Consider the following 57,671-nt stretch of genomic DNA (forward strand, 5'->3'; position numbering starts at 1 on the left):
AAAAATGACTCTTAAAATACAGATTTACAATAATTTCAAAGAACTTGTTTTATTTTTTAGTGGACACTAGTGAAATCAGAACTAAAAAAAAGTGGAGCCCAATTCTAGTAAACTAGTGCACTTAAAACCAAAAGAATACCAATACACAAATGCAGATGACTTTTTAATTGATTATTCTTAATAAATTGATAAATTCAGAATTAATGACAACCACTATAGTTTTTATCTATTAAAAATTAATTTAGGAAAAGTAATTTGTATGTAACTTTGCTTTAAAGAAAATAAAAAACAAATCATACTATGGAAAATAACACAAACCCGAGCTCCACATCTTACGATGTCAACGGAGAAAACAAATGTCCATTTAATCATGGTGCGAGTGCTGGTACTCCTGCAAAGCATGGTGCTGGTTCAGCTTCCTCAAATCGAGACTGGTGGCCAAATCAGTTAAAATTAAACATTTTACGCCAACACTCTGAACTGTCAAACCCAATGGGGGATTCGTTCAATTATGCGGAAGAGTTCAAGTCTTTAGATTATGCTGCCTTAAAGCAAGATATTATGGATTTATTGAATACTTCACAAGATTGGTGGCCGGCAGATTATGGTTTTTACGGAGGATTCTTTATTAGAATGGCATGGCATAGTGCAGGAACTTATCGTATTGCTGATGGACGCGGTGGTTCTGGAGCTGGTACACAACGATTTGCACCACTAAACAGTTGGCCTGATAATGCGAATCTAGACAAGGCTCGTTTGTTACTATGGCCCATCAAACAAAAATATGGCAGAAAAATTTCTTGGGCTGATTTATTAATTTTAAGTGGTAACTGTGCATTTGAATCCGCAGGATTTAAAACTTTCGGTTTTGCTGGAGGTCGTGAGGATGTTTGGGAACCAAATGAAGATATTTATTGGGGTTCAGAACGGGAATGGTTAGGTGACAATCGTTACAATGAAGAACGCGAATTAGAACAACCGCTAGCCGCAGTTCAAATGGGATTAATCTATGTAAATCCAGAAGGGCCTAATGGAAATCCAGATCCAGTATTGGCCGCTCATGATATTCGTGAAACGTTTGCTCGTATGGCAATGAATGATGAAGAAACCGTAGCGTTAAGTGCCGGTGGACATACATTAGGTAAAACCCACGGTGCTGCAGATCCAAATAAATATGTAGGACGAGAACCGGCTTCAGCCCCTATTGAGGAGCAAAGTAAAGGCTGGAAAAACAGCTTCGGTACCGGAAATGCAGGGGATACAATAACCAGCGGTCTTGAAGGAGCATGGACAACAACACCTGCAAAATGGAGTAATAACTATTTTGAAAATCTCTTTGGATACGAATGGGAATTGACCAAAAGTCCAGCTGGTGCCCATCAGTGGAAACCAAAAGGGGATGCAGGCGCTGGCACGGTGCCAGATGCTCATGATCCTTCCAAAAGTCATCAACCGTTTATGCTGACTACAGATCTTTCATTACGTTTTGATCCTGCTTATGAAAAAATATCAAGACGCTTTCTAGAAAATCCGGCAGAATTTAATGATGTATTTGCCAGAGCATGGTTCAAGCTTACTCACCGAGATATGGGACCAAAAGTACGTTATCTGGGACCAGAAGTTCCTGCTGAAGAACTAATTTGGCAAGATCCAATTCCTGCGGTTACACATCCATTGGTTAATGATCAAGATATAGTTAACCTTAAAACTATTATTCTTGCTTCAGGATTGTCTGTTTCAGAATTAGTTTCAACTGCGTGGGCATCTGCCTCTACTTTCCGTGGTTCTGACAAACGTGGGGGAGCTAATGGGGGTCGCATTCGTCTTGCTCCACAAAAAGACTGGAAAGTGAACAACCCAGCACAACTGGAAAAAGTGCTTAACAAACTTGAGAATATCAAAAAAGAGTTCAATAGTGCTCAATCTGATAGTAAACAAGTTTCAATTGCTGATTTAATTGTTTTAGGTGGTAGTGCAGCGATAGAGAAAGCGACATCAATAGCAGGTCAAACTATCTCAGTACCATTTACACCTGGACGTACAGATGCATCACAAGAACAAACAGATATAGAATCATTTGACGTTCTTGAGCCTCAAGCAGATGGTTTCCGTAACTATGTTAAAACAAAATATACGATATCAGCAGAAGAAATGCTGATTGACAAAGCGCAATTATTGACCTTAACAGCTCCAGAAATGACTGTTCTTGTAGGCGGTATGCGTGCATTAAATTCAAACTTCGATCAGTCTCAAAATGGTGTTTTCACGAAACATCCAGAAACCCTTACAAACGATTTCTTTGTAAACCTACTTGATTTAGGTACCACCTGGAAAGCAGTTTCTGAGTCAGATGACGCATTCGTAGGAAGTGATCGTACAACAGGCGGATTGAAGTGGATAGGAACTCGTGTAGATCTTATTTTTGGTTCTAATACGGAACTAAGAGCCATAGCTGAAGTTTACGGCTATAAAAACGGTCAAGAAAAATTTGTAAAGGACTTTGTAGCAGCATGGACTAAGGTGATGAACCTAGACCGTTTTGACTTACTTTAATTTAGATTTTATAATTTGTTTAAAAAGGTGGTCTGGCAACAGACCATCTTTTTTTATTTGTAATTGGATTTACAAGTTCATTCATTCTTCATCAAAGCTTTATCCACAGACCAAAATCCACTCCCTTTTATTAGTAAATAAAAACTACCTAAAAGCATTGCCCAATCAGTTCTGCTACCATGAAGCAGTTCCCAAAATCCGTTTTCTAAATAAACATCTGATTTTGTTGTTGCAAATGCTACTAGCATAACTATAAGTAAAGGAATACTTGCTAAGCGCGAACACAACCCAATTAAAAGTAAGACGCCACAAATAATTTCAAATGCACCAACAAAACTTCCTAATAAATCAGGTGAAGGCAAACCTATTTTTTCAAATCTCCCAGCTCCGCGAATTGCTGGAAACAAAAACTTTTGAATACCTTCCGATAAAAACACTGCTCCTACTATGAAACGAATGATTATTGTGGTTTTTGAATTGTCTGTATTAATGATTTTTTCTAACATATTATTTTCTTATTGGTGATTCTGTTTGTGGGTGTCTTGATCGTAAAAAAAGGTGCGTTTTCCATTGCATGACATCGGTTACAGTTGATTGTTATATTCTCAAATTCTTTATTAAAGATCAAGGTGTCCTTACTTTGAATACTTTTTTTCATTTCGGGTAAAATAACCGTCAAAAAATGGTCGGCTGATGCTGCTCTTTTGGGACTCCGCTCAAGTCCATTTTTTATGGTGGTGTACTGTCATCTACTTTTATAACTCCGGAAGTATACGCACTCTTCCTAACTTCTCCTGCTGTTGTTCAATAAGCAATTTTTGGTGATTATAGCTTTTTTTCCATTCTGTAGTCTTCCATTTTATACCCGTGCTTTAGTTCAATATCCTCTTCGGAAACAATTTCAAACCCTATTTTTTTATAAAAAGACAATGCGTTGTTGAATTTATTTACGTTCAAAGAGACCGCAACCGAATTATTTTCTCTAGCCAAATTTTCAATTGTATCAATCAATAGCTTCCCTGCTCCTTTTCCTTGTGCTTCTGGAAGCAAATAAATCTTGTGCAGCCGCGTTAGGTTTTGCGCTAAATAATTATGTGAATAAGAGGCAAAACCAAGGCAAAATTCATCCTGATGTACCAAAAGAAAACGATGTCCTTTTTGGATCAAATTTTCAAGTAATGCGTGTTCTGAATAAAAGAGTTCAAGCATATAGTCAATTTGTTCTTTTGACAATATGGCTCCATAAGTTTGAGGCCAAGTTTTATAGGCAATCTCCTGAATGGTTTTTAAATCTTTCGTAGTAGCTTCTGATATTGATATCATTCTGTTTTTTTGTAATTTAATTAAATCACATCCCCTTTTGGAATAAAAATATAAAATTTAGCCCCTACATTTGGCTTCCCTTTTACTTGTATAAAACCATTGTGGTTGTCTACAATTCTACTGCAAATAGCCAATCCCAACCCGGTTCCTGAATATTTAGAATCAGTTTCCAAACGCTTGAACAAAAGAAATATTTTTTCGGCATATTCCTGTTTAAAACCTATTCCGTTATCAGTAACAACAATCTTATAATACTCGTCTTTATTGCTTATTTTATACTCCCGGACTTCTTTATCCGTAATGTTTTTAGAAGTGATACTTATTTCAGGAGCTGTATCTTCCTTGCTGTATTTAAGTGAATTGGAAATCAAATTAATAAAGAGCTGTTTAATTTGAAAAGGTATTGCAGTAATGGTTGGTAATTTACCTATTTGAATTTCGGCTTTTTTCTCTTCAATATTTGATGATAAATCCTGGAGTATTTCGCCCAAAACTACATTCAAATCCGTTGTTACAAAAACTTTATCGCCTTTTATAGTTCTGGAATAATTGACTAAATCAATTAATAACGTTTGCATTCTGTTAGCTGCCACTCGTACTTTAGAAAAATATTCCTTCCCTTGTCGTGAAATCAAGTCCAATTCTTTTTCTTCCAGTCTGGAAATGAACATTTGAATCTTACGAAGCGGTTCTTGCAAATCATGGCTTACAATGTCATTAAAAGCTTCCAGTTCTGTATTAATATATTTTAGTTCTTTGTTACTTTCTTCTAATTCAAGTGTTTTTTTATATTGATTAGTGATATCATAATTTACCCCAATTTTTATTAAATCTCCTTTTCCATTAGTAGTAAAACTTCCAACACCCATAATATATTTGATATCGCCGCTTGGTGTTAAAAACCGAAATATCATGGAAGTCGACTGGTGATTTATCAAAGAATCCAGGTGTACTTTAGTTACATATTCTAAATCATCGGGATGTATGTACGGAATCGAATTTTCAATATTAGGTTCGAAAGCTTTAGGCTCAACTCCCATTAAACGGAATAAATTATCTGAAAAAGTATACTTTTTTGTTTCTATATTAACCATCCAATGTCCAAAACCTGCTGTTTTTTCTGCAGCGTTGTAGGATTCGTTTAGTAAATTTAATGCGTCATTTGCTTTTTTGAGTTCGTCAATATCAACATTCATTTTTTGAAAGGAAAGCAATAAAATCAAAAGCGAGAGGATGACTAATAAAAAAGCCGTAATTAAGGAGTCCTGCAATTCAAATTGATGGTTGTCATTTTGAAATTTTGTTTTTCTACTTTCCGAAAATATAATTTCGGTCACAAAGGATTTCATTTCTTCAGTGACTTTACTACTTTCGAGTAACTTTGCATTTAAATCAATCGGGCCGGAATTTTTACTTTTAGCAATAATGTAGGTTTGTCTGAATAACTTAAAGCGGTAATCGATGATTTTTTCGAGCTGTTCAATATCTTTATTTCTCAAAGCGTTATTAGCGGTCAACTCTTTTAACTTTTTGATGCTTTCTTCTATTTTTCCTCTGCTCAAAAACCGATTTTCAATATAGCTGTCCTCTTTTGTTATGATGAAACTCCGCAAACTCGTTTCGTAAATACTGATAATAGACAAAAGTTTCTCTAATTCGATTTGGGTTTCATTTGAATTTGCAATTAATTCAACTGTTGAATCCAGTTTTTCCATTTGAGAATAAAACATCGATGCAATATAACAAACCACAACGATTGCGATGGTCAAAGCTATTTTAAATACTTGAGAATTTTTATAGATTGTTAAAATTTTCATTTATTCTTTTTTATATGCTAAAGAAAAAAGTTTCTATGTTTAGTCCTGAAGAATGAAATTGCCAATTCATGTGTACTACTTCCTTGATTACTTTTTTCAACATTATAAAGTCATTTGGCTTTTTAATATAAATATTGGCTCCTTTAATAAAAGTATCTTCAATATCTTTCTCTGAGGAAGAAGTAGAATATATCGCAATTGAAACCTCTTTAAATCGGCTGTTGGCTCTAATCTCATTCAAACAATCCAGTCCTGTTTTTCCGGGCATATTCAAATCCAAGAATAAAACATGAGGCAACTTACTTAATGGATTTTCTAAATAATCCATCAGATCTTTACCATCTTTAAACAGCGTTAAATCATTGTTCATTTTGAGTTCTTGCAAAGCTTCACTAAAAAAAGTGCGATCATCTTCGTCATCATCAGCCAGAAGAATATGCATTGAATCTTGGTGTGCAATCATAAAATAGGGAATTATTTTTTAAATTTTATTTATTCTTTGTTTGATAATTTCCTTCTTTTACCTACAATTCTTTTAAACAAGGAAGGAGTTAATCCGGTTACTTTTTTAAATTGCGTAGACAAATAGGCTACACTGCTATAGTTTAACTCATACGAAATCTCCGTTAAAGTCAGTTTCTCTTCAATTATTAATTTTTTTGCTCTTTCAATCTTTTGAATAATAATGAAATTCTCAATAGAGGTATGGGTATATTCTGAAAAAACATTAGTGATATACCCATATCTGAAGTTCAGTTTGTCTGCTAAATATTGAGATATCGTTACGTCCGGAAATTTATCTTTATCGTACACTATTTCTATAATAGCATCTTTAATTTTTTGGATTAATTGTGCTTTTGGATTATTGATAATTTGAATCCCATATTTTTTTAAAACATCCTGAAGTGCGTTCAAACTCTCTTCTGAAATAGCATCCACAATTTCAATTTGCCCTAAGTCTAAAAGTTGATAATTAATCTCTAATTTTTCTAATTGCTCTTGCAATATAGCCCTGCAAGCTATGTTTCCATCATAATTAAAATTGAGCTTCATAGCAATAGATAATTGTTAGAATTAAATTTAAAAACATAAATATAAATCAAAAAATATAAATTTACAGCAAAAAAAAATAGTTTAGAATTAAAACAGCATTCTTTAAAAAGAAATAAAACACAAATTACTGATTACTAGTATAATTACGCGAATATAAATTTATTTAAAATAAAAACACAAACACAGAAAATAGATTTTATCCATGAATTGTTTCTTTATTTCCATAATTTGTTATAACATTCTCCTCAAATTCCAGCCATTCTCTCCATCGTTTTTCAACATCGATTCCTACCCCATATTTACGTGCATAGGTTATAAAAGTGGTATAATGTCCTGCTTCGCTTTCCATTAAATTCCTATAAAAAATAGCTAATTCTTCATCGTTGATATTCTCTGAAAGCACCTTGAAACGCTCACAGCTTCTGGCCTCTATCATAGCTGAAAACAATAACCGTTCCACTAAAGCAGAAATCCTGTTTCCGGTAGCGTTTTTTTTCATGTACAGATACAGTTCATTGACATAATCATCCTTACGCTCGCGTCCCAGCTTTAGGCCGCGTTTAATGATAATATCATGTACTTGCTCAAAATGATCAAGTTCTTCTTTGGCCAAAGCCAATAAATCCTTCACTAGATCCTGATGCTCGGAGTTATTGGTGATTATTGTGATCGCATTTGTGGCTGCTTTCTGTTCGCACCAAGCGTGATCTGTGAGGATTTCCTCGATATTTTTTTCTACAATATTGACCCATCTGGGATCTGTTGGTAATTTTAATCGTAGTACGGACATTTTTTTAGTCTTAAAGTTAGAAAGTCATAAAGTCATAAAGTCATAAAGTCGAAAGCCAAAAACTAAGACAGAATATTAAATTCTAATCAAAGACTTTCGACTTTCGACTTTAAAACCTTTAAGACGTATTTTTTAGTATACGAAGATAGCTCTTTCGCTCATCATTTCGTTTACTTTATTGGCTACTTCTTCGATAATATCTTCATCCGTATGGTTCATTAATACCCGGTCTATTAATGCCACAATGGTTTCCATATCTTCCTCAACCAGACCACGAGTGGTAATAGCTGGAGTTCCTACACGAATACCTGAGGTTACAAATGGTGATTTATCATCAAAAGGTACCATGTTTTTATTCACAGTAATTTCTGCTTTTACCAATGCATTTTCAGCATCTTTTCCAGAAATATTTTTATTTCTTAAATCAATTAGCATCATGTGATTGTCCGTGCCGCCAGAAATGATTTCGTACCCTCTTTTTACAAAAGCATCTGCCATTGCATTTGCGTTTTTTTGCAATTGTAACGCATAGGTAAAAAATTCATCTTTCAAAGCTTCGCCAAACGCGACTGCTTTTGCAGCAATAATATGCATTAACGGACCACCTTGATTTCCTGGGAAAACGGCCAAGTCTAATAAGGAAGACATCATTCTGATTTCTCCTTTTGGAGTGGTTAAACCAAATGGATTTTCGAAATCTTTACCCATCAAAATTAATCCTCCACGAGGGCCACGCAATGTTTTGTGAGTTGTAGTAGTTACAATATGGCAATGGGGCAATGGATCATTCATCAAGCCTTTGGCGATAAGCCCGGCAGGGTGAGAAATATCTGCTAATAAAATAGCGCCAACACTATCAGCAATTACTCTGAATCGCTCAAAATCCATATCACGAGAATAAGCCGAAGCGCCTGCGATGATTAGTTTTGGTTGCTCTTTAGTGGCTATTTCTTGAATTTTATCGTAATTTAACCGTCCAGTTTCTTTGTCTACACCATAAAAAGACGGAGTATACAAACGTCCAGAGAAGTTTACAGGAGAACCATGCGTTAAGTGCCCACCATGAGACAAGTCAAAACCTAAAATTTTATCTCCTGGTTTGATACAAGCGTGGTAAACCGCTGTATTGGCTTGAGAACCAGAATGTGGCTGTACATTTGCATATGCAGCACCAAATAATTCTTTAGCTCGATCAATAGCAATTTGTTCCACAACATCAACTACTTCACAACCGCCGTAGTATCTTTTGCCAGGATACCCTTCAGCATATTTGTTAGTTAAAACAGACCCAGCTGCTTCCATTACTTCATCACTTACGAAGTTTTCCGAAGCGATAAGTTCTAATCCGTGAATTTGTCTTTCTTGTTCTTCCAGAATAAGGTCGAAAATTTGTTCGTCGCGTTGCATTTCTTTGATTTTCGTTAATTTTGATGCAAAAATACAAAAAAACGTTTGGTTAATAGTTAGATTATAATATATTTGATGAGTAATTTTTTAACAAAATAATTAACAAAATATGCCGATAACAGCTAACGATACCAATAGAAAGTCCTGGCTAGAAGTACCATTCAATAGTGATTTTCCCATTCAAAATATTCCTTTTGGTGTTTTTTTAACCAAAGAAAACATCGTAACAGTTGGAACTAGAATTGGAGATTTCGCAATCGATTTGGGTGCTTTACAACAATTAAATTATTTTGAAGGTATAGAACTGACCGATGATATGTTCATGCAGGACACTTTAAATGATTTTATTTCAGACGGCCAAAAAACCTGGCGTTTGGTTCGAAACCGAATTGCTGAAATTTTTGACGAAAAAAATCTGAAATTACAAGATAATACCAAAGACAGAGATATAATCATCTTTGAAATGGAAGATATAGAAATGCAGTTACCCGTATTAATTGGCGATTATACGGATTTTTATTCAAGCAAGGAACACGCTACAAATGTAGGAAAAATGTTTCGCGATCCTGAAAACGCATTATTGCCCAACTGGCTTCACATTCCTGTAGGATATCATGGGCGAAGTTCTACCATTATTCCTTCCGGAATTCCTGTACACAGACCTATGGGACAAACCTTACCTAATGGTGAAACCACACCTGTTTTTGGGCCTTCCCGTTCTGTTGATTTTGAACTGGAAACCGCTTTTATCACTACGGATGTCAATATCATGGGAGAAAATATTGCAGTATCCGAAGCCGAAGATTATATTTTCGGAATGGTTTTATTGAATGACTGGAGTGCTCGCGATATTCAAAAATGGGAATACGTGCCGCTAGGCCCCTTCTTAGCAAAAAACTTTGCCACTTCTATTTCACCCTGGATTGTTACTATGGATGCTTTGGATCCCTTTAGAACAAGAGGACCCAAACAAGAACCGACGCCACTTCCCTATTTGCAACAAAAAGGAAAACATTCTTTTGACATTAATTTAGAAGTAGCCATACAACCTGAAAAATCAGAAGCAACTGTGATTTCACGTTCGAATTTCAAATATATGTATTGGACCATGAGCCAGCAATTAGCACACCATACCTCTAATGGTTGCCGTGTAAATTCTGGCGATATGATGGGCTCTGGCACCATTTCAGGCCCTACACCGGACAGTTACGGTTCCATGTTAGAATTATCATGGGGCGGGAAAAATCCTATAAAACTAAAGGATGGAACTGAACGTAAATTCATCAATGATAATGATACTGTTATTATGAAAGGATATTGTCTAAACGGACAAGTACGCATTGGCTTTGGTGAAGTTTCCAGCAAACTGCTCCCTCCTTTTGTTCGCAAATAAAAAATAAAATACTCCTTCAAAAACCTAACAATTGTACTCTTTTTGTTGGGTTTTTTTATGGCTTTTTTTAAGCATTAAACTAAAAACAAAAAAAAATCCACTTAAAATAAACTGCCGGAACAACACCATTATTTAATACTAAACCACAGGGAAAAAATCACCTTTTTATTCTCCTTTTTTGTACTACTCTCCTCATGTGGCGTAAAGCAAACCCAAAACTTGTTAAGCTCCGGAAATTACGATCAGACAATTGATAATTCGAATTTGAATATCAATAAAGACAAAAAAAGCAAGCAGGAATATGTTTATTTGCTGGATGAGGCTGAATTTAAAGGTTTTGATTATGTTTCGGTTTTCACTAAAAACGAAACGAACATGATTATTCCGGTTCGTCTTCAAAATGATTTGTTGGACTTCTGCACATTGGGATTAAACGATAAATTGACTGTTTACCTCAGCAACAAACAAAAAGGAATTGGGTATGATTATGGAATGGCAATCCATTTTAGATAAATTTATATTTCGCCAGAGCAAATTAAAGAAAGATAATTTGTAAAAGAACGCATTATCAAAGACAGTGTCAAAAAACTGATTGATACTAATGGGAAAGAAGTTTTAGACGAAAAAGGAAAGTTGTTATGGTGGATAACCTCAAAACTATAAATGCCACTTACAAAGGAGACCGACTCGCCACTGATGATAATTATTCTTATTTTGACAGAAGTCCAATTCCTTTTCCTAGTAGCGAACAAATGGTTTATGACACTGGAGAAGATTTAAAATCTAAAATTAAAGAAATTATCAACCAAAACAAGTTTAGAAACTGATGTTTTAAAGACTTTACTATTCGATAAACGCCTTGATACTTATGCCTGTAAATGCGTTTTTCTTGGATTAAAAAAAACAACAATCTATTAAAACTTTGTTACAAAAGATAAAAGTAGCGTTGTGTTATAAAAATATGTGTACTTTTGTATCAATGAATACAATAAGTGTACATATAACTTCTTTGTCACGGAAAAACAGACCTTCTACTTCTCCCGAAGTACGGATGCTATCGATATAGTACCCAAAAGCTGTTTCGTATCTTTATTCATTTTATTTTTTTGTTTTGAAATTACCGCTATTTTTCACTGGATCAATCTATCCACAAATTAAAACTAAGGCATCATTAGTGCACTTTAATTCATTTTATTGTACTGCCCTGACCCGTTTTGAAAAAACAATAGATTTTAGAAAAAATGCACTTCAAAAAAGACCCCTAAATCATTTTATAACTCAAAAATCCAGCTTTTGACATGAACATTTCTATCATAACAACTCAGGAAGAACATTATAAATATTCGCAGGAAATATGCGAAACCATAGAATTATCCGCACTATTGAGAGGTACGGGAATTGCTAAAAGAACTCCTGAATACATCCAGAAAAAAATGGAAAACAAAGACGCCATTATCGCATTAGACAACGGGAAATTTGCCGGTTTTTGCTATATCGAAAGTTGGCAACACGGAAAATTTGTAGCACATTCCGGGTTGATTGTACATCCGGATTACAGAAATCTAGGCTTAGCAAAAAAAATTAAATCATTTGTTTTTGACTATTCGTTAAAAAAATATCCAGAGGCTAAAGTTTTTGGAATCACCACTGGTTTAGCGGTAATGAAAATCAATTCCGATTTGGGGTATAAACCTGTTCCTTTTTCAGAATTGACGAGCGATCAAAGTTTTTGGAAAGGATGTCAAACCTGTACCAATTATGAAATTCTAAAAAGTAAAGACAACAAAATGTGTTTATGCACCGGAATGCTTTATGACCCAAAAGAAAAGCCTAAAGATCCGCCTAAGCACCCCTTTAATGTCAAAATATCAAACCGATTAAAATCAATTAAAGAAGCGCTTTTCTTAAAAAAATAACCCCCTCCCCAGCCCTCCCCGAAGGGGAGGGAGCCAAAGAGAAAAATAAAATAATCATAACAAAAAATTCCCCTTTGCCAGTTTCGGCTCCCCCTCCTTCGGAGGGGCTGGGGGGAAGAAAAAACAATAATTATGAAAAAAGTTGTATTAGCTTATAGCGGAGGATTAGATACCTCATATTGCCTAAAATATTTAAAAAACGAAAAAGGATATGAAGTTCATACCGTTCTTATAAATACAGGCGGATTTGATGATGCCGAACTAGCCGCTATTGAAGCAAGAGCTTACGAATTAGGAAGTGCGCAGCATACAAATCTTACCATCGTTGATAAATATTATGACAAAGCCATTAAATATTTGATTTATGGAAATGTATTAAAAAATAATACCTATCCATTATCAGTAAGTGCCGAACGTGTTTTTCAAGCTATCGAAGCGATTAAATATGCAAAATCTGTTGGTGCCGAAGCAATTGCCCACGGAAGTACTGGTGCAGGAAATGATCAAATTCGTTTTGATTTAATTTTCCAAACCATCGCTCCCGAAATTGAAATCATAACTCCTATTAGAGATTTAAAATTATCAAGACAGGAAGAAGTGGATTATTTATCTAAAAATGGAGTTCATTATTCTTGGGAAAAAGCACAATATTCCATCAATAAAGGATTGTGGGGAACAAGCGTAGGCGGTAAAGAAACATTGACCTCAAATCAAACTTTACCAAGTGAAGCGTACCCTTCTCAATTGCAAAAAACGGGTGAAGAAAAAGTGACTCTACAATTTGAAAAAGGACAATTAGTAGGCATCAACGGAACATTGGATACCCCAACAAAAAACATCGTTACCTTAGAAAAACTAGCAAACGCTTACGCTATAGGTAGAGACACGCACGTAGGCGACACCATTATTGGAATTAAAGGAAGAGTTGGTTTTGAAGCCGCTGCACCTTTAATCATCATCAAAGCACACCATTTGTTAGAGAAACATACGCTAGGTAAATGGCAACAATACTGGAAAGAACAACTGGGAAACTGGTACGGAATGTTGTTTCATGAAGGACAATTCTTGGACCCTGTAATGAGAAACATCGAGGCTTTCCTAGAAGACACTCAAACGACTGTAAATGGAACGGTTATCGTTTCTCTAAAACCATATCACTTTACATTGGACGGAATTGAATCTGAAAATGATTTAATGAATACTACGTTTGGTCAATACGGTGAAATGAACAACGCTTGGACATCTGACGATGCCAAAGGATTTATCAAAATTCTGGGGAATGCCCAAAACATATTTTCATCTGTAAATAAACTGACCCATGATTAATTGAAATTCTGAATTAATCAATAAATATAAAATTTAACCACATAGAAACATAGAAAAAAGAACTTATATAGACCAATTTTTGGTTACACAAAGCTATATTTTACTCCAATAAGTGAAAAGCTTTATAAAATTAATAAAATCTATGTATCTATGTGGTTAAAAAATAATACAAATCGAATTACTCCAACAAGGATTAATTCTAGTACGTTTAAAAAATAAGATTATGATTAATATTGGAATAATTGGCGGTTCAGGTTACACTGCGGGGGAACTTATCAGAATATTAATGTTTCATCCCAATGCAACACTTGATTTTGTGTACAGCACGACAAACGCCGGAAAACCACTTCATGTCGCGCATCACGATTTGATGGGTGATATCGAAATGAATTTTACCGATACTGTAAATCCAAATGTGAATGTAGTTTTCTTGTGTTTAGGTCATGGTAAATCAAAATCGTTTTTAGAGAACAATCAATTTGCGAGTCATACCAAAATCATCGATTTGGGAAACGATTTCAGATTAACAAAAGACAAAGATTTCAACGGAAAATCTTTCATCTACGGTTTGCCAGAATTAAACAAAGCGAATATAAAAAATGCCCAATTTATCGCTAATCCAGGTTGTTTTGCAACAGCAATTCAATTAGCGTTATTGCCTTTGGCTAAAAACGAAATGCTTACGACTGATGTTCATATCAATGCCACAACCGGAAGTACAGGAGCTGGAGTTTCACCTTCGGAAACGACGCATTTTAGTTGGAGATCGAACAATATGTCACATTATAAAGCTTTTGAACACCAACATTTGGGCGAAATAAATCAAAGTGTCAACCAATTGCAGGCGGACTATAAAAACGAATTGATTTTTGTACCCAACAGAGGGGATTTTGCCAGAGGAATTTTCGCTACATTATACACAACAATTGAAGAAAATCTGGAAGATGTAGTTGCAAAATATGAGGCTTTTTACAAATACCAACCTTTTGTAACGGTTACCACCACTGGAATCAATATGAAACAAGTAGTTCAAACGAATAAATGTATTATTAGTTTGATGAAAAAAGGAAACCGGCTATTGATTACTTCAGTAATTGATAATTTAACAAAAGGAGCTTCAGGACAAGCCATTCAAAACATGAATTTAATGTTTGGACTGGATGAAACCACAGGATTGCATTTGAAACCAAGCGGATTTTAATCCCCTCCCCAACCCTCCCCGAAGGGGAGGGAGCCAATATGCAAAAAAATAAAATAATCAAATTCTATCTCGTCACCCTCCCCTTCGGGGAGGGCCGGGGTGGGGAAAAATATTTATTATGAACTTATTTGACGTTTACCCATTATACAATATCACACCTGTTAAAGCACTAGATTGTACTATTACAGATGAAAAAGGTGTGGAATATTTAGATTTATATGGCGGTCATGGTGTAATTTCCATTGGACACACCCAACCGGATTATGTTTCCAAATTAAAAAATCAATTGAATAATATTGGTTTTTATTCCAATGCGATTCAGAATCCATTGCAAATAGAATTAGCAGAGAAATTAGGGAAACTTTCAGGATTGGAAGACTACACTTTATTCTTGTGCAGTTCTGGAGCTGAAGCCAATGAAAACGCCTTGAAATTAGCCTCTTTTCACAACAATAAATCTCGTGTGATTGCTTTTGATAATTCCTTTCACGGAAGAACTTCGGCGGCAGTTGCGGTAACAGATAACAAAAAAATTATTGCTCCAATCAATGCACAACAAATCGTTACTTTTTTGCCACTGAATAACATTGAGTTGGTAGAAAACGAACTAAAAAAAGGAGATGTTTCTTCTGTTATAATTGAAGGAATTCAAGGAGTTGGCGGTTTAGACCAAGGCACAACCGAATTTTTCCAAGCTTTAGAAAAAACATGTGCAGCTTATGATGCTGTTTTAATTTTGGACGAAGTGCAATCAGGATACGGAAGAAGCGGAAAGTTTTTTGCACACCAACATCATGATATCAAAGCAGATATTATTTGTCTGGCCAAAGGAATGGGTAACGGATTTCCTATTGGCGGAATCTTGATTTCTCCAAAATTCACAGCGAGTTATGGATTATTGGGAACTACTTTCGGTGGAAACCATTTGGCTTGTGCCGCTGGAATTGCTGTTTTGGATGTGATTGAAAACCAAAAATTAATGGATAACGTAAATGACGTTTACGCCTATTTTTTAGAAGCTATCAAACAAGTTCCTGAAGTTATCCAAGTAAAAGGAAGGGGATTAATGCTAGGAGTAGAATTTGATTTTGACGTAAGTGCACTTCGTAAAAAAATGATTATGGACAAGCATATTTTTACCGGAAATGCGAACAATAAAAACTTATTAAGAATCCTTCCTCCATTGACAATCAAGAAAGAAGCAATTGATACTTTTATTGTAGCTTTACAAGAAACATTGGCAGAATTGAAATGATTTTTTAAACATATAAGTCATCTAACCTCTTAAACTTTTGTGCCTTATATGTTTATATTTTTTTAAAATAGTAAACCAAAAACTAATGAACCACGTATTAGCAATAGAAAAACGAAATGCCGTTTTAAGCCATATGGCTAAACTTCTTGAACTAGAAAGAGCCAACCTTAAAACGGTGAATCAACAGGATATCAATAATTATTCTGGGGATGATTTGGCTATGGAAAAACGTTTACTCGTTGATGACGCCAAAATTGACGGTATGATTTTGTCCCTGCAACAATTAGCAAGTCAGGAAGATCCTATTGGCGTAGAACGTTTTAATTTCGACCATGAAAACGGAATGAAAATCATTAATAAAACAGCGGCTTTTGGAACCATAATGATTATTTATGAATCCAGACCCGATGTTACTGTTGAAGCTGGCGGAATCGCTTTTAAATCCGGAAATAAAATTCTATTGAAAGGCGGAAAAGAATCTTTGAAATCCAACTTGAAAATTGTGGAATTGTGGCATCAGGCTTTAATAACAAACAATGTATCAAAGGAATGGGTGGAATACTTGAATTACAATCGGGAAGACACGCAGGCATTTTTAGAAAAACCCACACAAAAAGTGGACTTAATCGTTCCTCGTGGTGGCGAAAACTTAATCGCTTTTGTAAAAAAACACGCTACTTGTCCCGTAATAATTAGTGGTCGAGGTAATAATTTTGTGTATGTAAATAAAGAAGCCGATTTAAAAAAAGCGCTAGACATTATTATTAACGGAAAAACCTCTAACATATCTGTTTGCAATGCTTTAGATAAAGTTTTAATTGATACTAATCTTGAAAACTGGGAAGCTTTTGCAAAAAAAATAACTACCGAATTACAACAAAGAAACGTTACGATTTTGGGAGATGAAAGCATTTCCAGAGCAACAGCTGTTCCTCAGATTGAATCGGATTTAATTTGGTACGAAGAGTTTTTGGATTATAAAATTGTTATTGGAACAACCAATTCGGATCAGGAAGCGATTGACAAAATAAATAAATATTGTGGTGGACATTCCGCTTCGATAATCACAAAAAATGATGCAATTGCCCAGAAATTCATGGAAAATGTAGATACGGCAGCCGTATATCAAAACGCCTCTACCCGATTCACGGATGGAGGACAGTTTGGTTTAGGTGGCGAATTGGCGATAAGCACGGACAAATTACACCAACGTGGGCCAATCGGCTTGCAACATCTAGTTACTAATAAGTGGTATATTTACGGAAATGGACAAATCAGGTAAAAATTAGTAGAGACAAGTTGCGACTTGTCTAAACAAAAAATAAAAATGGCCAAAAAAAGAATTTTATTAAAGTTAGGAAGCAATACATTAACCAAAGAAACCAATCACATTTCGAGAGGAAAGATTGAAGATATTGGAATGCAAATAGCGGTTTTACAAGACGAGTACGAATTTATCATTGTGAGTTCGGGCGCGATTGCTGCGGCCAAACAATTTGTAAAACTGGACAACCACGACAAAGATGTTTTTGTAAAACAAGCACTAGCTTCGATTGGTCAGCCACATTTAATGCGGATTTATCATGAAAATTTCCGTGATTTAGGATTGCTGATTTCGCAATGTTTACTTTCTTATTCTGATTTTGAAAAAGAACAATCTAAAGTAAATATCGTAAACACCATCAATGTGTTAGTCAAAAATAATTATATCCCAATTATCAATGAAAATGATACCGTAGCAACGGATGAGATCCAGTTTGGTGATAATGATAAATTAGCTGCGCTGACAGCCGTTTTATTAAATGTTGACCTTCTGATTATCGCCACCAATACGAATGGGATTTATACCAAAGCATCCATCCATGATGCCGTTCCTGAAACCATTTCTTTGGTAACTGATTTAAAAGTATTGGAAAAAGAAATCGGCGATTCAAAATCCTCACACGGAACTGGCGGAATGCAGTCTAAAATTGAAGCATCGGCAATCGCCAAAGCCGCTACTATCGAAACCTGGATTGTAAATGGCTTGGAAGACAATTTTATTTTAAAAGCTTTAAAAAACGAAATACCATTTACGAAGATTATATAAAGAAGGTACACAGATAAAACAGATTCGCGTTGCGAAGACGCTGATAAAAACAGATTTTTTAAAATGGATTTAAAACATAAAGAATTAACGGATGGAATTTTAAAAACTTTTTATGAAGTGTATAATGAATTTGGATATGGCTTTTTAGAAAAAGTATATCAAAATTCAATGTACATAGAATTAAAAAACAAAGGATACAAAGTTGAAGCTCAAAATAAAATTAAAGTTTACTATAAAGGAACTGAAGTTGGCGAATAATATGCGGATTTAATAGTGGAAAATTTAATAATATTGGAACTAAAAGCAGTAGATTATATTGTAAAAGATTTTGAAAACCAAATTTTAAATTATTTAAGAAGCACCGATTGTGAAGTAGGTCTGCTTTTAAACTTTGGAAAAAAACCTGAATTCAGAAGGAAAATTTTTGAAAACAATAGAAAATAAGAAATAATAAAAATCCGTTTTTATCCGTGTCTTCGCGATAGCGAATCCGTTTAATCCGCGTCCAAAAACTTAAAATACAAAAGAATGAATTACATCTCCATACAAAACATAGATTCGCTCGACGAATGGGTGAAACAAGCATTAAAAATCAAGAAAAAACCACTTAAAAATAAAAAACTGGGTAAGAACAAAACCTTAGGAATGTTGTTTTTTAATTCCAGTTTAAGAACACGTTTGAGTACACAAAAAGCAGCTTTAAATTTGGGAATGAACGTCATGGTAATGAATTTCACCAGCGAAGGTTGGACATTAGAATTTGAAGATGGAACCATCATGAACTCCGGTGCTTCGGAACATATTAAAGAAGCGGCTGCAGTAGTTTCTCAATATTGCGATATAATTGCCATCAGGGCTTTTGCCGGATTGGTAGACAAAGAAAAAGATAATACCGAAACCGTTCTTATGGGTTTCTTAAAATACGCCACGGTACCGGTTGTCAATATGGAAAGTGCTACAGGACATCCATTACAATCACTAGCCGATGCAATTACAATGGCTGAACACAAAACGGAACACCGTCCAAAAGTAGTTTTGACTTGGGCACCACATCCTAAAGCTTTACCTCAAGCGGTACCCAATTCCTTTGTGGAAATGATGCAATTACAAGAGGCTGATTTTGTAATTACGCATCCTGAAGGCTACGAATTGAATCCTGAAATCACGAAAGACTCCAAGATTGAATACGACCAAGACAAAGCTTTCGAAAACGCCGATTTTATCTATGCCAAAAACTGGAGCAATTATAACGAGTATGGTCAGATTACAAATTCCGACCCAAACTGGACCGTAACTGCCGATAAAATGAAGCTGACCAATAATGCTAAATTCATGCACTGTTTGCCAGTAAGACGTAACGTAATTGTAACAGATGAAGTGATTGACAGTGAAAATTCAATTGTTATCGAACAAGCCAATAATAGAACCTATGCCGCGCAATTAGTGTTGCAGAAGATTTTAGAAAGTGGAAAATAGAGAAAAGATTTTTAAAATATTAAAAATGAGTCCAAAACCCAAAACCCAGAACCTAAAATCCCTTTCAATCATAAAAATTGGTGGAAACATCATTGATAACCCAACGGAATTGTCACAATTTTTATCCGATTTTTCTAAGATTGAAGGCTACAAAATACTCGTTCATGGTGGTGGAAAATCAGCTACCAAAATGGCTGAAAGTATTGGTTTAATTCCACAAATGATTGATGGAAGACGCATCACCGATGCCGCTATGCTTGATGTAGTTGTGATGATTTATGCAGGTCAAATCAACAAAAATATTGTTACCCAATTACAATCAAAATCAACTAATGCGATGGGGTTCTCTGGTGCTGATGGAGATTTAATTCTATCGGATAAAAGAAACCATCCTACAATCAATTATGGTTTTGTGGGCGATGTAAAAAAAGTGAATACGGAATTGTTAGAAACATTACTTTCAACTGGAATAGTTCCTGTATTTTGCGCAATAACACACGATGGAAAAGGACAATTATTAAACACGAATGCCGATACCATTGCTAGCGAATTGGCAATTGCTTTATCAGAATTTTTTGATGTAACTTTAAATTATTGTTTCGAAAAACCCGGCGTTTTACATGATGCCGAAGATGATTCTTCCGTAATCGAGAACATCAATCAAGAGTTGTATTCTAAATTAAAAGTCGAAGGCACCATACATTCTGGCATGATCCCTAAATTAGACAACTGTTTCAACAGTTTATCCAAGGGAGTTCAAAAAATAAAAATTGGTCATCACCGAATGTTGAAAGATTCAAAGGCAATTTGCACACGCATCAAATTATAAAAAAAGTTGAACACAAATTTCACAGATTTGCACAAAATTTTTTATTTCAATTAAAAAAAAATCTGTAAATCCGTGGCTAAAATAAGTATGAAAAATATAGAAATCCTTACACAAGAAGCCATTTCGCTATTAAAAGCACTGATTGAAACGCCTTCATTTTCAAGTGAAGAAGACCAAACTGCACTTTTAATCGAAAATTGGTTTACACAAAATAGTATTCCTTTCGAAAGAGAGAATAACAATATTTGGGCTTTCAATAAACATTTTGATACCACCAAACCTACGCTATTACTCAATTCGCACCACGATACTGTAAAACCAAACCAAGGTTATACTAATGATCCATTTGAAGCTATCGTAAAAGACGGCAAATTATTTGGACTGGGAAGCAATGATGCGGGAGGTTGTCTGGTTTCACTTTTAGCCACTTTTGTACATTTTTATTCGAATGAGAATCTGCCTTACAATATTGTGATGGTAGCTTCAGCCGAAGAAGAAAGCAGCGGGAAAAATGGATTAAACAGCGTATTGAAACATTTACCGGAATTGGAATGTGCCATTGTTGGAGAACCTACTTTAATGCAATTGGCCGTAGCCGAAAAAGGATTATTGGTACTCGATGTCATCGTAAAAGGCACTGCAAGTCACGCCGCACACAACAATCCTGATAATCCTATTTACAATGCGATACCCGTTATCGAATGGTTTAACAGCTATCAATTCGAAAAAATATCGGAGGTTTTAGGTCCTGTAAAAATGACCGTAACACAAGTCACTGCAGGTAAACAACACAACGTAGTTCCCGCCGAATGTCATTTGGTTGTCGATATCAGAGTGAATGATCGTTATAATAATCAAGAAATATTAGATATTGTAAAAAAACATTTGACTGCCGAAGTCAATCCACGTTCGATGCATTTAAATGCGTCATCAATTCCTGTTGCACACGAATTAGTACAAGCAGGAATAACATTGGGAAGAACCACGTATGGATCGCCTACCCTTTCGGATCAATCGGTTTTGAGTTGTCAATCCTTGAAATTAGGACCTGGTGAAACCCTGCGGTCACACTCGGCAGACGAATTTATATTTATAAACGAAATAGAAGAAGGAATTCAATTGTATATCAAAATACTAACTGATTTTTTTAAATAATAATAATAATAATAATAATCTGTAGGGACAAGTCGCGACTTGTCCCTACGAAAAAAAAATAAAAATCATGAAACTTTGGGAAAAAGGAATACCAACAGATAAACAAATAGAACATTTCACCGTTGGTAACGACAGAGAACTGGATTTAGTGCTGGCAAAATACGATGCTTTAGGTTCTATAGCACATGCAAAAATGCTGGGACAAATTGGTCTTCTAACAGATTCCGAAACCGTTTCTCTGGTTTTGGCTTTGGAAGAAATTATAAGAGACGTTGAAAACGGTAAATTCGAAATCGAAGACAGTTTCGAGGACGTACATTCTAAAATCGAGTATCTATTAACGGTAAAATTAGGCGATGCCGGAAAAAAAATTCATACTGCTCGTTCTCGTAACGACCAAGTTTTGGTAGACGTTAATTTGTATCTAAAAGACGTGGTTAAAGAACTAAAGCAACAAGTAAAAAGTCTTTTTGATTTGCTAATGGAGTCGGCCGAAAAACATCAAAATATTTTATTGCCAGGATATACTCACCTTCAAATTGCGATGCCTTCTTCTTTTGGAATGTGGTTTTCTGCTTACGCCGAAACCTTAATTGATGATGTAACGATGCTGAATGCCGCTTTGAAAATTGTAGACCAAAATCCATTAGGTTCGGCCGCAGGTTACGGAAGTTCGTTTCCTATCGATAGAACATTTACGACTAAAGAATTAGGGTTTGAAACCTTAAAATTCAATTCTGTAGCGGCACAAATGAGCCGTGGAAAATCAGAAAAAACGGTTGCTTTTGCCATGAGTAGTGTAGCAGCTACTCTAGCTAAATTTTCTATGGATGTTTGTTTGTATATGAGTCAGAATTTTGATTTCATCACTTTGCCTGCCCATCTTACAACAGGCTCGAGTATCATGCCGCATAAGAAAAATCCGGATGTTTTTGAATTGATTCGTGGAAAATGCAACAAGATTCAAGCATTGCCATACGAAATTACTTTAATTACCAACAACCTTCCTAGTGGTTATCACAGAGATTTACAATTATTGAAAGAAGGTTTATTTCCAGCAATTCAAAACCTGAAAGCATGTTTAGATATCGCTATTTTTGCGATTAAAGACATTAAAGTGAAAGAACACATTTTAGACGATAAAAAATACGATTATTTGTTTACGGTAGATTCCTTAAACGAAATGGTTGTTGCAGGAATGCCTTTTAGAGATGCGTATAAAGCCGTTGCTGAGCAATTAGAAAATGGTACTTTCCAATCTCCAAAAGAAACCAAACATACACACGAAGGAAGTATTAACAACCTTTGTTTAGCAGAAATAAAAGAAAAAATGATGAATGCTTACTAATCATCTCATCGATTTGTCCACAAAATAAAACCGCAGATTCGCTAACTAATGGCTACATTAAATTAGTGAATTTGCGGTAAATTATTTAAAAACAATACTTTTTACTAGACTTTCGTCCCTAACTCCTCCGCGTCAATATCGCTATGGGAAACATTATAAATAGCTTTTCCTTCTTTTATTAAAATCAATTGTGGAGATTGATGGGTCACGCCAAAACGATTCGCAATTTCATTAGAAATATCACGATGCGTTATTAAATCTAAAAAATAAGGCGTAACTTTATCTGAACTATTGAACTCATTTTCAAACTGTTTTAGCGCCATTCTACTTATACTGCATCGAGTACTGTGTTTAAAAATGGCTACCGGTTTTTCATTTGAAATAGCGATAATTTCATCCAGTTGTACCAAATCAGTTAATTCATTCCAGTTGATTTTGTTTTCTTTAAAATCCTTGTCGTCTGAACTACTAAAAATATTTTTGAAAAAACTCATAATTGTCTTTTTTTAAGACATTTTGACTTTAAAGTATGATACCAATCATAAATTTTCCGTCAATTTGTCTGTATTATTGTATTGGAATATATATATTGAATATAATTCGTAAAGTTAAGTAAAAGCTACAAAACAATGTACCATCATGAACATAAATAAATTTACAATCAAATCCCAGGAAGCTATTCAGCTTTCGCAACAATTGGCACAAAGCTATGGGCAACAACAAATAGAAAATGAACATATTTTTAAAGCTATTTTTGAAGTCGACGAAAATGTGGCACCTTTTATTTTAAAAAAACTGAATGTAAATGTGCCCTTGTTTCTTCAAATATTAAACAGTACAATCCAGAGTTTTCCAAAAGTTTCTGGTGGCGAAATTATGCTTTCCAGAACTGCAAACACCACGCTGAACGAAGCCGAAATTATTGCAAAAAAAATGAATGATGAATTCGTTTCTGTGGAGCATTTAATTTTAGCAATTTTTGATTCTAAAAGTAAAGTATCCCAAATATTAAAAGATCAAGGCGTTACCGGAAAAGGGCTAAAAGCTGCTATCGATGAATTGCGAAAAGGAGAACGGGTAACTTCGGCATCTGCTGAAGAAACCTATAATTCCTTAAATAAATATGCCAAAAATCTTAACGAATTAGCTCGAGCAGGGAAACTCGATCCAGTAATTGGTCGTGACGAGGAAATACGCAGGGTATTACAAATTCTAACCCGAAGAACTAAAAACAACCCAATGCTCGTGGGAGAACCAGGAGTGGGAAAAACCGCCATTGCTGAAGGATTGGCACACCGAATTGTAGATGGAGATGTTCCAGATAATTTGAAAGATAAAATCGTTTATTCGCTTGATATGGGAGCTTTGATTGCTGGCGCCAAATACAAAGGAGAATTTGAAGAACGATTAAAATCCGTGGTGAAAGAAGTGACTTCTGCCGAAGGCGATATAGTTTTATTCATTGACGAAATCCATACCCTTGTGGGAGCCGGTGGTGGCGAAGGCGCTATGGATGCGGCTAATATTCTGAAACCGGCTTTGGCTCGTGGAGAACTTCGTGCCATTGGAGCCACAACATTGGACGAATATCAAAAATATTTTGAAAAAGACAAAGCACTCGAAAGACGTTTCCAAAAAATTGTGGTCGAAGAACCGGATACCGAAAGTGCTATTTCTATTTTGCGCGGAATTAAAGAAAAATACGAAACGCATCATAAAGTCCAAATCAAAGACGATGCTATTATTGCCGCTGTCGAACTATCGCAACGGTATATTACCAACCGTTTTCTTCCAGATAAAGCTATTGATTTAATGGATGAAGCCGCTTCAAAACTGCGTATGGAAATCAATTCGAAACCCGAAGAACTGGATGTTTTGGATCGAAAAATCATGCAATTGGAAATTGAAATTGAAGCCATTAAACGAGAAAAAGACGAAAGCAAACTTAAAATTTTGGGAATGGATTTGGCCAATCTCAAAGAAGATCGCAACGAAATCTACGCCAAATGGAAATCAGAGAAAGACGTTGTCGATAATATTCAAGCCGTAAAAACGGAGATTGAAGACTTTAAATACGAAGCTGAACGTGCAGAACGTGAAGGCGATTATGGAAAAGTAGCTGAAATTCGGTATGGTAAAATCAAGGAAGCACAAGAACGTTTAGCCATTTTACTCAAGGAATTACAAGAAAACCAATCCGGAACTTCGTTGATAAAAGAAGAAGTCACTCGTGAGGACATTGCCGAAGTAGTGGCTAAATGGACCGGAATTCCAGTAATGAAAATGCTTCAAGGCGAACGAGAAAAACTACTGAAACTGGAAGATGAATTGCATCACAGAGTCGTAGGACAGGAAGAAGCCATTGAAGCCGTAAGTGATGCCGTGCGCAGAAGCCGTGCCGGATTGCAGGACATGAAAAAACCGGTGGGAACCTTTCTTTTCCTTGGAACTACGGGAGTTGGTAAAACCGAATTGGCGAAAGCCTTGGCCGAATACCTGTTCGACGATGAAAATGCGATGACCCGTATTGACATGAGTGAATATCAAGAACGCCACAGCGTAAGTCGTTTGGTGGGTGCGCCTCCGGGATATGTAGGTTATGATGAAGGCGGACAATTGACCGAAGCCGTACGTAGAAAACCGTATTCTGTAATCTTATTGGATGAGATTGAAAAAGCCCATCCGGACACGTTTAATATCTTGCTACAAGTCTTGGATGAAGGACGTTTGACAGATAACAAAGGGCGTTTAGCCGATTTTAAAAACACGATTATCATCATGACTTCAAACATGGGAAGCCAGATTATTCAGGAGAAATTCGAAAATCTAAAAGGAAGTGTGGAAGCGGCAACCGAATTGGCCAAGATAGAAGTTCTAGGGTTGCTAAAACAAACGGTGCGTCCTGAATTTATCAATCGTATTGATGAAATCGTAATGTTCACGCCATTGACTACTAAAAATATAGCTCAAATTGTAGGTTTACAACTAAAAAGCGTAAGCAAAATGTTGGCACAACAAGGCATCACGATGGACGCGACTCCGGAAGCTATTGCCTACTTATCAGAGAAAGGATACGATCCACAATTTGGAGCCAGACCCGTGAAAAGAGTGATTCAAAGAGATGTGCTCAATGAATTATCCAAAGAAATTCTATCCGGAAAAATAACAACCGACAGCATTGTGTTGATAGATGCTTTTGATGGAAAACTGGTTTTTAGAAATCAAAGTGAGTGAGTTTCTTAAGTTTCTAGAAACATTTAAACTTATGAAAACACTGGTCGAAAGGCTAGTGTTTTTTTATACTTTACAGTTTTTTTGAAGTAAACCCGCTGATTTGCTTGCCATTTTATAATTAAAATCCACAAAAAAGTAAAAACGACATTCCAACTTTAATTTATACCTGCAACTTCACAAGTTGGAAAGTGTACAATTGGAAAATTACACGAATTGGCTATAAAACAGAGTTTGTTTGCTTTTTTATGCAAGCTAAGTGCCTCTTCTACTTTTTCTTTGTTAGTAATACGAACTTTTGGATTCAGTTTAATCACAATAAAGCGCCCGCTACCGTCGTCCGAAATTTCCAGAGTTGCCTCTGCCTCGTCCGTATAAGTTATCACGTCGATACCATTTTGTTTACAAACATACAAGTAAGACATCATGTGACAGGATACCACGCTACTCAATAACAGGTCTTCAGGATTGTACAAAGCAGGATCTCCTTTGAAAGCTTTAGCAGCCGAAACATTTAAAACAGCCTTACCATCAATAGTTATGGTATGACTTTTAGTGTACGTCGCCGCTTCCTTCTTGGAAAAAAGCCAATCTAATTTAGCTTTAAATACATGTTTAAATTCCATACTTATTTTTATTTCAAATGTAATTAAAAACAGTATCGCTACTACAGAAAGATTCTGGGTGAATATTAACTAAAAATTTACCCGTTTTATAAATAGAGTAAATCAAAAAGTAGTAGCTTCGCATCACTAAACAATCAATATGCGCAGATTAGATTTGGGTACAACAATACCAGAATCCGCGCTGTAAAAAACAATCAAAATGGCATCAGGTTTTTTCGCACTATTAGATGATATCGCAGCAATCATGGATGATGTTGCAGTAATGAGTAAAATTGCAGCCAAAAAAACAGCTGGAATTCTAGGCGATGATTTAGCCGTAAATGCCGAGAAAGCTTCCGGATTCATCTCCTCTAGAGAACTACCCGTTCTTTGGGCAATAGCAAAAGGCTCATTCCTTAATAAAGTAATCATTTTGCCCATTGCCTTTCTTCTAAGTGCATTTTTACCGGTAGCTGTTATCATAATCTTAATACTTGGCGGGCTTTATTTAGCTTACGAAGGCGCCGAAAAAATATACGAATACTTCTTCCCGCACGAACATGCAAAACACGAAATTTTAATGGAACTGTTGACCGAGGAACAAATTTTAGCTTTCGAAAAAGAAAAAATCAAATCAGCTATAGTAACCGATTTTATTTTATCAGTAGAAATCGTAATTATTGCATTGGGAACTGTAATTGGCAAACCCCTTTCATCACAAATAATGGTAGTTTCCATCATTGCAATCATAGCAACCGTTGGTGTTTACGGCATTGTGGCCCTAATTGTCCGAATGGATGAAGCAGGTTTAAAACTGATGCAACTAAGTTCCAAAGAGAAAAGTTTTTCAAAAACGTTAGGAAATATTCTGGTACAAGCCTTGCCAAAAGTTATCAAAAGTTTGTCCGTAATAGGAACTATCGCTTTATTATTAGTGGCTGGCGGCATATTTGTACATGAAATTCCGTTCCTGCACGACATACTACCACAAATACCGTCCATATTAACTGAATTTATAATAGGCCTTGTATTTGGTGCTATCGTCTTGGGAATTGTAACCCTGTTTAAAAAGATAATTGGCAAAAAGTAAAGACACTTTAGTCTCACTCGTGAATATCAACAAAAACTGACTACTATAAATTTGTAACAGCTAGAAGGACACTTGCTAGCGCAGAAAGTGATCTAAAGAACTGCACCAAATAATTAAAGAATACCAATATACTAAAACAACTTATATATTCTGTGAATTGGAATCATCACACCTTGCTTTAAGATCACATTTTTGTCTGTAACACCCCAAACCGTTGTGTCAACTATTTTTTTTGATTCGTTATCCTCAAAGTAAATTTTAATTTTTGAATGTTCTAAATTACCCAATGCTAAAGCCCTGTTGATCTCACTTATTCTAGTTTTTATTTCGTCAACATCGTTAAGAACGTCTGTTTGTGGAAATTTAAGAAGAGTTATGTCTTCTTTATCGATGATTTTGAATTCTTCTTTCATAATTGTAAAAATTTAATAAATACTAAATTACAGTATTTTGGTAAAGTAAAAACTTGACACCTTTTATTCGCTATAATACTACCTACAAAAATAAAACCTCCTTGTTTTGTTAGTGCCAATTTTATATTAATTTTTTCTATGGCTCAAAATCTGGATGTTTAAAGTAAATGTTCTCTATATCCATGTACAAATTCTTTAAAAGTAAGTGTAAATCTAAAAAAACCAATAAATATGAACAACGGCTAATTAAAATCCTAAAAAAAACACATTATCTCTATTTTCTACTCTTTATAAAATTCACTATTTTTGCAGTCTAAAATTTTAGTCATGCCAAACAAGAAATACAAAATAGCAGTCATCCAATTAAACCTTAATGATATTGCCGAAAACAATCTAAAAAAATGTTTAAGTTGGGTTCGTGATGCAGCAAATCAAGGTGCCGAAGTTATTTCGTTGCCGGAATTATACAGCAGTCATTATTTTTGTCAAAGTGAAGATGTAGATAACTTTGCTTTAGCAGAACCTTTGTATAGTACTTCTTTTATCGCTTTTAGTGCTTTGGCAAAAGAATTAGGAGTAGTAATTATTGTTCCTTTCTTCGAAAAAAGAATGGCAGGAATATACCACAATAGCGCCTACATTATTGATACTGATGGTTCCGAAGCAGGATTATACCGCAAAATGCACATTCCGGACGATCCTCATTTTTATGAAAAATTCTATTTCACCCCCGGTGATTTGGGCTTTAAAACGATTCCAACTAAAAAAGGAAAGGTTGGAACGCTGATTTGTTGGGATCAATGGTATCCGGAAGCAGCTCGTTTGACGGCTCTACAAGGTGCTGAAGTATTGTTTTACCCAACCGCAATTGGATGGCATCCACAAGAAAAAGAACAATACGGCGAAAACCAACATGGCGCTTGGATGAGTGTTATGAAGGGACATGCGGTTGCGAATGGCGTTTATGTTGCTGCTGCAAATAGAATTGGCTTAGAACAGTACTTGCCTGATACGGCGGGAATTCAGTTTTGGGGATCTTCATTTATTGCTGGACCACAAGGCGAAATTTTGGCGCAAGCCTCACACGACAAAGAAGAAATCCTGATTGCTGAAGTAGATTTAGACTTACAGGAAAATGTGCGTCAGAACTGGCCATTTTTCAGAGACAGAAGAATTGATGCTTTTGGTGATATTACAAAAAGAGCCATCGACTAAATCGTCATTATATAATTAAAAAATCCCTGCTAAGAAATTATTCTAAGCAGGGATTTTATTTAAAACTTCTACTTTTAATTTAAATCTGGTTGAAATATTTTAACGGTACCGTCACCTTCACTGCTCACCACTACTAAACTTCTTTTGGTTGGACTTTTCGAAGCTGGAATAAAAAGTAACCCTTCTGGTGCATCACCTGTTTTTAAAATCTGTAAAAATTTTGGAGTTGCTGGAATAGTGACATCATACACCATAAGAGCATCTGCTCTTTCCAATCCAACGAAAAGAATAGTTTTTTGTCCCATTTTAGCAACAACAACTGATTCTGGTTCTACTGATTTATCATCACTTCGATTGTCATCATAGACACCAAACTCTTGCGCTTTCTTGTCTAATTCATTTTTACTATCATAAACCATTTCTCCTGTGTTTCCATTCCAAATAGAGAACGAACGGGCTCCAAAAGAAACTAATTCATCAAAATCACCATCGCCGTCCGTATCACCCATTTTGGTATTGATATTCAATCTTCCCATACTTGCCTCAGCTTTTAAAGCCGCCGCATTAGGAAACGCTAATGGATCCAGAACAACCGAAGAGCTGCTAATTCTTTTTACATCAACAAAAGCACTATATTCTCTAGCATCTCCTTCATTTGCAGTAACAAAATAAGGAATATTATTTATTTCAAAATTACTAATTGCATCGGGTTGAAACATTCCTTTAACTTTCCATGTATTAGCCAAAACACCTCCATCTTTATCACTAATGTCAATAGCATTTTCGGCAAGATTGTAGTCTTTAAAACCTAAAGGAAAAATAGTAGTGATCGTTTTGGTTGCCAAATCAATTTTAGCTACTCCGTTATTTTCCTGTAAAGTCACCCAAGCCGTTTTTGAATCAGCAGAAATCGTGATGTATTCCGGTTCAATATCTGAGGCAAAATTATTAGTTGGACTTGCAATTCTGAATCCTTTGGTTTTCAATGTACTCAATTGATTGCTAAAACTTCCGAAATTTAAAGTCGTCACTGCATAATTATTATTGACTGCGATAATCGAAACAGAACCGTCGGGATCTATAGAATACGTATCATTTGGCTCACCTTCATTGGCAGTCATGATATAATTTCCGTCAGGAGAGAAAGTAATCATATCCGGTAAAGCACCAACCGTAATTTCTTTGATGACACTGTACTTAGCCGTATCAAGAACGACCACCTTTCCTGCATCTTGCTTATTTGGTTTTGCTTCTAATGCAACTGCTAATTTGCCATTAAAAGTTGCAACGCTATTTGAAGTTCCATTAAACGGCGTTAAATCGATACTTGCTACAAAAACCGGACTTGATGGATTAGATAAGTCGATAACATCAATTCTATTCGTATTACTGTTGTTTACGGTAAATAACTTTTTAGAAACCTCATCATACGCACTTATTTCAGCAGCTCCGGCACCACCAATCACAATTGAACCAATTTCTTTGAAAGTGGCAGCGTTTTCATTGATAACCAACTCAGGAGATCCCTCTTTATCAGAATCCTTTTCGCAACTTGACAATACCATAATTGCCGCTAATAGTGTAATACCATATTTCTTCATAAGTGTATTTTTAATTTTTATCAAAAATAACTAGCTGAAGACCAACAAGAATTAACTAAATATTATATAATCATTACCAAAACTATTCTTATAAATTTATGAAATATTGGAAATGAATGGTTGCAAACTATTTTAAAATCCTACTGAATGTTTATATTTGCAGACTTTAAAATTAGATATGCTGTATGACTACAAATAATAGAAGATTTCCAGCTGAATGGGAAAAGCAACAAGGCATTTTACTTTGTTTTCCGCATAACGGTAAAGACTGGCCGGGGAAATACGAGACTGTTCAATGGGCTTTTGTAGAATTCATTAAAAAAGCAGCTTCTTTTGAGCAAGTCTTTTTAGTAGTTGCTGATGAAAACCAAAAAGAGAAAGTCAATACGATGCTGGAAACAGCTCATGTTGTGCTAACAAATGTTTCCTACATCATTCATAAAACCAACAGAAGTTGGATGCGTGATTCAGGTCCGATAATTGTCAAAAACGGAGCCGAAAGAGAAGCTTTGAACTTTAATTTTAATGGTTGGGCAAAATATAAAAACATTCAATTAGATAAATTTGTTCCTGCCAAAGTAGGAGAATTTCTGAATATTCCTATTACTCAAGTTTTATACAAAGGAAAACCGGTAATTGTAGAAGGTGGCGCGATTGATACTAACGGAAGAGGAACTTTATTGACTTCAGAAGAATGCTTGATGCATCCGGATATTCAGGTTCGGAATCCCAATTTCACTAAAGCCGATTATGAAGCCGTTTTCAGGGAATATCTTGGGATAACCAATGTAATTTGGTTAGGCAATGGAATTGAAGGTGATGATACGCACGGCCATATTGATGATTTATGTCGATTTGTGAATGAAGATACTATTGTGACTATTGTAGAAACAGATCCAACGGATAATAATTACAAACCGTTGCAAGACAATTTAAAACGCTTACAAAATGCCAAACTAGAAAATGGAAAATCACCTATAATTGTGACTCTACCAATGCCAAAACAGCTGGAATTTGATGGCTTGCGATTGCCTGCCAGTTATGCCAATTTTCTAATTTTGAACAATTGTGTTTTGGTACCTACTTTTAACGACAGTAACGACCGAAAAGCATTGAACATCCTTGCAGAATGTTTTCCTGATCGAGAAATCATTGGGATCAGTGCTACTGATTTTATTTGGGGTTTTGGAACATTGCATTGCCTAAGCCAGCAAATTCCTGAGTAAATTTAGAATAGAAAAATATAACACATAAAAAAGACTTGTGGATTTAATTCCTACAAGTCTTTTCTTTTTTTAATATTTTATGACTATTTATGTAATAACCATGGTATAATGTCGTATTTTAAAATCAGGATAAAATTATATAACAATCTGATTTAAAGCTGTTTTACTTAAAGTTAATTCTTTTGACTTTACGACTTTTAAACTTTCGACTTACTTATCTCTTGTAAACGGTATTTTTTGTCCATCAGGAATCAACATATCAAATCCCATTAGACTGTCATTAAATTCAAATTTAAGTCCCGCAAGTTTCGATGCAAACGTATTTTTTCCAGTTGGCTCCACGGAAAAGCTTGGATAATTGGTAATCAAAACATTTAACAACCCATTTTTCTCTGAAAAAACAATTTTTACAGGCGCCATTGATGTAGAAAAAGTTCCTAAATACCCATCCAGAATCACATCTTTTTCAATCAATCCTTTGTCTGCTGTCCAGGTGTTATTTACTGTGTTGCTGTCCGGTAAAACATGATCCGGATCTAGTGTGATACTTTCGATTTCTTCCGTCGAATTGTGTTTAAAAGACCACGCTTTATTTTTTTGCCAAACTTCTACCGGCAATTGAACGCGCGTTATTTCTCCGCTTTTCGTTTTTACGTCTAAACTTACCGGCATAGCCATTTTTTCGAAGTTTTCAATCGAAATCACAACTCCTTGTTTTGGGTCGTTTTTCACGTATTTGATTGAATTAATCCCTTGGTCTAAACGCCAATTGTATTGAAACCAACCACGCCAGAACCAACTCAAATCTTCTCCAGCAACATTTTCTATTGTTCGAAAGAAATCGTCCGGTTGCGGATGTTTGTATGCCCAACGCTCAATATAAGTTTTCAAAGCCCGATCAAATCGTTCCGGCCCAAGAACTTGCTCTCTTAAAATCACTAATCCTGAACTTGGTTTCGAATACGCCAAAAGACCTATATTAGACTCTTTCATGTTATCCGGAGAACTCATTATGGTTTCCAGATTTGGACTCGTGTACACTTCCGCCCTTTGATGCATATCCGCACGCGGCTCTTTATATTCCCCATTATTAAAATCTACTGAACTCAATGAATTAATAAAAGTATTGAAACCCTCATCCATCCAGGCAAACAGTCTTTCATTGGATCCTACAATCATAGGAAACCAAATATGACCAAATTCATGATCTGTAACACCCCATAAATCTGCTCCTTTTGACTCCCAGCTACAAAAAACAATTCCTGGATATTCCATTCCGCCTTCATTTCCGGCAACATTTGTAGCCGTTGGATACGGATATTCTAACCATCTTTTTGAATAATTTTCTATAGTAGCCTTTGTATATTCTGTGGAACGTCCCCATGCGGCATCTCCGGCACTTTCTATCGGATAAACGGAAATTGCCAATGATTTTTTGCCGCTAGGTAAATTGATTTTTGCTGCGTCTAAAATAAATGCTGCTGAAGAGGACCAAGAGAAATCACGGGCATTTGTGATTTTGTAATTCCACGTTTTAGTAGTTGCAGTAATCATTTTTGATGAATTTTCAACTTCGGCAGCAGTACGGATAAAAACTGTTTTATCACTTTGTTTTGCTTGCGCTAAACGCTTTTGCTCTTCGGCAGAATAGACTGTGGTAGGATTCAGTAATTCGCCGGAAGCCACCACAATATGATTGGATGGTGCTGTAATACTGACATCAAAATCACCATATTCTAAATAAAATTCCGACGCTCCAAGATACGGATTCGTATTCCAGCCTCGTACATCATCATACACACACATACGCGGATACCACTGTGCTATGGTAAAAATTTTTCCATTTTTAGTTTCTAAAACTCCCATTCTGTCTGACCCTTCAAAAGGAGCTATAAACGAAAAGTCGATTTTTATTTTAACTGAACCGCCTTTGGCATTTAATACTTGCGGGAGAAATACCTGCATTCTAGTATCCGTAATAATGTACTTAACTTCTACTTCAGTAGATTTTCCTTTTACAGTAGTAATTACTTTGACTGATTTTATTTTATGTCCGCCATCAAAAATTTGGCCTTGAGCCCCATTTCTACTTCCTGTAATTGGAACAACTGCATTTCCTCGGGAATCCGCTTTGAATAAATTCTGGTCTACATTCATCCAAACAAAAGCCATTTTATCCGAACTGTTGTTCGTATAGGTGATGATTCCTGTACCCGAAATTTCGTTGTTTTTTTCATCCAGTTTTGCCGTTAATTTATAATCAGCGCTATTTTGCCAATATTCAGCTCCAGGCTGACCACTCGCAGATCGTGTACTTGTTCCGTTTTTGGAATAAAAAAACGGAGCAAAAGCATCGTGATAATCGTAGTTAGAAACTGCATTACCGGATGCATTTGCTGGGGTTTGCTGTGCCCAAATAGATGTAAATCCCAATAATAAAGCCAAATGCAGCATGACTCCGAGGCGAATTTTTTTCATTTTCTAATTGTTTATATCACAAATTAATGAAAAAAAAGAGGATTTTGAACTATTGAGATCGAATTGATTCCATTATAAATCAATAAAATCATGTTTAAAGCGTATCAGAATTAAAAATTATAAAATATATTTACGCCAGAAAACCATTTTTAAAGTAATCCGGAAAAGTAATTTTGACAACTCTAATTAAAAACTCGAATCTCACTGCCGAAATTAAACATTTTGGAGCTGAATTAATTTCTTTAAAAACAAACCACGATAGAGAATACATCTGGGAAGGAAATCCGGTATTTTGGGGCAAGCACGCTCCTGTTTTATTCCCAATTGTTGGGACTTTAAAAAATAATTCCTTTCACTATAATGCAATGGAATATCATTTATCGCGACACGGCTTTGCCAGAGATATGGAGTTTGAATTGATCAATGCAACAGAAAACAGTGCTGTTTTCTCCCTACACTCTTCTGAAGAAACCTTAAAAGTATATCCTTTTGAATTTGAACTTCAAATCATCTATACATTAAATGAAAATAACTTATCGATTGCATACAAAGTAAGTAATAATGGAAATACAGCGATGCCATTTTCGATTGGTGCTCATCCTGCTTTTGCTTTGCCAAATCAATTCGAGAGTTATGCTATTGCTTTTGAAAAAGAAGAACCATTGAAATATTATCTTTTGGAGGATGATTTAATTTCAAATAAAACGAAGAAATTAGACGTTCTTAATAAATATATTCCGCTGACGTATGAGTTGTTTGAAAACGATGCTTTGATTTTCAAAACATTAAAATCCAACTCGTTGACTATTTTAGAAAATAAAAATCCAATTCTAAAAATACATTTTGATGATTTTCCAAGCTTAGGGATTTGGACCAAAATAAATGCGGCATTTATTTGTATTGAACCTTGGTTTGGTTATTCGGATACCAATGAAAGTTCCGAAAATCTATTTGAAAAAGAAGGCATTCAAATTCTAGAAACCAAGGAAACGTTCCAATCAAAATACAGTATCGAAATCCTTTAATTACTAAGATATGTTAGCTATAAATTTTAGTCCATTTCCTGATTTAGAAACCGAACGCTTGCTTTTGAGAAGAGTAAACACTAATGACATTAAAGAAATTTTCGAATTGCGATCCAATCCAGAAACTATGAAATATATTCCAAGACCTTTAGTAAAAACGAACGAAGATGCCTTGGAACACATTGCAATGATCGATACAAAAATTGAAGCTAATGAAGGTATCAATTGGGCTATTACGTTGAAAGACAACCCAAAACTTATTGGAGTTATTGGTCATTACAGAATAAAACCCGAACATTATCGTGCCGAAATTGGCTATATGTTATTACCTGAATATCATGGAAAAGGAATTATATCTGAAGCAGTGAAAGAAGCTGTTAATTATGGTTTTCAAATCATGAAATTGCATTCCATTGAAGCGATGATTGATCCTGATAACGATGCATCTGCAAAAATTTTAGAAAAAAATGGGTTTGTCAGAGAAGGACATTTAAAAGAAAATGAATTTTTTGATGGTCGTTTTTTTGATACTCTAATTTATTCTCTTTTGAACAAATACTAATTTTATGTCCTTTTTATTTAAAATTTAGTTGCGTGACTAATATAAATTAAAAACATAAAAACCTTACAGATAAATATTTTACATTTGTCTTTGATTTTCTCCAATAAGCTATTGGTCTAAATAATAGAAAACACTTTTTATGAAAAAATTATTTATTGTTTCTTTTTTTCTCTTCTGTATTGTATCCCAAAGTCAAACGTATATAAAAGCAAATGCTATGACTACTTTATTGACCATTCCTAATGTAGGTATTGAAACCAGCATTGGAAAAAAATCTACTTTTCAATTTGATATTACAGCCTCTTTATGGAAATCAATAAATGGTAAACCTAGAGAGTTTTATACTTTCACACCTGAATATCGTTATCATTTCAAAGAAAAATACAATGGTTTTTATGCAGGAGCACATATTGGGGCAAGTATATTTAATTTCCAAAAATGGAATTATATAAATACTACTTTGTATGAAAAAGGCGTTGGATATTTTATAGGTGCAACAATTGGATATCAAATAAAAATAAATGATAAATTTATGTTAGATTGTTTCTTAGGCGGTGGTTCGCATCAAGGTTTTTATAAAGGATATGACTTAGCTACGGGAGAACGATATGAATCGGCGAAAGGGTACAATAAAAGTGGCGAATGGTTGCCCTACAGAGGCGGTTTTATGGTTTCCTATAAATTAAACTAGATTTATTTGGGCAATTTAGCTTCTGATTTTATATACAAATCTTCCACTTGTTTTCGTGCCCAATCTGTTTTTCGTAAAAAAGTCAAACTGGATTTTACACTTGGTTTATCTGTAAAGCATTTTACTTTAATGAGTTCCCCCAAAGTATCAAATCCGTAATGATCCACTAGTTGCTCTACTATTTTTTGGAGTGTAATTCCGTGAAGCGGATCTTTCGATTTTAAGTGTTCCATTTTGCAAAGATATTAAAATCCCAAATACTTTTTTTTTAAAATTGATTCAAATGAAAAAATTTCTCGCACTGTTTACACTGTTATTTTTAAATATCAGTTTTGGACAAAGCACCACCACCTATTACTTTATTCGTCATGCCGAGAAAGTAGATAATTCTCAAAATCCAGATTTATCTGAAAAAGGGTTGAAAAGAGCTGAAAAATGGAATACAATATTCTCAGAAATTAGTTTTGATGAAATCTATTCAACGGATTACAAAAGAACTTTACAAACTGCAAGTCCAACCGCGACAACAAAGAAGATGAAGGTTAAGCTGTATGATCCTAAAAATATACCTATTGAAGTTTTCAAAAAAGAAACGATAGGAAAAAAAATTTTAATTGTGGGACATAGTAACACAATACCAAAATTTGTCAATCAAATGATAAATCAAAACTCATTTACTGACATTCAAGATAAAACTTTTGGTAATCTTTATATCGTAATTATGGTTGATGAAGCAATCACATTCCAATTGCTGAAATTGGACTAAATAATTGCTAAACCTTTAATTTTTGTTACCTTTGCACGCTATGTTAAAAACAATAAATATATTCAATAAGAGAGCCCGATTTGACTATGAAATAATCGAAACCTTCAATGCAGGAATTGTTTTGGCTGGAACGGAAATCAAATCCATTAGATTAGGAAAAGCAAACATCACAGAAAGTTTTTGTGAATTTAGCAATAACGAACTTTTTGCGATAAACACCTATATTGAAGAATATACTTTTGGTAATCAGTTCAACCACAAGGCAAGAAGCGAGCGCAAATTACTTTTAAAAAAAAAGGAATTAAAAGGTTTGCTGAAAAGTGTTCAAGCAAAAGGATTGACAATAGTTCCTTTGAAATTGTTTACTAATGAAAAAGGATTGGCCAAACTCCAAATTGGTCTTTGCAAAGGAAAGAAAACCTATGACAAACGTGAATCTCTCAAAGAACAAGATACGAAACGGGATCTAGACCGAATCAAAAAATCATTTTAAATTAAGAAAGTAATGTATTAATTATTATTTTATTTATAAAAAATGACTAAATTTGTCAAGACAATTTAAAGCATTTTTTTAAATGAAAACACTACTCAAAAACGCAAGAGAACAAAAAGGACTCAAAACTAGAGAAGTCGCACAACTTTTAGCAATTGATCAAGCCTTAATCAGTAAGTTTGAAAGTGGAACTAGAAAACCTACAAGAGACCAAGTCGTAAAATTAGCATCTTTACTAGAAATAGATTTAGAAACAATCATGGTCGCTTGGCTTAAAGAAAAAATTCTTTATGAAATTGGTCAGGATGAATTTGCTCTAAAAGCATTATTGGTTGCAGAGCAAGAAATTAGATATCAAAGCAAACCAATAAAGAAAAAATTATCGGTAACTCTTCAGAAAATTTTAGATGAAATAGATACTTTGAAGATACAACTGGATGGGTTTCGCCAATTTGACAGCTATCGGATTGCACAAGCATTAGAGCTAGAATATACGTTTGAAAGTAATCGCATCGAGGGAAACACAATGACTTTACGCGAAACGGATTTAGTTATCAATGAAGGTTTGACGATTTCTGGAAAAAGTATGCGGGAACATCTGGAAGTCATTAATCATCAGGAAGCCATTGCTTATATCAAAGATTTAATGCAAAAAAATACTGCTATAAAGGAACGAGAAGTTCTTTCTATCCACAATCTTATTTTGAGAGGAATTCAACCCGAAGATGCAGGTAGCTATAGAAAAGTCCAGGTGATGATTCAAGGAAGCAGTTACGTGCCTCCACAACCTTTTTTAGTCGCCAAAGCAATGGAAGATTTTTTTATTTGGTATGAAACTAATAAATCAACCTTACATCCGATAATTTTAGCTGCCGAAATGCATGAACGCTTGGTTACTATTCATCCCTTTATTGATGGAAATGGCAGGACTTCGCGCTTAGTCATGAACTTGGTTTTATTGCAGCATGGTTACATAATTGCCAATATAAAAGGGGATTATGAAAGTAGAATGCGCTATTATCAAACACTGGAAACTGCACAAACTAAAAACAACAAAGAAGATTTTTTGTTATTCATTGCTCAAATAGAAAAAGAAAGTTTAGAGCGGTATTTAACCATTATTGGTCAATAAAATTCATCTTCTGCTCCCTTCCCCTTGGGAAGGGTTGGGGATGGGATTTTAATTTTTATCTTCTAATAAAGGAACAAATCGAAACTCTCCAAACTCATGTTTCTCAAATTGAGTTTCATTTTTTCTGATTAATAAGGTCATAATCTGCACCTCTGTACCTAGTGGAATAACTAGCCTTCCTCCTATTTTGAGTTGCGCCATCAACGGTTGCGGAATAAACGGAGCGCCTGCAGTTACTATAATACTATCAAAAGGAGCGTAATTTGGTAATCCTTTGTATCCATCTCCAAAAGAGAGATATTTGGGCCTAATATTCAGTTTTGGAAATAAAATTGAGGTTTGCTTAAACAATTCTTTCTGTCTTTCTACACTAAATACTTTGGCACCTAAAAGACATAGAACAGCTGTTTGATACCCTGAACCTGTTCCTATTTCTAAAATTTTGTGTTCTTTTTTGACTTCTAATAATTGGGATTGAAAAGCAACAGTGTACGGTTGCGATATCGTTTGGCCTGCAGCAATAGGAAATGCTTTGTCTTGATAGGCATAATCTTCAAAACTGGAATTTAAAAATAAATGTCTTGGAATCTTTTTTATCGCCTCCAAAACACTTTTGTCAGTAATTCCTTTTTGCTCTAAAACGCTTACTAATTGATTCCGAAGTCCTTGATGTTTGCCTGTGTCTTTCAAAGTTTATTGTTTTATTTTGGTAAAAATAGAAAACAATTTCTGAATTCAAATGTTGGATTTTAAATTTTAAATTAACTGAAGAATTGTCCGGTATCAATAATAGATTAATCATTTTATTGTTATTTTTGTAAAAATTACATCATTATGCTGAAAATTGGAGTATTAGGTGCTGGCCATCTAGGAAAAATACATTTGCGTTTATTACAACAATCTAAAAAATATGAATTAGTGGGATTTTATGATCCAAATCAAGAAAACGCCGAAAAGGTTTCTAAAGAATTTGGATACAAACATTTTAGCACAATTGCCACCCTTATTCATGCCGTTGATGTAATCGATATTGTTACCCCAACCCTTTCTCACTACAAATGTGCCAAAGTAGCCATCAAATCCGGTAAGCATGTTTTTATTGAAAAACCTATTTCAAATACGGTCGAAGAGGCCGAAGAAATTATCGCTTTATCAAAAGAATATAATGTTAAAGGTCAGGTGGGGCATGTGGAACGTTTCAATCCAGCATTCATCGCTACCAAAAACATGATCGAAAACCCTATGTTTATTGAATCGCATCGTCTGGCTGAATTCAATCCTCGCGGAACTGATGTTCCTGTAGTCTTAGATTTGATGATTCATGATATTGATGCCATTTTGAGTGTTGTACAATCAAAAGTAAAAAATATTAGTGCTAGCGGTGTTTCAGTTATCAGTGATACACCGGATATTGCCAATGCAAGAATAGAGTTTGAAAACGGTTGTGTTGCTAATTTAACAGCGAGCCGAATTTCGATGAAAAACATGCGTAAATCTCGTTTTTTCCAGAAAGACGCTTACATCTCCGTAGATTTCTTAGAAAAGAAATGTGAGGTTGTAAAAATGAAAGATGCTCCGGAAGTTCCAGGCGATTTTGATATGATTTTACAAAATGCGGAAGGTGTAAAAAAACAAATCTACTTTTCCAATCCAGATGTAGAACAAAACAATGCTATTCTGGATGAACTGGAATCATTTGCAGATGCCATAAATACTGATTCAACACCAATTGTGACATTGGAACAAGCCTCTGAAGCGCTTCGTGTTGCGTATCAAATTATTGATTGTTTTAAAAAATAATTTTTACATAAATATTAAACTATTTTAATCCAAAATAAGAATGAAAACAATTGCCGTAATCGGAGCAGGAACAATGGGGAATGGAATTGCTCACACCTTTGCACAAAGTGGTTTTACCGTAAAATTAATAGATGTTTCAGAACAATCATTGGATAAAGGAATGGCCACTATCGCCGCTAATTTAGACCGAATGATTGCAAAAGGAAGTATCACCCAAGAAGACAAGGCTAAGACGATTACTAACATAATCACCTATACGGATATCAAAGATGGCGTTGTAGGGGTTGATTTAGTGATTGAAGCGGCCACTGAAAATGTAGCATTAAAACTGAATATCTTCAAGCAATTGAACGAAGCTTGTTCTCATAATACAATTTTGGCAACTAATACTTCTTCTATCTCAATTACTCAAATTGGAGCCGTTGTGGCACATCCGGAACGCGTTATCGGTATGCACTTTATGAATCCGGTGCCAATAATGAAACTGGTGGAAATTATTCGTGGTTATAATACTTCTGATGAAGTGACAAAAATCATCATGAATCTTTCCGAGAAGTTAGGAAAAACGCCTGTTGAAGTCAACGATTATCCTGGTTTTGTTGCCAATAGAATCTTGATGCCCATGATTAACGAAGCGGTCGAAACTTTATACAACAAAGTGGCTGGTGTTTATGAAATTGACACGGTGATGAAACTTGGAATGGGACACCCGATGGGACCTTTGCAACTAGCAGATTTTATTGGTCTTGATGTATGTTTAGCCATTTTGAACGTGATGTACGACGGTTTTAAAAACCCAAAATATGCACCTTGTCCGTTATTGGTAAATATGGTTCGTGCCGGAAAAATGGGTGTGAAATCAGGGGAAGGTTTTTACGATTATTCTGGAAGCAAAAAAGCCGAGAAGATTTCTAAACAATTTATATAATTGTAATGTTTAAAAATTGAGGGCCTAAAGTTAATACCTTTAAATTCTCAGATTTTCACTTTTCACTTTTTATATTATTATGGCTAAAATTGTCCCTTTCAAAGCTGTTCGTCCCACTCGTGATAAGGTTTGCCTTGTTACTTGCCGTTCGTATGAAGAATATGTAAATGCGGAATTAGCGGCGCAATTGGATTTCAATCCGTTGTCTTTTTTGCACATACTAAAACCTGCTTACACCAATCAGGAAACTGTTTCTTTTGAAAAAAGATACCGCCAAGTACATCAAAAATATGAGGATTTCAAAAATGAAATAATTTTAGTAAAAGACAAAAAACCCGCGATTTATATTCATAAAATTGTAACTAAAAAGCACTCTTTTACCGGAATTATCGTAGGTACTAGTGTAGCTGATTATTGCAACAATATCATCAAAAAACACGAAGATATTATCGCTTTCAGAGTCCGATTATTAAAAGACTACATGAAATATTCTGAGTTCAATACGGAACCGGTTTTGATGACCTATCCGGATAATAAAACGATTGAAAACTGGATTTTTAATTGTACCCAAAAATTAGCCGATTTTGAGTTTTCAACCACCAAAAAAGAAATTCACTACTTATGGAAAATTGAAGATGCGTTAGAAATCAATTGGCTTCAGAACATTTTTGAAAAAACAGATAGTCTTTATATTGCAGATGGCCATCACCGTACCGAAGCCTTAAAATTATTATCCGAGGAAAATGATGATCCAGACAACGCAGCCAAAAATCATATTCTGAGCTATTTAATTTCTGAAAACAATGTCAAAATATATGAATTCAATCGCTTGGTAAAAGATTTAAACGGTTTCTCGAAAGAAAATTTGATAAAGGAATTAGAAAAGAATTTCATTGTTACAAACAAATTTCAGCAGCCTTTTCAGCCTTCTCAAAAGCATCAATTCGGAATGTATCTGGACAATGAATTTTATAGCTTAATTTTACGAAAAGAAAATGAAGTTTTCTTAACGGCTTTGGATAGTTTAGACACACAAATTTTATACAAAAAAGTGTTATTGCCTATTCTTGCCATCGAAGATTTACGCAATGATGAGCGAATAGAATACCTTTCAGGAAAACAATCCGTATTGGAAGTAAAAAACAAAATTGATCAAGGAGAATTTGAAATCGGTTTCATATTATTTCCATCCAATATTGGAGAAATAAAAGCCTTGGCCGATGCCAATTTAATAATGCCTCCAAAAAGTACGTATATTGAACCAAAGTTTAGAAGCGGATTAGTCGTGTATGAACTTTAACACATTAAAATTTAAACATTAAAATGCCAATAAAAAATAATTTACTCCAAATAAAATCCACTTTACCGGAACATATAACCTTAGTTGCGGTTTCAAAGACCAAACCTGTTTCGGATTTAATGGAAGGGTATGAGGCCGGTCAACGCATTTTTGGAGAAAATAAAATCCAGGAAATGGCGGAGAAATGGGAACAAATGCCAAAAGACATTCAATGGCACATGATAGGCCATGTTCAGACCAATAAAGTCAAATTTATGGCGCCATTTGTGAGCTTGATTCACGGTGTGGATAGTTTGAAATTGCTACAGGAAATCAACAAACAAGCACTAAAAAGCAATAGAATTATTGATTGTTTATTACAAATGCATATTGCCGAAGAAGAAACTAAATTTGGTCTTGACCAAGAAGAACTTGCTTCACTCCTATCCTCAAACGAATTCCAGGAATTAAAAAACATTAGAATCGTTGGATTAATGGGAATGGCAACTTTTACAGACAAGAAAGATCAAATCAAGAAAGAATTCACCCATCTGAAATCTATTTTTGATCAATTCAAAATTCAAAATTCACAATTTACCATTCTTTCTATGGGAATGTCCGGTGATTATCAACTTGCAATTGAATGCGGAAGTACGATGGTTCGCATTGGAAGTAGTATCTTTGGAGGAAGAAATTGACTTTTGATTTGAGATTAACGAATATTGACCCGAGCGGTAGCGAACTGGCGAAGCATTTCAGATTTAAAAATCTCTACTTCAAAACTGAATACTAAAAACTGAACACTGAATACTTATTTTGTACGCAATACTAGACATAGAAACCACAGGAGGACAATTCAACGAAGAGGGAATCACTGAAATCGCTATCTATAAATTTGATGGACATGAGGTCGTGGATCAGTTCATTAGTTTGGTAAATCCGGAAATCCCAATTCAACCTTTTGTAGTTAAACTTACCGGTATTAATAATGCCATGTTGCAATCTGCTCCCAAGTTTTTTGAAGTAGCAAAACGCATCATCGAAATGACAAACGATTGTATTATCGTGGCTCATAATGCTTCTTTTGATTACAGAATCTTGAGAACCGAATTCAGACGATTAGGATACGATTTTGAAGCCAGAACACTTTGTACGGTTGAATTATCAAAAAAATTATTGCCGGAACAACCGTCCCATAGCCTAGGAAAACTCGTTCGTGCGCTTGGAATCCCAATGGCAGACCGCCACAGAGCCAGTGGTGATGCTTTAGCAACAGTCAAATTATTCAAAATTCTTTTAGAAAAAGATTTAGAGAAAGAAATTGTAAAAGATTTTATAAAGCTGGAAATCGAAAAAGGAATTGCTCCAAAATTACTGGATATTGTGTCCGGATTACCAGCAAAAACAGGTGTCTATTACATTCATAATGAGAAAGGAAATCTAATTTACATTGGCAAAAGCCGAAACATAAAAAAACGAATCAATCAGCATTTTATAGGAACTTCTGCAAAATGCAAGAAAATTCAAGCAGAAGTGTTTTCCGTAACCTATGATGAAACCGGAAGTGAATTGATCGCATTATTAAAAGAAAGCGAGGAAATAAAAATCAACAAACCCATATATAACAGAGCACAGCGAAAAAGTATTTTTCAACTGGCACTCTATGCTGAAAAAGATAAAAATGGGTATCTCAACCTAAAGCTTCAAAAAGCAGATGGACGCAAAAAAGAAATCACATCCTTTTCCTCCCTGCAAGAGGGTAAAAACGCATTATTCAGAATTACTTGTCATTATAATTTATGCCAAAAACTAACTGGTTTGTATGTTTCTAAAACCAACTGTTTTCAATACACTATAAAAGAATGTGACGGCGCTTGTATTAGCAAAGTTTCACCTGAAGAATACAATATCAGAGTTCTTACTTTTGTCGAGAAAAATAGTTTCGAAAATCAAAATATGATATTGATTGACAAAGGCAGAGCCATCAGCGAAAGATCTGCCGTTTTGATCGAAAACGGAATTTACAAAGGCTATGCTTTTTATGATTTAAATTATCAAATCAACAATATCGAAATACTGAGAAACATCCTCATTCCGATGCAAAATAACCGGGACACTAAAAATATTATCCAAGGGCACATACGAAGCAATAAAACCTTGAAAACGTTAAAATTCTAATCGTATGCTATCAATCCATCCATAATTATGCACCGAATAAAGTCAAAATTTGACACTTTCAGACAAAAAACCAATGTCATTATTTATGGCACAAATACGGCTTCCGGACGCTTGTTTGATCTGGTACTTTTAGGAGTAATTTTGTTAAGTGTTGTAATTGTGATGCTTGAAACCGTAAAAGGTTTCGATACAAAATACCACCAAGAACTCATTATCCTAGAGTGGGTCATTACGATTTTCTTTACCTTAGAATACATTCTTCGAATTATATCTATAAAAAAACCTGTCAAATACGTTCTCAGTTTCTATGGAATCATTGATTTGATTGCCACTTTACCTATGTATTTGTCCTTGTTTTATTTTGGAACAAGCGTTTTAACTGTGGTAAGGGCTTTGAGATTACTGCGATTGTTCAAAATATTGAAACATCCAAAATTCTCCAGTCAATCCACTCACCTAAAAGAAGCGCTAATTGCCAGTAGAGGAAAAATATTAATTTTTATCTATTTCATGTTGATCAGCAGCATCCTGATAGGCTCCGTTATGTATGTGGTAGAGGGTAAAGAAAGCGGTTTTACCAGCATTCCCACCAGCATTTATTGGACCATTGTAACACTCACAACCGTTGGCTACGGTGACATATCGCCCATAACACCATTAGGCCAAGCTATAGCATCAGTAGTAATGATCATGGGATATGGAATAATAGCCGTTCCTACGGGTATCGTTTCAGCTGAATTTGCAAACAGCAACCGTAAAAAACCAAGAGCCGAAAGAATTAATCCATGCACCGTTTGCGGAACTGACGGTCATGAATATAATGCAAAATACTGCTACCATTGTGGCACCGAATTATAATTTATTAATTTGAAGCAATTCCAGCTGTACACTGCAACTCCTCGTTATTCCAGTTGTTTTTCTAAGGCTAAAAAGGAGCTTCCTCCGGTCGCTCTTTTACACCAAGAAAAAAAACTGCAATACCTCCGGGGTTTCCGTTTCCATCTGGGCTAAAAACTATGAAATACCTAATCACCATTATCGGACCCACAGCGATAGGAAAAACTTCCTTGAGCATCATTTTGGCTAATTATTTTAAATGCGATATCCTGTCATGTGACAGCCGACAGTTTTTCAAGGAAATGACCATCGGAACCGCAGTTCCAAACCAAGCCGAGCTAGCAACAGCTACCCATCATTTTATCCAAAACAAATCCATATTCGAGAATTATACCGTAGGTGATTTCGAGAAAGAAGCCATTGCAAAACTGGACGAATTATTTCTGACCAATGATTATGCTATACTAGTTGGTGGTTCGGGATTATATGTAGACGCAATCCTAAAAGGTTTTGATGAATTTCCAGAAATAGACCCTACAGTTCGCTCAGCAATAACACTGAATTATGAAAAACTGGGAATTGGGTATTTGCAACAAAAACTCGAAGTTTTAGATCCTAATTATTACAAAACTTTGACTGTCGAGAATTCTCAAACCTTACAAAATCCACAACGTATGATGCGTTTCGTAGAAGTATGTATTGGTGCCGGAAAACCATATTCTTCTTTTTTAAATCAAAAGCAAAACAGTCGCAACTTCACTCCTATTTTAATTGGTTTAGAAGCCGACAGAAAGGGTATCTATAACCGAATTAATCAACGTGTAGATGCCATGATGAACGAGGGTTTATTAGCGGAAGCAAAAACGTTATTCCAGAATAAAGAATTGAACGCCTTGCAAACAGTGGGTTACAGAGAACTATTCCGTTATTTTGACAGGGAAATTTCATTAGAATTTGCCATTGAAGAAATAAAGAAAAATACCCGCCGATTCTCAAAACGTCAACTCACTTGGTTCAAAAAAAATGAAAACACCAAATGGTTTGATTTTGAAACTCCTTATGAAACGATTGTGAAGTACATCAATTCAAAAAAATAAAAATATCATTATTGACGACGATCAAAAAAATTTAACCACTAATTCGCTAATAAAAAACCTATACTTCGAATATAATTAGCGGTCATTATTATTATTTATAAAATGTTTTGTTTTAACAATCCCTATAAACAAAAGAAGTACAACAAAAAAGCCTTTTTAAACCCATTACTAATAATTACAATCTATAAATATGCCCATTTCACCTAACTTCACATCTATTCTTAGCAAAGACTGGGAAATCAATTTTACACAATGTGCTCCAAACGGGTTTTTAAAATACACTGATTTGTGTTCTATATTACAATTAACAGCAGCTGCACATTCAGAAATTGGTGGAATCAGTTTTACGGACATGCAGGAATTTAATCAAGCGTGGGTTTTGAGCAGAATGCGTGTTGAAGTTACTAAATTACCTAAATCCGGAGATGTCGTAACGGTAAAAACCTGGATCAATTCCTTAGAGAATTCCCGTTCAGTACGGGCGCTGGAAATGCAAGTAAATGGAGAAAAAATTGTGGGTTCAGAGACTTTCTGGGCTGTATTCAATACTAAAAAAAGACGGCCGGAAGCATTGGCGTTGCCGTTCGAGCATTTTGAAGTATATCCAGAAAAAAAAGCTACTCATGAAGGTTTTTCTAAAATTAATTTCAATCAGGAGAAAGAAATAGTTTTTGAAAAAACCATTTTCTTATCGGATTTAGACATTGTAAATCATGTTAATAATGTCAAATATCTGGAATGGTGTTTGGATCTGGTTGATGAAAAATTAATCCTGAATCAGGAAATTATTAGTTTCGAAATGAATTTCCTAAAAGAATTATCTCTAAAGGATAACGTAATTATTCATGAAACTATTTCTAAAAATGAAACTATTTTTAGTATTACAAAAGAAGAAAAAACCAATTTCGCTTTGCAATTAAACTGGAAATAAATATTTTTAAAATAAAAAAAGCCTCAATTTCTTGAGGCTTATAGCTACTTATTCTGCTACTTTATTTTTTACAACTAATCTAAATCCTTCTCCGTGGATATTCAAAATTTCAACATCTTCATCCAGTTTAAGGTATTTCCTCAGTTTTGCTATATAAACATCCATACTTCTGGATGTAAAGTAATTATCATCTCTCCATATTTTTGTCAAGGCTAATTCTCTTGGCATCAAATCATTTTCATGAAGAATCAACATCTTCAACAAATCATTTTCTTTTGGAGATAATTTAATTGGCTCTTCAGTATTAAAAGTTAAAAAACGAAGTTTTGAATTTAAATAAAACTTCCCAATATTAAATTCAAATTGTACTTGTTCTGCTCTGGTATCTGATGATTTTCTTTGAATTATAGCTTTGATTTTCATCAACAATACTTCTGAATCAAAAGGTTTATTTAAGTAATCATCCGCACCCGCTTTGTAGCCTTTCAACACATCCTCTTTCATCGATTTTGCAGTTAAAAAGATAATTGGAACTTCGTTGTTTTTTTCTCTGATTTCTTTTGCTAAAGTATAACCATCTTTGTAAGGCATCATTACATCCAGAATACACAAATCATAAGTATCTTTTTTAAATTTTTCGAAACCTTCCATTCCATTTTTGGCTAAAGTGACGTCAAAATCATTTAGCATTAAATAATCTTTCAAAACCGCACCAAAATTCAGGTCATCTTCCACTAAAAGTATTTTCTTATTTACATTTTCCATATTCTAATTTATTAATGGTAATTTTATTATGAAGGTACTCCCTTTTCCCTTTTCACTTTCTACATATACTTGACCGTTGTGGTCATCTACAATTCTTTTTACATACGCTAAACCTAATCCATGCCCTTTGACATTATGAATGTCGCCGGTATGTTCTCTATAAAATTTTTCAAAAATTCTTTTTTGAGCTATTTTACTCATTCCTAAACCGTTATCTTTAACTTTGATAATAACCATATCTTTTACATTTTCAGTAAAAATGTCTATTTCTGGCACATTAGGTGAATATTTTATAGCATTTTCTAAAATATTGACAATCACATTGGTAAAATGAACATCGTTGAGTAATACGGTAGTTCTTAAAGCGCCAAAGTGACTTCTAATGGTTCCTTCTCTATCTTCTAAAATTAGATTTACATGTTCAATAGCATCATTTATAATGTCATGTACATTGAGCGTCTCTTTGATAATGTCCAGTTCTTTCTTTTCTAGTTTAGAAATTCTTAATACATTCTCTACCTGGGCGTGCATGCGTTTATTCTCGTCTTTAATCATCTGAAGGTATCGTAAAACCTTCTCCTTATCATCTATTATTTTTGGATTTCGTATCGCATCTAATGCTAAATTAATTGTGGCTATTGGAGTTTTAAACTCGTGCGTCATGTTATTAATAAAATCATTTTTAATTTCAGAAATTTGACGTTGCCGGATCAATTGATTCAATGCACTTGAATACGCAATCAAAATAATTAGAGTAAAAACAATTGAAAGTACGGTAATACTTACGAGTTCCGACAATAAAAATTTCTTTTTAAGCGGAAATGTAACCAACAAATCATACTTACTGCTTCCTTCATTATCAATAAATACCGGAATAGAATAGGTAGCATCTTTATCATATTTAAACTCGCTTGATTTGATTTTAGTCGCTAAATTATTGCTGTAAATACCAAATTCAAATTTTGTTTCAATACCGTGTTCTTCTAATTCTTTCTTGATTAATTTTTGTAAAACACTGCTCGAAACACGTTCCTCAAGCGGCATTGCTGACAATACATCTTTTGCTGAAATTTTAAAAAGAGCATTGTCTAAAATATCTAAATTTCCTTCTTTTTCAATTCTAATATCTGGAATCAAACTTTGATTCCCACCTAATTTGTCAATAGAATTATTGTTATACACTTCTGTAACGCGTTTAGAACTAAAATTCTTGAATTTTTCACTATCAAATTTCTTATCAAAGAACGTAGGAGAAATATTGTAATTCTCAGAAATTATACTGTTTGAGTATATAATAGTTTCGTTTGTTCTTGGATTTTTCTGAACGTAATAAAACTCTAATATATCGTCCTTTTTAGGAACTTTTCCGGTACTATCCTTGTAATGATTTATTTTGTCATAAAAATTATACTCTTCTTGTTTTTGAAGATTATTCGCCACATTACCAATAACTTGCTTAACATGAAACTTAAATTGCTCATCATTATTTTTAAACGAGGTATTGAACCAATATACCTGAACTAAAATTATCCCTATTAAGGACAAGCTCATTAATAAAACAAGTAATCTAAAAAAAAGTTTATTCATCAAAACAAATTTAGTATTTTAACAATATATTAAATAATAGATTAACCAAACATTAACAACTATGCTTGTTTTTATACAATCTTTAATATTTTAAGAATTTCATTTGCCTCCTGCTTTGCTGTTTCAAGTGAAACATTATGAATAACAAAATCACTTTTGTCAATTCTCTGTTTATCAGTCCATTGTGAATTTATTCGTTTCAAAACAAGATCTCGGTTTGATTTATCTCTGGCAATTACCCTTTGAATTCTCAATTCTAACGGTACTGTAACCGTTATAATAAAATCACATTCTTTATCACGCCCACTTTCAAATAAAATAGCCGCTTCATAGATAATAAACGGCGCCGTCTCTTGTTGTAAAATCCATTGATCAAAATGTTTTTTTACTGCCGGATGAATAATAGCATTGAGTTTTTCTAATTTTTCAGGTTCCTCAAATACGATTTTAGCTAATTTTTCTCTATTTAACAGGTTAATTTCAAAAACAGAACTCCCAAATTCGTTTTTTATGGCTTTTAAAATCACAGCAGATTCCATCATTTTTCTGGCCTCCGCATCCGCAATATAAACGGGAATCCCAAATGATTCAAAATATTTTGCAAGGGTAGTTTTGCCACTTCCTATGCCTCCGGTTAAACCAATGATTTTTGTCATCTTACACTTTAAAAAATAATTCTGGAAAAGCCTCTTGTGGTTTTTGCCTTAAAATAATAACTTTATAATAGGATTTTATGAAACCTAAACCGTAACCATAAAACTGTTTCCAAACCGCTATTAATGATAAATAACCTATTTTAAGGCTCTTATTCTGGTAAGAAGAGACCAAGAACAATACCAAAAAGTAAATAAAATACAACTGAAGCAGATAATCAAAATTAAAAATTAACAACAATACAATTGAAAAGAAAAATCCAATGATGAAAACCGAAGGAAAGAAAAAAGTAAGCTTATTGTATTTTGGATACCAACTGTTAAGAATTGGTCGTGCTTTTCCAAATTTATTTACCTGAGTTGAAAACTTATCCCAGTCGATTCTTCGTTTGTGATATACAAATGCTTGTGGGAAAAGTGTGGTTTCAAAACCTAAGTTCCACAAACGAATTGACAAATCAGGATCTTCTCCTGGATGAATATTTCCAAAACCTTTGGATGCTTCAAAAGCTTTGCGAGACAGCCCCATGTTAAAACTTCGGGGCTGAAACTTATCGATTTTTTCAGAACCGCCTCTAATTCCTCCTGTGGTTAAAAAAGAAGTCATTGCAAAATTAATTGCTTTTTGGATGTCTGAAAAACTATCTAAAGCCTTGTCCGGTCCTCCAAAACAGTCTACATAATTTTGCTTTAAAGCCGTATCAACTTCAGACAAGTACTGCTCAGGTATAATACAATCCGAATCAAAAATGATAAAGTAATCCCCTCTGGCTTTTTTCATTCCATAATTTCTGGAATCGCCAGGTCCTGAATTCTCTTTGTAATAATAGGAAATATCAAGTCTGTCTCCATATTTTTGAGCAACATCCTGACACACTAAAGCAGAACCGTCTTCTACGATTACAATTTCAAATATCTCTTTATAGGTTGTATGAGACAAACTTTCTAAAAGTTCATCTACTTCGTCTGGGCGATTGTAAACTGGGATTATTAAGGAAAATAACATAAATCAAAATGAGGTATTAGTAGTCTGTTTTTAGGTCTTTAAAATTTTAACAAATATAATGGTTATCCATAAAAAAACCATCAACTATTAATTGATGGTTTTATAAATACTATTTTAAGGTACAATAATTAAGAAATACTTTTAATGTTTACCACTTCGTTTGTATCCGCTTTGTAATCTACACCATCCACGTCAAAACCAAATAAATTGTAAAAATCTTTTCTGTATCCTACTAAATCTCCTATTTCGGATAAATTTTCAGTTACAGCCTCCATCCACAATTTAGCTACTTTTTCCTGAACATCAGGACGCATCTCTAAATCATCAATCCTAATTCTTCCTTTTTCGTCAACAGGAACTTCATTGCCGGTAAACAATCGTTCTTGATACAAACGCTGAATTTGCTCAATACATCCTTCGTGTATACCTTCTTCCTTCATTATTCGATATAATAAAGAAATATACAATGGAATAACCGGAATTGCAGAACTTGCTTGTGTAACCAATGCCTTATTTACAGAAACAAATGCTTTTCCATCAATAGCTGCTAAACTGTCCGTGATTGCAAATGCAATCGATTCAAGATGATCTTTGGCCCGACCAATTGTACCTTTTCTATACACTGCCTCAGTCAATGATGGCCCAATATACGAATAAGCAACAGTTGTAGCGCCTGGAGCTAATAGATTTTGAGCTTTTAGAGCATCAATCCACATCTCCCAATCTTCCCCGCCCATAACGGCGACTGTGTTTTCTATATCATCACCAGTGCAAGGCTCAATTGAAATTTCAGAAACTTTACCAGAATGAAAATCAACTGTTTTATTGGTAAAAGTACCACCAATTGGTTTCAAAACAGAACGATGCAATATTCCTGTTACAGGATGCATACGAACGGGAGAAGCTAAACTGTAGATTATTAAGTCCACTTGACCTAAATCAGCTTTTATAAGATCTAATGTTTGTTGCTTTACTTCATTCGAAAAAGCATCTCCATTGATACTTTTTGCATACAAACCTGCTTTATGCGCTTCATTTTCAAAAGCTGCAGAGTTGTACCAACCTGGTGAAGCTGTTTTTCCTTCAGAAGGAGCTTTTTCAAAAAATACACCAATAGTTGCTGCATTAGAACCAAAAGCACTTGTAATTCTGGAAGCCAAACCAAAACCGGTTGAAGCCCCAATTACTAATACATTTTTAGCTCCGTTGATTGCGCCTTTTGATTGTATGTATTCTATTTGATTTTTTACATTTTGCTCGCATCCTTTTGGGTGTGATGTCGTACAAATAAATCCTCTCATTCTAGGTTCTATAATCATAATTCTATTGTTTATTTGGTTAAACGTTTAATCGGTAATAGATTAAACACATAACTAAGTTTATCTTTATTTATTTATCTTTTTAAGTTGACAAATATAAGGCATTTCTTTAGTTCAACAAGGCTTTGGCATGATTTAAGGCTGAGTCGGAAACGATTGTTCCAGATAACATTTGCGCGATTTCAACAATTCTTTCATCGTTATTTAAAAGCTTCAATTCAGATTGCGTATCCTCGCCAACAGTCGATTTAAACACTTTGAAATGAGCATTCCCTTTTGCCGCAATTTGGGGTAAATGCGTAATTGCAAAAATTTGCATTTGCTGACTCATTTCTTTCATAATTTCCCCCATTCTAATGGCTATTTCTCCGGAAACACCAGTGTCAATTTCATCAAAAATTAATGTTGGTAATTTTGAATAGTGTGCCAATATCGCCTTAACAGCAAGCATAATCCTTGACATTTCTCCACCAGAAGCTACTTTTTTTAACAAACCAAAATCCGTCCCTTTATTGGCCGAAAATAAAAACTGAAGCTCATCTTTTCCGTTTTGAAAATAGGTTTCAGTTGATTTTACATCCATTTTAAAGCGCACATTAGGCATTCCTAAAGTTTCTAAAATCGCAATCAACTTTTGGGATAAAACTGGAATCGAATTCAATCTATTCGTATGAATTGTAGTTGAAAAAACATCTAATTCAACGGTTTTTTGCTTTAGAGAAAGCGTCAGTGCAGCGATCTCTTCTTCCATATTTCCTAATTCTAATACTGAATTTTCTAGATTCATCTGAATTTGAAGTAGTTCATCCACAGATGACACCTGATGTTTCTTTTGCAAGGTAAAAATCACCTGAAGCTTTTGACTAATTAAATCCAATTGTTCCGGATCATTGATCAATTTTTCAGAACAACGATTCATTTCTTCCAAAACATCTTCAAATTCAATCGTTACGCTTGTAATTCTTTCTAACAAAGATTGGTAATCCGCTGAAAAAACAGCAATTTTTTGTAATGAAACCTTAATTTCATTCAAATTATGCATCACACCCATTTGTTCTTCATTGGCTATAGCCAAAGATTTATCAATAGATTCCTTGATAATTTCAACATTATTTAATTTTTCAAAATCAGCCTCAAGAGATTCTTGTTCACCTGATTTTAATTGCGCTGCTACCAATTCTTCCAATAAAAAAGTATTGTATTCCTGCTCTTTCTTAGATTCGCTTTGTCTTTTCAGTAACGAATTTAATTTGGATCTATCCGATTTATATTTTTTTAAAAGCGACTGATACTCCAGAATTATATTTTTATTTGTGGCAATAGCATCTATAATTTCAAACTGTACATTTTCATCCGAAAGTTCTTGAGTTTGTTGTTGCGAATGAATATCAATCAAGAATAAGCTCAATTCCTGCAATTCCTGAAGATTTACGGGGCTGTCATTAACAAACGCTCTTGATTTTCCTGAAGGCAGGATTTCGCGTCTAATTATAGTGTCATTTTCATAGTCTAAATCATTTGTTTCAAAAAAAGGAAGTAAATTATACTTAGAAATTTCAAAATGAGCCTCAATAATACACTTTTCTTCTTTGTTTTTTAGAGAAGTCAAATCGGCTCTTTTTCCTAAAACAAGCCCCAATGCACCTAAAATTATTGATTTTCCTGCACCAGTTTCTCCAGTGATTGTTGAGAAACCTTTTGAAAAATCGATTGTCAATTTTTCTATTAAAGCATAGTTTTTTATCGAAAGTGACGTTATCATTTATTTGTTTTTTTTATTGGAACCGGGGATTAAATTAAAATCTGGCCGCTAATTAATAGTGTATCAGTGCCCATTTGCTAGAATTCAAAGGAGAAATTTTATTTAGATTATCAACTAAATCTGAAATTGTGATACTAGGACCACCTGAAAATACAGCTACAATTTCATCTGATTTAGCATCAAAAAAGACACGGGTTAAAAACGCATTAGGTCTTGAAGCATTTAACTTAGCTAAATCAATTAAAGATCCTTTTATTTTTTCTTTAGCCTCTTTTAAATCCTGATTCATCAAATCTAATCCGGAATGGTACTCAAACATCGTTTGTCGAACTTGTTTGAATGCCGGGGATAAAATATCATTTATCAAAAAATAACGGTTTTGATTTCCATCGGCCTGACTCCATCCTTTTGATCCTCCTTGCTGTGCTACATTTAAAATATTCTGAGCAGTTTCAAAATAAGGATTTCCGGATTCCATCACAAAAGTATCCGCATCCATTCCTAAAATGACATAACTGTAAAAAGAAAGAACCGAAACTAAATTAGAATCAAAACTGGTAGGGTTAAAAATTAAATTTTCAAACTCAGTATACCGAAAACTAAAATCTTTGTCGTTATAATTTAAAACTGGTGAAGTGTACGATGAATTAAAAACCGGACGGGATGATTGTACCTGGATGGTGGCTATAAATTGATCGGAATTATTAGCAGAAACAGTAATATAAATTGAGCAATTAATTTTTTCATTTTGCTTCACTGTTTGACCAGTCCAATCTGTTTTGTTTACAAACTCACTGATCGAGGTTTGCAAGGTTTTAAAAACTTGTTGATTGGTAACACTCAATCGCTGTGCATCAACCGTTACAGTACAATTCAATTGTTGTGCTTGGACACCTCCAAAAATAAAAAGCAGCACAAAAGTAAATATTTTATTCATCTGTAGATTTCTGTTTTTTTATCTATCACTATAAATCACAACCGTTATTTACTTATAGATTGTCATGCACTACCTTAGTTTTTCAAAATGCGCTATTACTTTATTTAGTATATCATCCGCAACAGCCTCTTTCGATTTTAATTCCATTGGTTCAAGATTAAAAAACTGGTCTATAAAAGTAACTTTATTCGTTGGTTTTCCAAAACCGGCACCCTGATCTTGAAGGGAATTCAAAACGATCAAATCTAAGTTTTTTTTCTGAATTTTCAGCTTTGCATTTTCGATTTCATTTTCTGTTTCTAAAGCAAAACCAATCAGAAACTGATTTTTCTTCAGCGTTCCCAAAGAAGCTAAAATATCCTTGGTTTTCTCGAGTTCAATTACAAAATTATCAGCTGCCTTTTTAATTTTTTGTTTAGCTACATTCTTGGGCTTATAATCCGCAACTGCTGCTGCTGCAATGGCGACATCTACATCAGCGTACCTCTGGTGGCAGGCTAGATACATCTCTTCGGCAGAGACTACATTAATAACTTCAATCAAGGAATTTGAAACTGTAAAATGTGTTGGTCCACTTACTAAAATTACTGAAGCACCTAGATTAGCAGCGCTAATTGCTATATCAAAACCCATTTTACCCGAAGAATGATTTCCTATAAAACGCACGGGATCGATTGCTTCATAAGTAGGACCCGCAGTAATTAATATTTTTTTCCCTTTAAGAGGTAATTTATTGTTTAAATCCGCCTCAATAAAAGCCACGATATTCTCTGGTTCCGCCATTCTACCTTCTCCGGACAATCCACTTGCCAATTCGCCTGTTTCGGCAGGAATTATTGTATTACCAAATTGTGTCAAAGAGGAAAAATTAGCAATAGTTGAAGGATGTTTGTACATATCTAAATCCATTGCAGGAGCAAAATACACGGGACATTTTGCGGATAAATAGGCTGCAATCAATAGATTATCACAAATACCATTTGTCATTTTAGACAATGTATTTGCTGTAGCTGGCGCAATAATCATCAAATCAGCCCAAAGTGCCAATTCAACATGATTGTTCCATTTTTCATCTTCATTGTCTTGGTTATAAAAACTAGAATAAACCGGATTTTTGGATAACGTAGATAATG

General features: G+C 34.5%; 54 protein-coding genes and 1 pseudogene (1 of these 55 running past the window's edge). 33 read left to right on the forward strand and 22 right to left on the reverse strand.

Going from position 1 to position 57,671, the window contains the following annotated elements; genetic code table 11:
- Positions 1–300 precede the first annotated feature (300 nt).
- On the forward strand, positions 301–2,553 hold the full coding sequence (gene katG, locus EKL98_RS10745; protein ID WP_126562348.1) for a catalase/peroxidase HPI: 2,253 nt from the start codon (positions 301–303) through the stop codon (positions 2,551–2,553).
- A gap of 77 nt (positions 2,554–2,630) precedes the next feature.
- On the opposite strand, the gene EKL98_RS10750 is transcribed toward katG, so the two are convergent.
- From EKL98_RS10750 to glyA, 7 genes are all read right to left on the reverse strand, one after another.
- Positions 2,631–3,059, reverse strand: coding sequence for a DoxX family protein (locus EKL98_RS10750; protein ID WP_126462804.1), 429 nt, complete (start codon positions 3,057–3,059; stop codon positions 2,631–2,633).
- 319 nt (positions 3,060–3,378) lie between these two features.
- Positions 3,379–3,876 carry a GNAT family N-acetyltransferase gene (locus EKL98_RS10755; RefSeq protein ID WP_126562350.1) on the reverse strand — a complete coding sequence of 166 codons (498 nt, stop codon included), beginning with the start codon at positions 3,874–3,876 and terminating at the stop codon, positions 3,379–3,381.
- Positions 3,877–3,896: 20 nt separating this feature from the next.
- A complete protein-coding gene (locus EKL98_RS10760) occupies positions 3,897–5,693 on the reverse strand; it encodes an ATP-binding protein (protein ID WP_126562353.1) in 1,797 nt (598 codons plus the stop codon).
- A gap of 10 nt (positions 5,694–5,703) precedes the next feature.
- Positions 5,704–6,156, reverse strand: a complete 453-nt coding sequence (locus EKL98_RS10765) for a response regulator (RefSeq protein WP_231507360.1) — start codon at positions 6,154–6,156, stop codon at positions 5,704–5,706.
- A 29-nt stretch (positions 6,157–6,185) separates the two neighbouring features.
- Positions 6,186–6,746 carry a helix-turn-helix domain-containing protein gene (locus EKL98_RS10770; protein WP_126462812.1) on the reverse strand — a complete coding sequence of 187 codons (561 nt, stop codon included), beginning with the start codon at positions 6,744–6,746 and terminating at the stop codon, positions 6,186–6,188.
- Positions 6,747–6,942: 196 nt separating this feature from the next.
- Entirely contained in the window at positions 6,943–7,536 is a 594-nt protein-coding gene (gene miaE, locus EKL98_RS10775) for a tRNA-(ms[2]io[6]A)-hydroxylase (RefSeq protein WP_126462815.1), read from the reverse strand.
- Between the two features lie 132 nt (positions 7,537–7,668).
- Positions 7,669–8,943 carry a serine hydroxymethyltransferase gene (gene glyA, locus EKL98_RS10780; protein WP_126553685.1) on the reverse strand — a complete coding sequence of 425 codons (1,275 nt, stop codon included), beginning with the start codon at positions 8,941–8,943 and terminating at the stop codon, positions 7,669–7,671.
- Between the two features lie 109 nt (positions 8,944–9,052).
- Here glyA and fahA point away from each other — a divergent pair, with 109 nt between their 5' ends.
- From fahA to argH, 14 genes and pseudogenes are all read left to right on the forward strand, one after another.
- Positions 9,053–10,336 carry a fumarylacetoacetase gene (fahA, locus tag EKL98_RS10785; protein ID WP_126562355.1) on the forward strand — a complete coding sequence of 428 codons (1,284 nt, stop codon included), beginning with the start codon at positions 9,053–9,055 and terminating at the stop codon, positions 10,334–10,336.
- A gap of 264 nt (positions 10,337–10,600) precedes the next feature.
- On the forward strand, positions 10,601–10,849 hold the full coding sequence (locus tag EKL98_RS18500; RefSeq protein ID WP_317125386.1) for a hypothetical protein: 249 nt from the start codon (positions 10,601–10,603) through the stop codon (positions 10,847–10,849).
- A gap of 125 nt (positions 10,850–10,974) precedes the next feature.
- A complete protein-coding gene (locus EKL98_RS18505) occupies positions 10,975–11,163 on the forward strand; it encodes a hypothetical protein (protein WP_143392182.1) in 189 nt (62 codons plus the stop codon).
- 471 nt (positions 11,164–11,634) lie between these two features.
- Positions 11,635–12,252 (forward strand): GNAT family N-acetyltransferase, encoded by a 618-nt coding sequence (locus EKL98_RS10795; protein ID WP_126462824.1) that lies wholly within the window; start codon positions 11,635–11,637, stop codon positions 12,250–12,252.
- A 132-nt stretch (positions 12,253–12,384) separates the two neighbouring features.
- Positions 12,385–13,578, forward strand: a complete 1,194-nt coding sequence (locus EKL98_RS10800) for an argininosuccinate synthase (protein WP_126562357.1) — start codon at positions 12,385–12,387, stop codon at positions 13,576–13,578.
- 223 nt (positions 13,579–13,801) lie between these two features.
- Positions 13,802–14,779, forward strand: a complete 978-nt coding sequence (gene argC / locus EKL98_RS10805; protein WP_126562359.1) for an N-acetyl-gamma-glutamyl-phosphate reductase — start codon at positions 13,802–13,804, stop codon at positions 14,777–14,779.
- Between the two features lie 118 nt (positions 14,780–14,897).
- Complete coding sequence (locus EKL98_RS10810; RefSeq protein ID WP_126562361.1) at positions 14,898–16,034, forward strand: aspartate aminotransferase family protein; 1,137 nt, start codon at positions 14,898–14,900, stop codon at positions 16,032–16,034.
- Positions 16,035–16,119: 85 nt separating this feature from the next.
- Positions 16,120–17,316: a glutamate-5-semialdehyde dehydrogenase gene (locus EKL98_RS10815; protein ID WP_126562363.1), complete on the forward strand. Its 1,197-nt coding sequence runs from the start codon at positions 16,120–16,122 to the stop codon at positions 17,314–17,316.
- 45 nt (positions 17,317–17,361) lie between these two features.
- Positions 17,362–18,123 carry a glutamate 5-kinase gene (gene proB, locus EKL98_RS10820; protein ID WP_126562365.1) on the forward strand — a complete coding sequence of 254 codons (762 nt, stop codon included), beginning with the start codon at positions 17,362–17,364 and terminating at the stop codon, positions 18,121–18,123.
- A 63-nt stretch (positions 18,124–18,186) separates the two neighbouring features.
- Positions 18,187–18,567, forward strand: a pseudogene (locus EKL98_RS10825) (GxxExxY protein).
- 84 nt (positions 18,568–18,651) lie between these two features.
- The gene (locus tag EKL98_RS10830) at positions 18,652–19,599 is read left to right on the forward strand and encodes an N-acetylornithine carbamoyltransferase (protein WP_126562367.1); all 948 of its coding nucleotides are present in this window, start codon (positions 18,652–18,654) and stop codon (positions 19,597–19,599) included.
- 25 nt (positions 19,600–19,624) lie between these two features.
- Positions 19,625–20,428 carry an acetylglutamate kinase gene (gene argB, locus EKL98_RS10835; RefSeq protein ID WP_126562370.1) on the forward strand — a complete coding sequence of 268 codons (804 nt, stop codon included), beginning with the start codon at positions 19,625–19,627 and terminating at the stop codon, positions 20,426–20,428.
- Between the two features lie 87 nt (positions 20,429–20,515).
- Positions 20,516–21,583 (forward strand): M20 family metallo-hydrolase, encoded by a 1,068-nt coding sequence (locus EKL98_RS10840; protein ID WP_126562372.1) that lies wholly within the window; start codon positions 20,516–20,518, stop codon positions 21,581–21,583.
- Positions 21,584–21,650: 67 nt separating this feature from the next.
- Positions 21,651–22,931, forward strand: a complete 1,281-nt coding sequence (gene argH, locus EKL98_RS10845; RefSeq protein ID WP_126562374.1) for an argininosuccinate lyase — start codon at positions 21,651–21,653, stop codon at positions 22,929–22,931.
- Positions 22,932–23,035: 104 nt separating this feature from the next.
- Here argH and ytxJ read toward each other — a convergent pair whose 3' ends face one another.
- Positions 23,036–23,425, reverse strand: a complete 390-nt coding sequence (ytxJ, locus tag EKL98_RS10850; protein ID WP_126452376.1) for a bacillithiol system redox-active protein YtxJ — start codon at positions 23,423–23,425, stop codon at positions 23,036–23,038.
- Positions 23,426–23,570: 145 nt separating this feature from the next.
- Between ytxJ and clpB the strand changes: the two genes are divergently transcribed.
- Complete coding sequence (gene clpB, locus EKL98_RS10855; protein WP_126562377.1) at positions 23,571–26,165, forward strand: ATP-dependent chaperone ClpB; 2,595 nt, start codon at positions 23,571–23,573, stop codon at positions 26,163–26,165.
- 155 nt (positions 26,166–26,320) lie between these two features.
- Here the strand turns inward: clpB and EKL98_RS10860 are convergent, their stop codons facing one another.
- Positions 26,321–26,788, reverse strand: a complete 468-nt coding sequence (locus EKL98_RS10860) for an OsmC family protein (protein ID WP_126562379.1) — start codon at positions 26,786–26,788, stop codon at positions 26,321–26,323.
- A gap of 199 nt (positions 26,789–26,987) precedes the next feature.
- Between EKL98_RS10860 and EKL98_RS10865 the strand changes: the two genes are divergently transcribed.
- Complete coding sequence (locus EKL98_RS10865) at positions 26,988–27,857, forward strand: DUF808 domain-containing protein (RefSeq protein ID WP_126562381.1); 870 nt, start codon at positions 26,988–26,990, stop codon at positions 27,855–27,857.
- 131 nt (positions 27,858–27,988) lie between these two features.
- Here the strand turns inward: EKL98_RS10865 and EKL98_RS10870 are convergent, their stop codons facing one another.
- On the reverse strand, positions 27,989–28,270 hold the full coding sequence (locus tag EKL98_RS10870; protein ID WP_126452385.1) for a hypothetical protein: 282 nt from the start codon (positions 28,268–28,270) through the stop codon (positions 27,989–27,991).
- Between the two features lie 327 nt (positions 28,271–28,597).
- Between EKL98_RS10870 and EKL98_RS10875 the strand changes: the two genes are divergently transcribed.
- Complete coding sequence (locus EKL98_RS10875; protein ID WP_126462866.1) at positions 28,598–29,485, forward strand: carbon-nitrogen hydrolase; 888 nt, start codon at positions 28,598–28,600, stop codon at positions 29,483–29,485.
- 74 nt (positions 29,486–29,559) lie between these two features.
- Here EKL98_RS10875 and EKL98_RS10880 read toward each other — a convergent pair whose 3' ends face one another.
- Complete coding sequence (locus EKL98_RS10880; protein ID WP_126562383.1) at positions 29,560–31,086, reverse strand: choice-of-anchor I family protein; 1,527 nt, start codon at positions 31,084–31,086, stop codon at positions 29,560–29,562.
- A 185-nt stretch (positions 31,087–31,271) separates the two neighbouring features.
- Between EKL98_RS10880 and EKL98_RS10885 the strand changes: the two genes are divergently transcribed.
- Complete coding sequence (locus tag EKL98_RS10885; protein WP_126562384.1) at positions 31,272–32,312, forward strand: agmatine deiminase family protein; 1,041 nt, start codon at positions 31,272–31,274, stop codon at positions 32,310–32,312.
- A 210-nt stretch (positions 32,313–32,522) separates the two neighbouring features.
- On the opposite strand, the gene EKL98_RS10890 is transcribed toward EKL98_RS10885, so the two are convergent.
- Positions 32,523–34,790 carry a M1 family metallopeptidase gene (locus EKL98_RS10890; RefSeq protein WP_126562387.1) on the reverse strand — a complete coding sequence of 756 codons (2,268 nt, stop codon included), beginning with the start codon at positions 34,788–34,790 and terminating at the stop codon, positions 32,523–32,525.
- 173 nt (positions 34,791–34,963) lie between these two features.
- Here EKL98_RS10890 and EKL98_RS10895 point away from each other — a divergent pair, with 173 nt between their 5' ends.
- The 3 genes from EKL98_RS10895 to EKL98_RS10905 all read left to right on the forward strand — a co-directional run bounded on the left by EKL98_RS10895 (position 34,964) and on the right by EKL98_RS10905 (position 37,068).
- Positions 34,964–35,815: an aldose 1-epimerase family protein gene (locus EKL98_RS10895; RefSeq protein WP_126562389.1), complete on the forward strand. Its 852-nt coding sequence runs from the start codon at positions 34,964–34,966 to the stop codon at positions 35,813–35,815.
- A 10-nt stretch (positions 35,816–35,825) separates the two neighbouring features.
- Positions 35,826–36,377 (forward strand): GNAT family N-acetyltransferase, encoded by a 552-nt coding sequence (locus tag EKL98_RS10900; protein WP_126562391.1) that lies wholly within the window; start codon positions 35,826–35,828, stop codon positions 36,375–36,377.
- Positions 36,378–36,516: 139 nt separating this feature from the next.
- Positions 36,517–37,068, forward strand: coding sequence for a DUF3575 domain-containing protein (locus EKL98_RS10905; RefSeq protein ID WP_126462884.1), 552 nt, complete (start codon positions 36,517–36,519; stop codon positions 37,066–37,068).
- Positions 37,069–37,070: 2 nt separating this feature from the next.
- Here the strand turns inward: EKL98_RS10905 and EKL98_RS10910 are convergent, their stop codons facing one another.
- Positions 37,071–37,301 carry a VF530 family protein gene (locus EKL98_RS10910; RefSeq protein WP_126553652.1) on the reverse strand — a complete coding sequence of 77 codons (231 nt, stop codon included), beginning with the start codon at positions 37,299–37,301 and terminating at the stop codon, positions 37,071–37,073.
- Positions 37,302–37,351: 50 nt separating this feature from the next.
- Here EKL98_RS10910 and EKL98_RS10915 point away from each other — a divergent pair, with 50 nt between their 5' ends.
- The 3 genes from EKL98_RS10915 to EKL98_RS10925 all read left to right on the forward strand — a co-directional run bounded on the left by EKL98_RS10915 (position 37,352) and on the right by EKL98_RS10925 (position 39,459).
- Positions 37,352–37,834 carry a SixA phosphatase family protein gene (locus EKL98_RS10915; RefSeq protein WP_126562393.1) on the forward strand — a complete coding sequence of 161 codons (483 nt, stop codon included), beginning with the start codon at positions 37,352–37,354 and terminating at the stop codon, positions 37,832–37,834.
- Between the two features lie 40 nt (positions 37,835–37,874).
- Entirely contained in the window at positions 37,875–38,327 is a 453-nt protein-coding gene (smpB, locus tag EKL98_RS10920) for an SsrA-binding protein SmpB (protein ID WP_091204586.1), read from the forward strand.
- 82 nt (positions 38,328–38,409) lie between these two features.
- Positions 38,410–39,459, forward strand: coding sequence for a Fic family protein (locus tag EKL98_RS10925; protein ID WP_126462893.1), 1,050 nt, complete (start codon positions 38,410–38,412; stop codon positions 39,457–39,459).
- 48 nt (positions 39,460–39,507) lie between these two features.
- Here the strand turns inward: EKL98_RS10925 and EKL98_RS10930 are convergent, their stop codons facing one another.
- Positions 39,508–40,149 carry a protein-L-isoaspartate(D-aspartate) O-methyltransferase gene (locus EKL98_RS10930; RefSeq protein ID WP_126462896.1) on the reverse strand — a complete coding sequence of 214 codons (642 nt, stop codon included), beginning with the start codon at positions 40,147–40,149 and terminating at the stop codon, positions 39,508–39,510.
- A gap of 144 nt (positions 40,150–40,293) precedes the next feature.
- Here EKL98_RS10930 and EKL98_RS10935 point away from each other — a divergent pair, with 144 nt between their 5' ends.
- The 8 genes from EKL98_RS10935 (at position 40,294) to EKL98_RS10970 (ending at position 48,509) form a co-directional block, all read left to right on the forward strand.
- On the forward strand, positions 40,294–41,259 hold the full coding sequence (locus EKL98_RS10935) for a Gfo/Idh/MocA family protein (protein WP_126462899.1): 966 nt from the start codon (positions 40,294–40,296) through the stop codon (positions 41,257–41,259).
- A 40-nt stretch (positions 41,260–41,299) separates the two neighbouring features.
- Positions 41,300–42,187 carry a 3-hydroxyacyl-CoA dehydrogenase family protein gene (locus EKL98_RS10940; protein WP_126553648.1) on the forward strand — a complete coding sequence of 296 codons (888 nt, stop codon included), beginning with the start codon at positions 41,300–41,302 and terminating at the stop codon, positions 42,185–42,187.
- Between the two features lie 79 nt (positions 42,188–42,266).
- Positions 42,267–43,487, forward strand: a complete 1,221-nt coding sequence (locus EKL98_RS10945; RefSeq protein ID WP_126462905.1) for a DUF1015 domain-containing protein — start codon at positions 42,267–42,269, stop codon at positions 43,485–43,487.
- A gap of 23 nt (positions 43,488–43,510) precedes the next feature.
- Positions 43,511–44,164 carry a YggS family pyridoxal phosphate-dependent enzyme gene (locus EKL98_RS10950; RefSeq protein WP_126553643.1) on the forward strand — a complete coding sequence of 218 codons (654 nt, stop codon included), beginning with the start codon at positions 43,511–43,513 and terminating at the stop codon, positions 44,162–44,164.
- 118 nt (positions 44,165–44,282) lie between these two features.
- Positions 44,283–45,644, forward strand: coding sequence for an exonuclease domain-containing protein (locus EKL98_RS10955; protein WP_126562396.1), 1,362 nt, complete (start codon positions 44,283–44,285; stop codon positions 45,642–45,644).
- A gap of 27 nt (positions 45,645–45,671) precedes the next feature.
- Positions 45,672–46,502 carry an ion transporter gene (locus EKL98_RS10960; RefSeq protein ID WP_126462913.1) on the forward strand — a complete coding sequence of 277 codons (831 nt, stop codon included), beginning with the start codon at positions 45,672–45,674 and terminating at the stop codon, positions 46,500–46,502.
- A gap of 158 nt (positions 46,503–46,660) precedes the next feature.
- Positions 46,661–47,578 carry a tRNA (adenosine(37)-N6)-dimethylallyltransferase MiaA gene (gene miaA / locus EKL98_RS10965; protein ID WP_126462916.1) on the forward strand — a complete coding sequence of 306 codons (918 nt, stop codon included), beginning with the start codon at positions 46,661–46,663 and terminating at the stop codon, positions 47,576–47,578.
- Between the two features lie 190 nt (positions 47,579–47,768).
- Positions 47,769–48,509 (forward strand): acyl-[acyl-carrier-protein] thioesterase, encoded by a 741-nt coding sequence (locus tag EKL98_RS10970; RefSeq protein WP_126562398.1) that lies wholly within the window; start codon positions 47,769–47,771, stop codon positions 48,507–48,509.
- 48 nt (positions 48,510–48,557) lie between these two features.
- Here EKL98_RS10970 and EKL98_RS10975 read toward each other — a convergent pair whose 3' ends face one another.
- The 8 genes from EKL98_RS10975 to coaBC form a co-directional block, all read right to left on the reverse strand.
- Positions 48,558–49,274 carry a response regulator transcription factor gene (locus EKL98_RS10975; protein WP_126452426.1) on the reverse strand — a complete coding sequence of 239 codons (717 nt, stop codon included), beginning with the start codon at positions 49,272–49,274 and terminating at the stop codon, positions 48,558–48,560.
- Positions 49,275–49,277: 3 nt separating this feature from the next.
- The gene (locus tag EKL98_RS10980) at positions 49,278–50,861 is read right to left on the reverse strand and encodes a sensor histidine kinase (RefSeq protein WP_126462919.1); all 1,584 of its coding nucleotides are present in this window, start codon (positions 50,859–50,861) and stop codon (positions 49,278–49,280) included.
- Positions 50,862–50,932: 71 nt separating this feature from the next.
- Positions 50,933–51,517: a dephospho-CoA kinase gene (gene coaE / locus EKL98_RS10985; RefSeq protein WP_126553635.1), complete on the reverse strand. Its 585-nt coding sequence runs from the start codon at positions 51,515–51,517 to the stop codon at positions 50,933–50,935.
- A gap of 1 nt (position 51,518) precedes the next feature.
- Positions 51,519–52,520: a glycosyltransferase gene (locus EKL98_RS10990; RefSeq protein WP_126452432.1), complete on the reverse strand. Its 1,002-nt coding sequence runs from the start codon at positions 52,518–52,520 to the stop codon at positions 51,519–51,521.
- A gap of 128 nt (positions 52,521–52,648) precedes the next feature.
- The gene (gene fabV / locus EKL98_RS10995) at positions 52,649–53,839 is read right to left on the reverse strand and encodes an enoyl-ACP reductase FabV (protein ID WP_126562401.1); all 1,191 of its coding nucleotides are present in this window, start codon (positions 53,837–53,839) and stop codon (positions 52,649–52,651) included.
- A gap of 109 nt (positions 53,840–53,948) precedes the next feature.
- A complete protein-coding gene (gene recN, locus EKL98_RS11000; protein ID WP_126562403.1) occupies positions 53,949–55,601 on the reverse strand; it encodes a DNA repair protein RecN in 1,653 nt (550 codons plus the stop codon).
- A 52-nt stretch (positions 55,602–55,653) separates the two neighbouring features.
- Positions 55,654–56,538, reverse strand: a complete 885-nt coding sequence (porD, locus tag EKL98_RS11005) for a type IX secretion system protein PorD (RefSeq protein WP_126562406.1) — start codon at positions 56,536–56,538, stop codon at positions 55,654–55,656.
- A gap of 69 nt (positions 56,539–56,607) precedes the next feature.
- Positions 56,608–57,671, reverse strand: partial view of a bifunctional phosphopantothenoylcysteine decarboxylase/phosphopantothenate--cysteine ligase CoaBC gene (gene coaBC / locus EKL98_RS11010; RefSeq protein ID WP_126462930.1) — the 3' portion only. It continues 154 nt past the right edge of the window; only the last 1,064 of its 1,218 coding nucleotides appear in the window; its start codon lies off the right edge, out of view — the gene reads right to left on this strand; it ends in the stop codon at positions 56,608–56,610.

Source organism: Flavobacterium bomense (assembly GCF_003970355.1).

Bases quoted from the DNA above. Each gene is read 5' to 3' on its own strand.
- fabV (WP_126562401.1), bottom strand. From the start codon at position 53,839: ATGATTATAGAACCTAGAATGAGAGGATTTATTTGTACGACATCACAC.
- EKL98_RS10770 (WP_126462812.1), bottom strand. From the start codon at position 6,746: ATGAAGCTCAATTTTAATTATGATGGAAACATAGCTTGCAGGGCTATA.
- miaA (WP_126462916.1), top strand. From the start codon at position 46,661: ATGAAATACCTAATCACCATTATCGGACCCACAGCGATAGGAAAAACT.
- EKL98_RS10910 (WP_126553652.1), bottom strand. From the start codon at position 37,301: ATGGAACACTTAAAATCGAAAGATCCGCTTCACGGAATTACACTCCAA.
- EKL98_RS10865 (WP_126562381.1), top strand. From the start codon at position 26,988: ATGGCATCAGGTTTTTTCGCACTATTAGATGATATCGCAGCAATCATG.
- EKL98_RS10810 (WP_126562361.1), top strand. From the start codon at position 14,898: ATGAACTTATTTGACGTTTACCCATTATACAATATCACACCTGTTAAA.
- miaE (WP_126462815.1), bottom strand. From the start codon at position 7,536: ATGTCCGTACTACGATTAAAATTACCAACAGATCCCAGATGGGTCAAT.
- EKL98_RS10890 (WP_126562387.1), bottom strand. From the start codon at position 34,790: ATGAAAAAAATTCGCCTCGGAGTCATGCTGCATTTGGCTTTATTATTG.
- EKL98_RS10970 (WP_126562398.1), top strand. From the start codon at position 47,769: ATGCCCATTTCACCTAACTTCACATCTATTCTTAGCAAAGACTGGGAA.
- EKL98_RS10760 (WP_126562353.1), bottom strand. From the start codon at position 5,693: ATGAAAATTTTAACAATCTATAAAAATTCTCAAGTATTTAAAATAGCT.
- recN (WP_126562403.1), bottom strand. From the start codon at position 55,601: ATGATAACGTCACTTTCGATAAAAAACTATGCTTTAATAGAAAAATTG.
- ytxJ (WP_126452376.1), bottom strand. From the start codon at position 23,425: ATGAGTTTTTTCAAAAATATTTTTAGTAGTTCAGACGACAAGGATTTT.
- EKL98_RS10905 (WP_126462884.1), top strand. From the start codon at position 36,517: ATGAAAAAATTATTTATTGTTTCTTTTTTTCTCTTCTGTATTGTATCC.
- argC (WP_126562359.1), top strand. From the start codon at position 13,802: ATGATTAATATTGGAATAATTGGCGGTTCAGGTTACACTGCGGGGGAA.
- EKL98_RS10870 (WP_126452385.1), bottom strand. From the start codon at position 28,270: ATGAAAGAAGAATTCAAAATCATCGATAAAGAAGACATAACTCTTCTT.
- EKL98_RS10840 (WP_126562372.1), top strand. From the start codon at position 20,516: ATGAAAAATATAGAAATCCTTACACAAGAAGCCATTTCGCTATTAAAA.
- katG (WP_126562348.1), top strand. From the start codon at position 301: ATGGAAAATAACACAAACCCGAGCTCCACATCTTACGATGTCAACGGA.
- EKL98_RS18505 (WP_143392182.1), top strand. From the start codon at position 10,975: ATGGTGGATAACCTCAAAACTATAAATGCCACTTACAAAGGAGACCGA.
- porD (WP_126562406.1), bottom strand. From the start codon at position 56,538: ATGAATAAAATATTTACTTTTGTGCTGCTTTTTATTTTTGGAGGTGTC.
- EKL98_RS10935 (WP_126462899.1), top strand. From the start codon at position 40,294: ATGCTGAAAATTGGAGTATTAGGTGCTGGCCATCTAGGAAAAATACAT.
- EKL98_RS10975 (WP_126452426.1), bottom strand. From the start codon at position 49,274: ATGGAAAATGTAAATAAGAAAATACTTTTAGTGGAAGATGACCTGAAT.
- EKL98_RS10830 (WP_126562367.1), top strand. From the start codon at position 18,652: ATGAATTACATCTCCATACAAAACATAGATTCGCTCGACGAATGGGTG.
- glyA (WP_126553685.1), bottom strand. From the start codon at position 8,943: ATGCAACGCGACGAACAAATTTTCGACCTTATTCTGGAAGAACAAGAA.
- coaE (WP_126553635.1), bottom strand. From the start codon at position 51,517: ATGACAAAAATCATTGGTTTAACCGGAGGCATAGGAAGTGGCAAAACT.
- EKL98_RS10755 (WP_126562350.1), bottom strand. From the start codon at position 3,876: ATGATATCAATATCAGAAGCTACTACGAAAGATTTAAAAACCATTCAG.
- EKL98_RS10880 (WP_126562383.1), bottom strand. From the start codon at position 31,086: ATGAAGAAATATGGTATTACACTATTAGCGGCAATTATGGTATTGTCA.
- EKL98_RS10800 (WP_126562357.1), top strand. From the start codon at position 12,385: ATGAAAAAAGTTGTATTAGCTTATAGCGGAGGATTAGATACCTCATAT.
- EKL98_RS10925 (WP_126462893.1), top strand. From the start codon at position 38,410: ATGAAAACACTACTCAAAAACGCAAGAGAACAAAAAGGACTCAAAACT.
- clpB (WP_126562377.1), top strand. From the start codon at position 23,571: ATGAACATAAATAAATTTACAATCAAATCCCAGGAAGCTATTCAGCTT.
- EKL98_RS10950 (WP_126553643.1), top strand. From the start codon at position 43,511: ATGCCAATAAAAAATAATTTACTCCAAATAAAATCCACTTTACCGGAA.
- fahA (WP_126562355.1), top strand. From the start codon at position 9,053: ATGCCGATAACAGCTAACGATACCAATAGAAAGTCCTGGCTAGAAGTA.
- EKL98_RS10980 (WP_126462919.1), bottom strand. From the start codon at position 50,861: ATGAATAAACTTTTTTTTAGATTACTTGTTTTATTAATGAGCTTGTCC.
- argB (WP_126562370.1), top strand. From the start codon at position 19,625: ATGAGTCCAAAACCCAAAACCCAGAACCTAAAATCCCTTTCAATCATA.
- EKL98_RS10940 (WP_126553648.1), top strand. From the start codon at position 41,300: ATGAAAACAATTGCCGTAATCGGAGCAGGAACAATGGGGAATGGAATT.
- EKL98_RS10765 (WP_231507360.1), bottom strand. From the start codon at position 6,156: ATGATTGCACACCAAGATTCAATGCATATTCTTCTGGCTGATGATGAC.
- EKL98_RS10915 (WP_126562393.1), top strand. From the start codon at position 37,352: ATGAAAAAATTTCTCGCACTGTTTACACTGTTATTTTTAAATATCAGT.
- EKL98_RS10875 (WP_126462866.1), top strand. From the start codon at position 28,598: ATGCCAAACAAGAAATACAAAATAGCAGTCATCCAATTAAACCTTAAT.
- EKL98_RS10885 (WP_126562384.1), top strand. From the start codon at position 31,272: ATGACTACAAATAATAGAAGATTTCCAGCTGAATGGGAAAAGCAACAA.
- EKL98_RS10945 (WP_126462905.1), top strand. From the start codon at position 42,267: ATGGCTAAAATTGTCCCTTTCAAAGCTGTTCGTCCCACTCGTGATAAG.
- argH (WP_126562374.1), top strand. From the start codon at position 21,651: ATGAAACTTTGGGAAAAAGGAATACCAACAGATAAACAAATAGAACAT.
- smpB (WP_091204586.1), top strand. From the start codon at position 37,875: ATGTTAAAAACAATAAATATATTCAATAAGAGAGCCCGATTTGACTAT.
- EKL98_RS10815 (WP_126562363.1), top strand. From the start codon at position 16,120: ATGAACCACGTATTAGCAATAGAAAAACGAAATGCCGTTTTAAGCCAT.
- EKL98_RS10900 (WP_126562391.1), top strand. From the start codon at position 35,826: ATGTTAGCTATAAATTTTAGTCCATTTCCTGATTTAGAAACCGAACGC.
- EKL98_RS10860 (WP_126562379.1), bottom strand. From the start codon at position 26,788: ATGGAATTTAAACATGTATTTAAAGCTAAATTAGATTGGCTTTTTTCC.
- EKL98_RS10990 (WP_126452432.1), bottom strand. From the start codon at position 52,520: ATGTTATTTTCCTTAATAATCCCAGTTTACAATCGCCCAGACGAAGTA.
- EKL98_RS10795 (WP_126462824.1), top strand. From the start codon at position 11,635: ATGAACATTTCTATCATAACAACTCAGGAAGAACATTATAAATATTCG.
- EKL98_RS10960 (WP_126462913.1), top strand. From the start codon at position 45,672: ATGCACCGAATAAAGTCAAAATTTGACACTTTCAGACAAAAAACCAAT.
- proB (WP_126562365.1), top strand. From the start codon at position 17,362: ATGGCCAAAAAAAGAATTTTATTAAAGTTAGGAAGCAATACATTAACC.
- EKL98_RS10750 (WP_126462804.1), bottom strand. From the start codon at position 3,059: ATGTTAGAAAAAATCATTAATACAGACAATTCAAAAACCACAATAATC.